Raw genomic sequence first — 53,384 nt, 5'->3', positions numbered from 1 at the left:
TTAGCTTTCATAGTGACCTCAAGGATGAGCGAGAAAAACACTCGCTATGCTAAAGAAACTGAACTGCCAGTTAACTGACCTGAACACTACATTTCTGTCAGTTTTTGAAATAAATCACGGCGTCGAAGCGACGCCGTTTGTAACCGGGATTAATTACGAAAAACCTTGAAAGGAGGATGTTTACTGATGGTTTTCTGAAAGCATTAGCTTGTGTTCGCGTTGCACTTGGTTCAAAACGTCATCGACGATTTTGTCGTGCTTCTCCATCCCGGCGAGATGTTGTTGGGGCGACATTGATGTATCAGGATGGTCTTGATGGAGTTGGCTCATGATCTCGCCAAGCATTTTCATGTGCTCTGCCATGTGCACATGGCGTTGACCCGCTGGGGTTTTTTCGGCTTGAATCAGAACCGTTTCCGCTTTATTACGATTACGCATCCTTTCCATGCGCTCCATCACTCCGTCTCCGCCGCCCTCAGCCCATGCCGAGGCCGAGAGCAGGATCGAGCCCACCAGAAACATGGTTTTGAGATAGCTCATGGGGCCGCTCCTTGATAGGGATGGTGTCCGACTCCTGAGGATTTTTCTCTCTGGAGAGTCGGATGAGCACTTGACGGTGTTCATGGGCAAACCCTAGACAACGCTTGCTGACATCTACCTGAAGCCAGAATTACATTTCTGTCAGTTTCTGGTTGGCTGGGCTAATTCGTTGCAAACTCAGCCCCATCATCACTTTGAGAGCCACTCCCATGAGACTGCTGGTTGCTGAAGACGAACCGAAAATAGGTATCTACTTGCAACAGGGCCTTACTGAGGCTGGGTTCAACGTTGATCGTTTCACCAATGGTACTGAGGCCCTGCAACACGCCTTGAGCGAAGCGTATGACCTACTGATTCTTGACGTCATGATGCCCGGTCTGGATGGGTGGGAAGTGCTTCAGAAGGTGCGTTCGGCAGGAAAAGATGTACCGGTGTTATTTCTGACTGCGCGAGACCGTGTTGAAGATCGCGTTAAGGGGCTTGAGCTCGGAGCGGATGATTACCTGATCAAGCCCTTCGCATTTTCTGAATTGCTGGCCCGCGTCAGAACACTACTGCGTCGCGGTAATGGCGTGCCCTCGCCAACCAGTATGAAACTGGCCGACCTAGAGGTTGACCTGCTCAAACGCAGGGCCATTCGGGGGGGAAAACGCATAGACCTGACGGCCAAAGAGTTTGCGCTGCTGGAGTTGCTGCTCCGTCGCCGGGGCGAAGTGCTGCCGAAGTCGCTCATCGCCTCGCAAGTTTGGGACATGAATTTCGACAGCGATACCAACGTAATCGAGGTTGCGGTGCGCAGGCTCAGGGCGAAGATTGATGACAGCTTTGAGGTCAAGCTGATCCACACCGCACGTGGTATGGGCTACATGCTTGATGCACCGGATTCGGAATCAAAATGAAGCGCCTGTCCCTGACTACACGCATGGGTCTGATGTTCATGCTTGCGGTAACAGCTGTGCTCACCGTCGCCGGAGTCAGCTTTGACCACCTCAGCCAGCATCACTTCAAAATGTTGGATCAACAGGCTCTATACGAAAAACTCGACTCGACCCAGAGAATCCTGGGGGAGCTGAAGAGCATCGATCAATTCAGCGAGTTAAAGCCCGAGTTACAGGCTTTGCTCGGGGCTCACCATAATTTGACAGCCCTTATCCTAGACGATGACGGGAGGCTACTTTTCGCTGATCCAGGGCCAGTCAATGTTCCAGAGGCGTTCCTCACGACCACCAACAATAATTTTTGGGAATGGCAGAACCAAGAGCAGATGCTCCGCGGGGTGACGACACAATCGATGGTGACCGGTCGGGACAAGCCGCTGACCGTGATCTTGATCTTTGATGTTACTGAGCACATGTTTTTCTTCGAGACGCTCCAGCGATGGTTCTGGATAGGGCTGGTGATCAGCGCGCTCGTCAGTATGGGGCTGGGCTGGTTGGTTGCCCGCAGTGGCATGCGTCCTATTCGTCAGGTAACCAAGGTCGCTGCGTCGATGTCGGCCAAATCACTTAAAGAGCGAATTCCATTAGCGTCTGTTCCAAAAGAGCTTCAACAGATGGTGTCGTCGTTCAACGCGATGTTGTCACGTCTGGATGATGCTTTTGTCCGGTTATCAAATTTCTCTGCGGACATTGCTCACGAACTGCGCACACCGGTCAGTAATCTGATGACCCATACCGAAGTGGTGCTCTCTAGAAAAAGGAATATTGAGGACTACGAAGACAATCTGTATTCGAATCTGGATGACTTGAAGCGTATGTCTCGGATGATCGACGACATGCTCTTTCTGGCTAAATCTGACAACGGCCTGATTACCCATGAGAACAAACCGATAGACCTATTGGACGTCGTAGAGAAGCTGCTCGAATACTACCGCCTGCTGGCAGATGAGCGCGGCATCAACCTAACGGTTTCAGGGGCAGGGAGTGTCCGGGGCGACGTACTAATGCTGCACAGAGCTATCTCGAATCTGCTTTCTAATGCGCTGCGGTACACCCCGGAGGGGAGGACCATCAATGTCGATATCCAACAGAGAAGTACCTCGACATTTGTGGTCGTGGAAAACCCAGGAGAAACCATTGCACCCGAACACCTTGAAAAGCTCTTCGATCGATTTTATCGCGCGGATCCGGCTCGGCGTGAAGGGAGCCCCAGCAACGCTGGACTGGGGCTCTCAATTACGCGGTCGATCGTAGAGGCCCATGGAGGCAAGATCTGGTGTACCTCATCCAATCGAAAAACAGCCTTCCATATGGAATTTCCTAATGCCGGATCGAAACGGGCTTAGCCTCGCTCAGACGGATTGACCGACAGGCTTCAGAGAGAAACCCAAGGTAACGCACATCGGGAAAATAAAAAGCCACGATGACAACCCTCAATTCTGGACCAGAGGGCACGCGCAAAGCTTACTGAAATGTAATCGAATGGTCGGCAGTCATGTGGCATCGTGTCCTAGCTCTATAACGCGGATCATCCTGATCCATTACCTGGGTTCAGTACGCGGCATACGCTTGGTGTTCGCCTGTGGTTTTAACCGGAATTGAGAAGTAAAAAATAGATCTCCCCCATCAAACCTCGAACCAACAGCTTATGCTGTGAGGAGTCTTGCATGTCATTCTTTAAAACTACTACCGTAGCTGTTGCACTTACCGCGGGTTTGCTCGTGAGCGCTATCGCTCAGGCGCATCCAAAGCTGATGTCTTCGAGCCCTGCGGACGGCTCGACGTCTGCGGCACCTTCCAAGATCGAACTGCACTTCTCGGAGAACCTCACAACTCAGTTCTCGGGAGCGAAACTGATCATGACTGACATGCCGGGTATGCCGAATTCACCTATGGGCGTTAAGGCTGGTGTCGCAGGCGGCGACGATCCAAAAATAATGGTTATCACGCCCACCGCTCCGCTAACCACTGGTACTTATAAGGTCGAATGGCGGGCAGTCTCCTCCGACACTCATCCCATCACCGGCAATTTCTCTTTTAAAGTGAAATGATCCATGAGCGACTCAATCAACATCGTCCTTCGCTTCGCTCTTTATTTAGACCTAATGCTGCTGTTTGGATTGGCCATTTTTGGTTTGTACAGCCTTAGGGGAAAAGAGCGAGTATCCGGCGCCGTCTTGAACTTTGAGTCGCTACTTTTCGGCACCGCAGTTGTTGGTGTAGTTCTGTCCCTTGCCGCTATGTTGTTACTTGCGAAAGCAATGAGCGGCGTTTCAGAATTTATGGAGCTTCACCATCACATCTTCGAAATGGTTCTAACTGGTACCGACGTCGGGCTCACCTGGATGGTCCGAATAGCAGCCCTGGTGCTGGCAGGTATCGCCATCACACTTAACAAGCGCTTCCCAACCCTCAGTCTTTGGGCGGTTACCGTCTTCGGTGCTATTGCTCTCGCTACTCTAGCGTGGACAGGGCATGGCGCAATGGACGAAGGCAATCGTCGTTATATACATTTCATTAGCGATATCCTTCACCTTCTGGCAGCCGGTGGTTGGATGGGGGCTCTAGCCGCATTCGCTTTACTGCTGCGTGCGAAAAGACTAAACGGCGGACAAGAAATACGGGTTCTCTCCCGTGTCCTGACTGGGTTTGAATCAGCTGGCGCGCTAATTGTTGTGATTTTAAGCATTACTGGCGTAGTGAATTATCTCTTTATCGTGGGCCCAACCCTGGACGAAGTGATGCTAACTACTTATGGCATTCTGCTCTTTTTGAAAGTTTTACTCTTCGCAGGGATGATTATATTAGCGACGCTAAATCGATTCCATTTGAGTCCACTGTTAGAACGCTCAATAAAGGAAGGGGACCATGCCGTCGCCGTCAATGCTTTACGACGTAGTATGACCCTTGAATTCTCCGTTGCAGTAGTCATAGTGTGCCTTGTCGCTTGGCTAGGAACCCTGAGCCCGGAGATGGATATGAGCACGGTGCAGCATTAATAATCCGCATAATGTCCACACCTGGAGCTCCTACGCTCCAAACGCAAATTTTGTGAGCGTTGAGCCAAGCGTCCATGTTGACGTAACGCTACGGTTCTCAAACCACTACTCGTTTGTCACCGGCATGTTGACTCCGGGAGTTAAAGTCCGCACCCTTGCCGCTAATAGTCAGGAGCAAGTGCTGCCAAAGGAGCCAAGTGTTTAGAGCCTGTTTGCAAGCAAGAACATAAGGCACAAATATCCCCTTGAAGGGCGATCGCCTGCTCCCAAATACTGTCAACATCAGTGGTAGCTACGGCGAGAGGGGAACTTTCCAATATCGTCATGGCCATGGCATGTAGATGTAAAAAGTCGTCCCTAATGCGGCTGATCCCACCAATTTCAGCAAGACAGGCATCTAGCCGATCCACCAAGTTAAGCAATTGAGAGGTGTCGTAGCTCGCATGCAGTGAATCGAGTGCCTTGGCATCGACTTCTCCATAGGGCGTCACTCGAAACGAAGCGGGTGGAGTGTGCATTAGTTCGTCTCCAAAACGTTGCTATGGGGAATCTTTTGCCCTCGAATCGAACCCGCAGCCTGCTGGAAAATGGAGTCCTTGATCCAGGGCTCCGGGGGGCGTTTGAGGCTGAGATTGAATTCTCCAAAGCGTTTGACGTTGCTGGTCAGGTAGGGGCTGAGAAACGATACATCTTCATCGGTAAACTGCCAGCCGTCACGGGCGAGTTTCTGCAGGATGCGCATCATGTCGACGGTGTTCTGCAAGATCACTGAGGAAGCAATCATATCGTTGTAACGCAAGCGCTTCTGTTGCTCATCTGGATCGTTCTCGGCGATGACATCGCCGCCGAAGGACAGCCACTTCGAGAAACCGTTGTAGGACTCGATCTTGTTGGTATTGGCTGTTACTTCTTGGCGCAACTCACGGCTGCCAATCCATTTGAGCAGGAAAATCGTCCGGATTACACATCCCAGCTCCTGCGCTGCATGGTAGAGCTTGTTGCGCCGACTGTAAGAGCCGAGTTTGCGCAGCAGCATTGGCGAGGAAATTTTGCCGGCCTGAATCGACAGCGCCACCTGCATCAGATCCTGCCAATGGGTCTCTATCTGGCTCCAGTTGACGGTATCAGTGAAGAAGCTGTTGATGTGCTTGTACTTGGCCGAGCGATCGGGCCGATACATGACCAGGTTGCGCCAGTTGCGGATGCGAGGCATTAGATTGATGCCCAGCAAATGGGTGAATGCAAACACTGTTGCGGACTGGCCTTGAGTGTCTGAATAAACCGTATCGACTTCAACACTATGATCCGCTTTCAGCAGACCCTCGATGACATAAATGGCCTCCCAGATGCCCGGTGGGATGAAGTGCTGAAAGACGGCGATGTAGTTATTTGCCACATGTCGGTAGGCGACCGCGCCCATCTTGCGATAACGGAAATGGTAGCCCGCGAGCAAGTTTTCATCGTAGAAATCAAATTGTGTCCCGTCGGCCGCGACCGCCTTGCCGTCGCCCCAGAGCTTGGGTAGGTCGAGCTGGAGATAAAGCTCGACCAACTCCCGGTTAGCCTTGTCCAGCTTGTCAAGTGGCAGGTGCCGACGATTGGTGTAGGACAGGGGGTTATGCCGAGATAAAGGAAAATCAGGACATTTGTTATGTAACATTATGATATTGCTATAATTTAAATGTTTTTCTGCGTTTCCTTTCCTCGTCCCACTTTTAGCCGTCTATGCTGAAGTTTTTGCTTTTATTGAGGGACGAACTCCATGGCCTCTCTGGAGCGGACAGCCTATCCGAAGCTGCCGGCGAATCTGTCGTCGAAAGAGCTTCATCAGAGCTATTCGCTCTCAGAATCTGAGCTCGAATGGCTCTCTAGAACGGCTAAAAGCCCTGTTCTTACTATTGGGTTAGCCGTTCTACTTAAAGTATTCCAACAGCTGCATTACTTTCTCGCTCTCGAAGAGATCCCAGCTGAAATCGTCAACCATGTCAGGTCGTGCCTGAGTTACGGGGCGCGCATAGTTCCTCGTTATGCGAATCCCCGTACCGTGTACCGCCATCAAACAGCTATCCGCCAATATCTACAGATCACCCCGTTTTATGGGAGCGATGCTCTAAAAATCGCCGTGAAAACTGCCCACGAAACGGCGGAGGTTCTTGATCAGCGAGTTGATGTCATCAATGTCCTGATTGGCGATCTGCTTGAGCAAGGTTACGAACTGCCGGCCTACTCGACGCTCAATGATGCGGCTGAAGATGCCCAAGTTGCTCTCCAGGAAAAGATTTTCAATCGAGTCGTCGATAGGGCTCCGATTGATGTGATCTATCGTCTCAGAGAACTTCTGGACACCGATTTCGGTCGTCGCCAAAGTGATTTCAATGCCCTGAAGCAGGTCCCCAAGAAGCCCTCTCGCAAACACTTGGAGATATTGATCGACCACTTAAGTTGGTTGGAGGGATTCGGTGACCTCGACGCCATCTTTGAGGGAATCGTTGATACCAAGATTCGGTTTTTTGCGAATCAAGCGGAGAAAACAGATGTTTCAGAGCTTAAGGATTCTTCGCTTCCAAAGCGCTACACCTTGATGCTGGCGCTGATCTACCTCATGCTTGTACGAGCACGGGATCACCTTGCTGAGATGTTCATCAAGCGAATAGCGACGATTCACAAGCGAGCCAAGGATGAGTTGGAGCAGATCCAGCTACGTCAGCGCAAAAAGCTAGAGTTGCTCGTGGCCACCTTGGATGGCGTGATTCAAATTCTCAGCCAAGAACCAAGTGATCAGGAAGCCGGAAGCTTGATTCGCGAGTATCTGTCTCCCGAAGGGAATCTTGATCACCTTCGGGAGGCCTGCGCCGAAGTCCAGGCCACAGGCGGCAGCAACTATCTCCCGCTACTCTGGAAGCACTTCAAATCCCATCGATCACTTCTGTTCCGCCTGAGCCATCTGCTGCAAATGGAGCCAACAACCCAGGACCGCTCGCTTATCGCGGCTCTGCAGTTGGTCCAGGACAACGAGAACCTGCATAGGGAATGGATCGACGAGCATGTGGACCTGTCGTTCGCCTCGGATCGCTGGATCAAAGTTGTCTGTCGCGCAGCCAGCGAAGGACCACCGACCAACCGACGCTTCCTGGAAGTCTGCGTGTTTTCCCATCTGGCCAATGAGCTTCGCTCTGGCGATATCTGTGTGCTTGGTTCGGAGTCGTTTGCTGACTACCGCAAACAGTTATTGCCTTGGGATGAGTGTCTGGCTCGTCTGCCGGAATACTGCGAAAAGGTCGGACTACCGAGTACGGCCACAGAGTTTGTCGCCAGCCTGAAGGAGCAACTTGAGAGCACTGCTCAGCAGTTGGATGACAAATTTCCCAGTTGCCGCGGTGACGTGTCAATTAATGAGGCCGGTGATCCTGTGTTGCGCCGAGTGGTCGCCCGTGACATCCCGCCTTCAGCAATCTCGCTACAAACGGCTATCACACAGCGTATGCCTGCCAGGCATGTGCTCGACATTATGGCCAACATCGAGCACTGGATTCAGTTCACCCGCCATTTCGGGCCGATGTCCGGCAGCGACCCCAAACTGAAGGAACCGGCCGAACGCTACCTGATGACGATCTTCGCAATGGGCTGCAACCTAGGACCGAATCAGGCCGCTCGCCATCTGGCGGGTAACGTAACCCCACACATGCTGTCGGGGTTGTGCCGAGATAAAGGAAATTTAGGACATTTGTTCTGTAAGTGATTGTAATTACAGTGCTTTTTACTGATTCTATTTACGGCTTAAACCAATGCCCAAAGGGCTGTCATCCCGTATCTAGCTATGGCTTGCGCCGCAGTAACAAGCCCGCCGCGTTCTCCTCGAAGGCTTTAGCCTCTTCGATATAGCCGTATACGGTGCCGTCGTGCCGCCAGCCACCCTGACGCTTGATCTCCAGAAAGTCGGCCCCAGCCCGATGGGCGCTGGTGGCCAGTCCACGACGCAGACTGTGGCTGCTCATCTCGGGCACATACGACAGTCCTGCTGCTTCGGCACGTGCCGCCAGGATGGCATTCACGCTACCCTCGTGCAGTGCAACCTCGCCGAGTACTCCCCAGCGACTGATGCGCCGGAACAGTGGCCCCTGCTCAATCTGAGCGGCATCCAACCAGCGGCGTAGTGCCGTCGCTGGGCAGCAAATGCTGTCGCCGAACGGGATCGCTTTGTCCAGTCCCTCGCCCGCCTGATCAGTCTTCGAACGAGGCAGTGTGATCCGCAGTCCTTCCCGCTCCCACTGCAGGTAGTGCACTTCCAACATGACCAGCTCGTTGCGTCGGAACGCGCCGAAGTAGCCCACCTGTAGCAATGCGCTGTCACGCAGCGCGGCGAGCCCTTCGAGTGCGTCCAGGCACGTCACGATGCGTTCGAGATCCTCCAGCAGTAAGGCCTTGGCCTTCTGCCGTGGCCGCCCGTTCACTCGCTCAATCCCGCGCAAGGTCTTGCGCACGGTGGCGCTGGCGGTTGGGTCAGGGAACCCCTGATAGCGGTGCCATTGCGCCAACGCCGTGAGGCGCAGGGCCAGGGTCCGCGGGTTCAGTACTTCCGCAAAGGACAGCAGGTAGCGAATCACCGCAACTTCATCGCACGGCAGTACGCCGCCCCAGGCCAGAAAGTGGCGGATGGCCGAGCGGTAGGTGCGCCGGGTGTTGTCAGAGGTTGCCGCCGCGAGAAAGCGTTGGTGTTGCTGGGTGAATTGCTCGGGCGTGGCGAGCGTACCGGCGGTACGCACCAGCGCAATCGACTCGTCGAGTGGGACTGGAGGGACACTTTCGTCGATCTTACTGGCCGTCATCACGAAACGCCTGTTTAGGCCTTGTGTACCGCGGATTATAGGTGCAAATGCCGATCGTGAACGCTTTACTCACGATAATCTATCTTATCGTGGCTGAGCTGGAGGTTTCACATGGACGAACTATTCTGTACTTAACAAGAGATATTACGTTTCACATATTACGGTACGAAAAAATCCGAGGTGTTCATGGCCCGTCCAGGAGTCCTCTATGTACATGTCGCCCATGCGGCGGCTCGGCTGGTGGCCGAGGGCAAAAATGCCACGATCGACAGTATCCGTGCCGCTTTGGGCGGAACCGGCAGCAAAAGCACAATTGCCCCGTTGTTAAAGCGCTGGAAAAGCGCGCACCCCGGCACGGTGGCGCAGGCCGAACTGGGATTGCCGGCGGAGCTCGTCCTGGCGATGAAAGGTGTCTACGAAAAGGTACTGGCAGAGGCGACCCTACAATGCCAGCAAGCCGCGCAGGGGCATCAGGCAGAAACCGCTGCGCTACAGGAGCAGTTGCAGCAAGCTTTCGTCGAGCAAGACGCGCTACTCAACATTCAGGAGCAGCAGGCTCAGGCTCTGGCCGCCGCCACTACGCACTGCCAAGGGCTGACTGAAACCGTACAGCGTCAGGAGATTGTCTTGGCCGGCCTCGGCAGTGAAAAGCTCGGCCTCGAACAGCGATTGGCTGACCGCGTCTGCGAGGTGGCCTCACTGACCCAACAGCTGCAGCAAGCGCAGGTTCAGTTCGAGCATTACCAGGTCTCGGTCGCTCAACAACGCTCGGATGAGCGCCTAAGCGCTGAGCAGCGCCAGCATCGCCTGGAACACGAACTGACTGAACTCCGGCAACGCCTGGGCATTCAGCAAACCCGTCTGGGCGAACTGCAGGCCCGGGCACACCACTTGTTGCAAGAGAACAATCACCTACAGAGCACACTGCTGACGACCCAAGAGGCACTCACGCATAGGCAAAGCGCGCATGAGCAAGTGGTGTATCAACTCACCGAGCTGAAACAGATCCATCTTGCTCTGGAACAGCGCCATGGGCATGGCGCGCAGTCTTTGGCTGAGACGCAGACGAACCTGGCCGTAAGCGAACGGGAGCGTGCCCTGCTGGCGGAACATTTAACCCGAGCTGAAACCCAACTGACCGAGTTGACCACAGACAAGCAGCTCCTCCTGCAAGATAACGCAGTGCTCTCCAGTCAACTTTCGGAGTCAAAGGCCAAGTGAGACATATGCCTAGATAAGGGGGGATTCATTCGATTCGTCAGTAACTTGCTGTTCTTTATGAATTTATTATTTTTTGACGGTCAAAAATAATTGGTGGTGAGCTCCTCAGGAAGCCGCCGTTGAACTCTTTCAGGATCGCTATTTCTCAACAGACCTCGTCGGCTATGCATTAAACCGGACTCGGTATCGACGCGCAATGTGCGCTTTCATCCCGAAGAAATACATATTCTCCTTCTTGGGGAGGCCGCAGAATTCGTAAAAAATCGTACGCTAAACCACTGGGCTTAAGCGCGTTCCCTGTTCCGGTGCTCCCTATTCGTGGTTTTGAAGCAATGGGACCCAAAACCAACGTAGGCCTGCCGCGTGCCTGCGAACTGCACGATGCCGATGCCGATGGTGACGACAGGCAGCAATCGGCCGATTGTGTTGAAAAAGTCGACCCGGCCAGACTACCCATGCATTGATCGGTGAAAACGCCTTTTTTGCACGTTGCTACGTCAAATCTGAGCCCTGAACTGAACCTTCTGCGCAAAACACGGATTTCAATCTCAGACGCGTACTTTTCTGCCGTGGAAACCGAAGCCGACTTTTTCAACAGAATCGGCCAAAACCGGACGTTCATCGCGAACGTCTAGAGCATGAGAGATGCCTATCTGACGCTCTCCACATCGCATAGCGCCCATTGACCCTGCTTGCGCGATCCCTCAATTCCTGTGGTTTCGCCAAAGGTTATGAACGGCAGCTTTCCAAACGCCCAGACAAATAGTAATGTAATTGTTACTACATAATAAATTACTTACTCTACATGAAAAATTGGCTGACTCTAATTCTTGGCTTACCCACCGCCAATGCCACTGAACGCATGCGAGCCTGGCGTGCTCTGAAAGCATCAGGTGCGGCGGTCTTGCGCGATGGTGCCTATCTGTTGCCGGATAGCGATGCCTGCCGTTCAACTCTGGGGGCTGTCGAGCGGGACATCTTGGCCATCAACGGTACCGCTTACATCCTGCCCGTCGTCGATCCCAACGGTGAGCGCTTTGTCGAGCTATTCGACCGTAGTGATGACTACACCAAACTACGCGCAGAGATCGAAGAATGCCGTGGGCAGCTCAGTTCTGAAAACGCATTGGCCACCACCAAACAAGTTCGCAAGCTGCGTAAAAGCTACGAACAGCTCAGCGGTATCGACTACTTCCCAGGTAAGCCGAAGCAGCAGATTGACTCCTTTTTGCAGGAGCTTGAGACGGCTATCAGCAGGGCGTTGTCTACGGATGAGCCCCATAGCTGTGACCAGGCTATAACGATACTCGACCGTGACAATTATCAAGGTCGTGCTTGGGCAACCCGCAAACGTCCCTGGGTCGACCGATTGGCTAGTGCCTGGCTGATTCGGCGCTTCATTGATCCACAGGCTCGAATCCTCTGGCTGAATAGCCCACAGGACTGTCCCGCCGATGCATTAGGTTTCGACTTCGATGACGCAACTTTCAGTCATGTCGGCAACCGCGTGACCTTTGAGACTCTACAAGCCAGTTTTGAGCTTCAAGAAGCGGGTCTGGGCCGTATTGCTGCCTTGGTGCATTACCTCGATATCGGCGGCATTCAGCCGGTGGAGGCTGCCGGCATCGAGCGGGTACTGGCAGGACTGCGCGAAACCATTACCCATGATGACCACCTGCTGGCTGCTGCAAGCGCCATCTTCGATGGCCTGCTAGCAGAGTTTGTAAAAGAGGAACAACCCAATGAGTAAGGTTTCGCCATCAGCCGTTGAACAGGATCTGCCCAGACCTGAGGCGATCAGTTTGCGTGAGGCGTTCTGGTTCTGGTTGAAGCTCGGCTTCATCAGTTTCGGCGGGCCTGCAGGACAGATCTCGATCCTGCACCAGGAGCTGGTAGAGCGGCGGCGCTGGATCTCCGAACGACGCTTTCTGCACGCCCTCAACTACTGCATGTTGCTGCCTGGGCCAGAGGCTCAGCAGCTGGCGACCTATATCGGTTGGCTGATGCATCGAACCTGGGGTGGAGTGATCGCCGGGGTGCTGTTTGTGCTGCCCTCGTTATTCATCCTGATCGCTCTTTCCTGGCTGTATATCGCCTTTGGCGAAGTCCCTGTGGTGGCGGGGCTTTTCTATGGCATCAAGCCCGCCGTGACGGCCATTGTGGTACAGGCAGCTCATCGGATCGGCTCACGGGCATTGAAGAATAATTGGCTGTGGGCCATTGCGGCAGCGTCGTTCACCGCAATCTTCGCGTTCAATGTGCCGTTCCCGCTGATCGTGCTGGGCGCCGCGTTGATCGGCTATGTCGGAGGTCGCCTGGCTCCAGAGAAGTTCAGGACCGGGGGCCATAGCGCCGCCAAAAAAACCTTCGGCTCGGCCTTGATCGATGACGACACCCCGTCCCCCGAGCATGCCCGGTTCAGCTGGTTGAAACTGGCGCTGCTGGCACTCGTCGGCGCCGTGCTGTGGGCGTTACCGATGGGAATTCTGACCGCACTCTTTGGCTGGGAAGGCACCTTGACCCAGATGGGCTGGTTCTTTACCAAGGCAGCATTGCTGACCTTTGGCGGAGCCTACGCCGTGCTCCCATATGTCTACCAGGGCGCGGTCGGTCACTATGGCTGGCTGACTCCAACCCAGATGATCGACGGGCTGGCTCTGGGGGAAACCACACCAGGGCCGCTGATCATGGTGGTGGCTTTCGTCGGTTTTGTCGGGGCCTATGTCTCGCAAGTGTTCGGGGCCGATCAGGTGTTTCTGGCCGGCGCCGTCGCCGCTAGCCTGGTGACCTGGTTCACCTTCCTGCCTTCGTTCCTGTTCATCCTCGCCGGTGGCCCGCTGGTGGAGTCGACCCACAACGAACTCAAGTTCACCGCGCCGCTCACCGGGATTACTGCCGCCGTGGTTGGGGTGATTCTCAATCTGGCGTGTTTCTTCGGCTACCACGTGCTTTGGCCCAAGGGGTTCAGCGGCAACCTGGACTGGCCCTCCGCACTGATCGCGATTGCTGCGGCAGTTGCTTTATTCCGCTTCAAGCGCGGCGTGATTCAGGTGCTGATGGCCTGCGCGCTCGTTGGCTTGGGAGTGCATCTGCTGCGCTAGAGAGCACGAGTTGATTAACAATTTTTGGCGGGCACTGGGCTCGCCAGATCACCCAGCCTACTGAGTTAGGCAGGAGGTGTTCCATGAGGTGGATTACCCGTGAACGACCCAAGATCGACCGGATTGCCTGTCCTTGGCTGATCACCCGCTTTATCGATCCACAGGCCGATTTTTTATACGTGCCCAGCGGTGATGTGCTGCGGATAGCAGCGGAGAAAGACGCAGCGCCCTACGACATTCCCGGCGTTGAGCTTACCCATGAGGGAGAGTTGTGCAGCTTCGACGCATTTCTGAAAAAGTATCGGCTCAGTGAGCCTGCCTTGCAGTACCTGGCCAAGATCGTGCGCGGAGCAGATACCTCCCGCTTGGATCTGACGCCGCAATCAGCTGGGCTGTACGCAATCTCGCTGGGGCTATCGCAGCGCTTTGCAGACGACCATGAGATGCTAGCGCACGGCCTGATCATGTATGACGCGCTCTACGCCTGGTGCAAGGAATGCCAAGGCGAATCGCATAACTGGCCTCCGCAGATGTGAAGAGGCCCGCTCGCACTGAAGCCCAGCCTAGCGCTGGGCTTTTGCTTTTTAGTGGCAGTGGTAGTCGTTCGTTTTGTGGTTACGATGGCAACCCTTTGAATCAGTACCACCGCTGTGGGCGAAAGCAGCCACGGACGTCATCGAAAGAACAGCGATGATCAGAAGGGCAAATAGTTTCATCAGGCTAACTCCATGCTCATATTGTTATTCAGAGTGAGATCTCTCACACACAGCCTGGCATGGCCAATTGCCTTTGCTGGGCAAGCGACTTACTCACTCTCCTTCAGGCATTCGATAAAAGGCTCAGCACCTATTCCTTGAGCTGCCAGTGCCTATGGTTTAGGATTGAGCCATATCCCCCTAGGGGGGATGGCTGTTCATCCATAACGACGAAGCCCATCGCTCTCTTTATTTCAAGAAAAGCTCGGCAACCAACTGGCCACGCGCTTCGCCATTTGAGATCTATCATGCTGACAATCCTAGCCAACCGAACCTACCGCCACCTCTTTCTGGCCCAGGTGATTGCTCTCGTAGGAACAGGGCTCGCCACTGTCGCGCTAGGTCTACTGGCGTTCGATCTCGCAGGTGCCCAGGCGGGCGCCGTCCTTGGTACAGCATTGGCGATCAAAATGACGGCCTACATCGGCGTTGCGCCGATTGCAGCGGCTTTTGCAGAGCGCCTGCCTCGACGGGTGATGTTGGTCTCGTTGGATTTGGTACGGGCCTTGGTCGCGCTTGCCCTGCCATTCGTGACGGAAGTCTGGCAAATCTACGTGCTGATTTTCGTCCTGCAATCGGCCTCAGCTGCGTTCACCCCGACCTTCCAGGCCACGATCCCAGACATACTGCCGGATGAGGACGATTACACTCGCGCCTTGTCGTTATCACGTCTGGCCTACGATCTTGAAAGTGTCGCCAGCCCGATGCTCGCCGCTGCGTTGCTGACCGTGATCAGCTTCCATAACCTGTTCGCCGGCACGGTCATCGGTTTTCTTGCTTCGGCAGCTCTGGTCTCTACGGTGCTGCTGCCTAAGGCGAAGCCGACGCCACGACGTAGCATTTACGAGCGAACCACCCGAGGCATGCGCATATTCCTCGCCACGCCCCGCCTGCGGGGGCTGCTGGCTCTCAATCTGACGGTAGCGGCTGCCAGTGCAATGGTCATCGTCAACACAGTGGTGTTGGTGCAATCGCGCTTCGCTCTGCCTCAGAGTTCTACCGCATTGGCGCTGGCCGCCTTTGGCGGTGGCTCCATGATCGCCGCCTTGGTCTTGCCTCGCGTGTTGAAAGACATCAAAGACCGAACGGCGATGCTATTCGGCGGGGGAATACTGGTCGCCGGCCTAGCCATTGGCATCAACCTGACGACCTACAACTTCCTGCTGCCTCTGTGGATGCTGCTCGGCGTGGGCTATTCCTTGGCGCAGACCCCGAGTGGTCGACTGCTGCGTCGCTCGGCACATGCCGAAGATCGCCCGGCGTTGTTTGCCGCCCAATTTGCGCTATCCCATGCCTGCTGGTTGATTACATACCCACTGGCGGGATGGTTGGGTGCCAACATCGGCCTAACGGCGTCGTTTGTTGGGCTCGTCGTCGTGGCAGGTGGCGCACTGGTGGTCAGTATTGTGATCTGGCGTCCGGCTCATGACCAAGAGTCGATTAAGCACAGCCATGAGAACCTTCCGGATGACCACACTCACATGGAGGGACACAGTGGCACTGATCACGAACATCCGTATGTCATTGATGATCAACATCGTCGCTGGCCGCGTAGGTAAACGCGTCAGCACCTGCTTGAAGACTGCTCCAGGCAAATTGCATTACTGGCCGCCAAAATCTGAAGAGGCCAGCTCGTCCTGAAGGTCAGCCTGGAGCAGGCCGGCTCCTCGAAGCACTGCCGTGGGGGTACTGCGCGCTGCAAAGCAACGGCGGACATGCACTCCATCGCTCAATCCAGAATTCACGGATCGACGTCAACATACAGGTCTAACAGGATGTTATCATATAACCATCAAAGTCAGTGAGTGATGCCGTCTTGCCCCGCCTTTCTTACCTTTTGCCCACCGTGGTCTTGACTTGGTTGGTAGCCGCGCCAGCCTTGGCCGAAACCCGTGTTCTAACCAGTATCAAACCCCTGCAACTTATTGCAGCGGCCGTGCAGGACGGTGTCGGGACGCCTGATGTGTTACTAGCATCAGGTGCTTCGCCTCACCATTACTCGTTACGCCCTTCGGACTTACGTCGGGTAAAAGAAGCAGACCTGGTTTACTGGATCGGGCCAGACTTGGAGAGCTTCTTGCCTACCGTGCTTGATGGCCGAAAGGGCAAAAGCGTAGCTGTGCAAGATATGCAAGGTCTGCACCTAAGACATTTTGGCGAGGAGCATCGACATGACGACGAGCCTCTTGAGGAGCAATCTGAGGGGCATGATGAAAAAGAGCATGCAACGGAATTGCAGGTCGATAATCATGACCAACTTCATCGCCCCGGTGCACTTGATGCCCACCTCTGGCTGAGACCTGAGAATGCACGGTTGATCGCCGAACGCATGGCTTCGGATCTGGCTCTTGTCGATCCAGGCAATGCCGCTCGCTACCAAGCAAATCTGGATGCCTTCGAGCAACGCTTAAAAACCCTCGATATCAAACTAAAAGCGCGCCTCAAGCCGCTGGCAAGCAAACCGTTCTTCGTCTTCCACCAGGCTTTCGACTACTTTGAGGAGGCCTACGGATTGCAGCATACTGGAGTTTTCGCAATCAGCGCCGAGGTCCCGCCTGGTGCACGCCACGTCGCAGAGATGCGAGAACGCCTCAAGGCTGCTGGACCTACCTGTGTATTTAGCGAACCCCCCATGCGTCCACGTCTGGCGCAAACCTTGAGTGAGGGCCTGCCAGTGCATTTTGCCGAACTGGATGCGCTGGGCTTTGGTCTCAAACCCGCCTCCAACAGCTACGAGCAACTGCTGACGAATCTCAGCGACGGCCTGGCAGGGTGTCTTGATCAACTTTGATATGGAGTTGTGCATACGATTGAGCCGGGCCGGATGACGATCGGCACAATATTTCGGGTCATAGGTCAGTGCCTGTTCAGTGTAGATACGCATCTATGGCTTTGATGGGATTTGCCCGATGCTTACGACACTGTTTGGATGCTGCGGCTAGTAGCTAGGTCGCTGAAAAGTTACTCGTCAGCCCCGATGAAATCCACCGACCAACTCAGCATGAATGATGAAAACCCTAGTGCCCACATAAGACTAGGATCTTTCCTGGTCCTTCTGCCAAGCTAGATAAGTGTTCACTGGCGGACGTCGGTAGAAGTGCTGCCGCAGCCCATCGAACAAAGAGTTGGCCAACGCTTGCTGATGGCGTGCGCTGACTAACCGCTGGCAGTCCTGTGTGTTAGAGATGAATCCAGTTTCAACCAGGATTGACGGCACGTCTGGCGACTTAAGAACGGCAAAGCCCGCCTGCTCCACACGCTTCTGGTGCAGAGTGGTGATGCTCGCCAAACTTCTCAGTACGGAGTGGCCCAGTTCCAGACTCGTTGCGACTGTAGCGCTCATCGACATGTCGAGAATCACTCCTGCTAGCATGGGGTCCTTATCTTTGAGCGCAAGGCTTTTGGTCGTACCGAGTAACTCGGCGCCGTTCTCCTTCTGCGCGAGCCAGCGCGCAGTAGTAGAGGTGGCTCCACCTTCCGATAGCGCATAGATCGACGCACCGGATGCGGTACGTCGAGGCGCGGCGTCCGCATGGATAGAAATGAATATGTCGGCATTGTGTTGGCGGGCAATCTCCACCCGCTTGCGTAACGGTACGTAAACATCGCTGTTGCGCACGAGTCGCACGGTAAACCCCTTTTCCCGCTCGATCCGTTTGGCCAACTGCCGAGCAATTGACAGCACCACATCTTTTTCCCGCTCGCCCTTGGCCCCGACTGCTCCAGGGTCTTTACCGCCATGCCCTGGGTCTACAACAACGATGATGTCGCGTTTTGGATGAGCTGAATCACTAAGTTCAGCCTGCCGAACAGCGGGCACCGCGAGCTGAATTGGGGGAGATGCCGCGCTGGAAATATCCAGTACTAAGCGATGCCCCTGCGCCTGTTCGGGTGCCAGCATGAAGGTATTCAATTGCACGGGGCCAGCCAGGTCCAAGACAATTCGCGTACCTGTGCCTTGAGGACCAGAACGTATAGCGCGGATTGGCGTGTTACCCAGTTGCAGTTTGCTCAAATCAAAGGCCAAGCCGGTTCCCAACAGATCGAGAATCAACCGATCCGGTGCCGTCAGGGAGAAGGTCTTGTACTGCGTTGGACCACTTAGGTCTAGCACCAGCCGCAGCTTGTCGTCTGTGTTCCACAGCCGAGCATTTCGGACTTGTGCGGCTCGTAAGTCCAAAGGTAAGGCAAAGGCCAAGCCGGCCAGAAATAGATTGAGTAATGAACGTCTGTGCATCTCGTTTTCCGTTTTGAGGAGAGTCCTTTCTCTGCCATTCAGACCAAGAGCCGTAGACCTTGCAGAGCGGCAAGGTGGCCCGGATAGAACCAGTAGCCCCATTGCCGCACCGGCCAGACCTTGAGGGTAAAAGTCTGGCGCAAAAGCCAGAGTCCGATCAGCGGAGCGGCAAAAGCAGTGCTCAAGGCCAGCAATGAATAGATTTCCAAGTCCATTGCCCTAGTCACTATGCTGCTGCGAGTGTTGCTCAACAGGCATAGAACTGCTGGCAGCAACCAAAAAATACCGGGCCTCTTGATCGCTAATAACACGGCCGCTGGGACGAGTGCGCCGTAAAAGCCATACATCAATGGATCGTCCAGCACATAGGCAAGTGCTGCGGTAATCAACGCCATAGACCCGCTCAGCAGGGTGCGATGCTGCCACCCCCAAGCAATCACCAGCCCCAACGCCAGGGTAACCAGCACATTGAATGATCCCGAGGTGCTGATGTAGCGATAAGGCACTTCTGAAATGGCGGCGAACAACAGCGTCAAAGCGAGGTAGCGACCGTTCGCGGCCGTCAGCCACTCGCCCGGTTTCGAGCGCGCCACGTTGGCCGCAATGGCGACACAAAAAAGTGGAAATGAAAGCCGCCCCGGAACGAACAAGTTGCTCATTTCCGGCCACACCAACCGCAAGTGATCGATGACCATGGTCAGCATCGCCAGCCATTTGATCAGATCCAGGCTGCTGCTTCGGCTCTTGAGCGGGGATTGCTGGCTATAAGTAGTCGTCATGTCCACCCCAGTGTGATTACGGTCAGCACGAGATAACGAGCCCCCTTGGCCAGCGTAACGATCAGCAGAAAACTCCAGAGTGGCTCGCGCATGACACCGGCGACGACGGTCAATGGATCACCGATGATGCGCGCCCAACTCAGCAGCAATGACCAGCGCCCGTAGCGTAGATAGGACTGCTGGGCTTTTTCGAGCTTGCTCTCGCTCACCGGGAACCACCGCTTATGGCGAAGCTTTTCGATGGAGCGACCCAGCACCCAGTTCAGTGCAGAGCCGAGAACGTTGCCGAGGGTGGCGACCGCCAGTAGCGTTGAAACGATGTACTGATCGGAGAGCAGCATCCCGACCAACACCGCTTCAGACTGCATTGGCAACAGCGTGGCGGCACCGAATGCCGCCAGGAACAGGCCAAAGTAGCTGGAAAGTTCAAACACTCAAGCATCGCCTTATGCGTTCAAGCCGATCCAACCATGGATGCCCACGTAGACACCAACAGCGATGATCAGCACGCTGGACAGGTAAGGTGCGCGGCGGACAACAGCGCCCAGCCAAGGCCAGCGGTTGGAAGCTTGCCTAGCACCGATGGCCGCCGCGGCACCGACGGTAACCAAGGTGATCGCCAAGCCAATGCTGAAGCACAGGACGAGCATGCCACCCAATGCGACTTCTTTAACCTGAAGGCAGAGCAGCAGCACGGTAATGGCGGCAGGGCAAGGAATCAGGCCGCCGGTCAAACCGAACACGATGATCTGACCCGTAGTGACGTCTCTGCTGGTGAAGCGCTTACGAATGTCGTTGGCATGCGCACGCTCATGCGCATCCTGATAACCCTCAATCGACAGTTCCAAACCTTCCAGCTCGGAATGCGCGTGCCCGTGATCATGCTCCTGGTAATCCAGATCGTAATCATGAGAGTGGCCCGCATGCCCAAGACTCAAGCGAGCACTGAACTCATGCGGCTCCGGGATATCGGCTGCCGACTCCAGGAAGCCTTCGCGTTCGACGAAAGAGAACGATTGAGTGCTGCCGTCTGGACGAGTAGTCGCCAGACGAACATCTGAAGCAGTCCAGGCGTGACCGGTCAATGTCTTCAGCCGCCAATGCGGTGGCATACCGTCTTCAAAGATCGACAGTTCGACACGCCCATGGCCGGTATCGATTCGGTGGGTTTCATCATGATGACCATGGTCATGTTCGCCATGATGGTGATTATCACCTTGCTCGAACTTGAACATCTGCTCACCGCGCCAGGTACGCCACAACATCCACAGCGCAATCACGATGATCAGTGCGGAGGATACGAGCTGGAAGTACGGCTCAGTGGTTTGCGCGTCCAGACCTTGACCCAGGTACATGCCGCCGATAGCGACCAACCACACCACCAAGGTGTGAGAAATTGTTGCTGCCAAGCCCAACAGAACAGCCTGTTTCACCGAGCCACGAATCGCCACGATGAAGGCTGCCATCATGGTTTTTGAATGGCCAGGTTCCAGCCCATGCAACGCACCGAGCAAAATGGCGCTTGGAAAGTACAACCAGGCTTGAGACCCACCCTGTTGCAAGAGTTCAGCAAAATTGGGCATGTCAGACCTAGAGGTACTTGGTGATTTGTTTAAACGCTTCCAGAGGTGCGCGCTCGCCATTGTTCAAGGCCGAGACGGTGTCCTCCAGGCAGTGATCGATGTGATCCTGAATGAGCGTGCGCTTGGCTTGGCACACGGCTTTTTCGACCGCATGCAGCTGTTGGGCGATGTCCACGCACTGCCGACCCTCTTCGATCATGGTGATGATGCCGCGTAAATGGCCGTCCGCACGCTTGAGACGCTTGATGATCGCCTCGTGACTTTCATGAGTATGCGGGTGGTTGTGTTCGTGTTTGTGCCCATTCATGACTTGAGCCTCAGGTCTCAATGAATTAAGCTGGGCATCGTATCCCCCTAGGGGGGTTAGGTCAAACGCATAGTTTTGGCAAAAAAAGAGCCAAAAGACGGTCACGATGTTCAGCAGATCCCTGACAACGACGGTGGTATTCGCGCTTGCTCTCGCCTTTTTGACGGCCTGGGCCGGGCATACCTATACGTTGTCAGTGGTCACCAAACAGCCCGCGTGGGAGGGTACGCAAGCCGCCGATCACTCCCACGGCGAGGAAGAGGCGTCACGTTCCTGCGCAAGCTGTTCAGATCACTATCATTCGCCGCTGACTCCTGACCATCAGCACGAAACGCCGCAACTCACCACCCTGTTGAGTTTGGCCGCACAACCCAAACTTTCAATCCGGGTTGATGCCCCGCAACATGCGGTTCCTCGTCCTCCGATATTCTTGATCAAGCGTCCACCCCGTCCTTCGTTCACCTCCTGACCATGGCCGCGCTGCGGCCTTTGATCCCTGCAACGTAGGATTTGATCTATGCATTCGCACTCTCTGAGCGGCGTTGGCGTATTCACTGCGCCCTCGCATCGCCCGCTACTGCTGCTGTTTATACTTATCGCCTCACTCTTTCTCGGCATGCCCGAGGCGCTGGCTCACGCCGTGGCGGAAGGTGATAAAGGCTTCATCCAGGAAAGCTCTGGCGTCATGTTGCTGCCCTTCATCTACATGGGCGCCAAGCACATGATGACGGGCTACGACCACCTGCTGTTCCTCTTCGGAGTGATCTTCTTCCTCTACCGTCTGAAGGATGTAGGACTCTACGTCACGTTGTTCGCTGTGGGGCATTCGGTCACGCTGCTACTCGGCGTTCTCACGGAAGTCAGCATCAGCTCCTACATTATCGATGCCATCATTGGTTTTTCGGTGGTGTACAAGGCGCTCGACAACTTGGGCGCGTTCCAGCGCTGGTTTGGTTTTCAACCCAATACCAAGGTGGCCACGCTGATCTTTGGCCTGCTTCATGGATTCGGTCTGGCCACCAAGATCCAGGAATACGAGATCTCATCTGATGGTCTGATTCCCAACCTGATCGCCTTCAACGTCGGCGTCGAGATCGGCCAATTGCTGGCCCTCAGCGCGATTCTCATTCTGATGGGGTACTGGCGGCGCACCGGCAGTTTCTGGCGCCACGCCTATACCGCCAATGTCGCCATGATGAGTGCCGGTTTCCTGTTGATGGGTTACCAGATCACCGGCCTGTTTATCTCTGCGTAAGGAATTCTGACCATGTTCAATACTCCGCTTCCAACTGTTAATGAATTGCCTAGCACTCGCAAACTGGTGCGTTCGACTGTCATTGCCCTGCTGACTGCGGTCGGCTTGCTGGTGACTGTGGTTATGCCTTCGGAATACGCCGTTGATCCTACGGGTGTGGGCCGCGCATTAGGCCTGACCCAAATGGGCGAACTGAAGATCATCCTCGCCCAGGAAGCTTTGGCAGATACTGCGCCACCTCAACCAGCAGCTCCAACTCCAGCTCCAGCTCCAGCTCCGCCGCAGGTTGCACAAGTCCAACCTATTGCGAAACCTGTTGCTCAACCAGTGGCAACACCTGCCCCTGCTTTGAAGACAAACCAAATGACCGTCACGCTCAAGCCAGGTGAAGGGACAGAGATCAAACTGGAAGTGCTGAAGAACAAGACCGTCAGCTATGAATGGACAGCGGCGGGTGGGCCTGTGAACTACGACACGCATGGCGAGCCGTACAACGGTGAAAAGGGTTACTTCCACAGCTACAACAAGGGCAAGCAGGTCAAAAGTGATAAAGGTGAATTCACCGCTATTTTTGACGGCACCCACGGCTGGTTTTGGCGCAATCGCAGTAATAACGACGTGACCATCGCACTGAAAACGACCGGCGATTATTTGAGCGTCAAACAGTAGTCCGAAATCACGATGGCTGTACTCCTGCCGAAGACACAGGGTTCAGCCTGACCCTGCCCCCTTTATTTCATCCATTTTGAAGAGCCATTCCATGAAAGCCCCAACGACTCTGCTTCGCTCGATGCTCCTGATCTGCTTCCTCGGCCTGATGACGGCATGCGGTGGTGGTGAGAAAGGCGCTACCTCCGAGAGCGCTGATCACGGCCATTCACACGAGTAAACACTCTGGAAAAACAAGGCTGCGATTGCGGCCTTGCTTTTTTAGTTCTAAAGCTGCATGCGCACTCAACCATTTGACGCCGACCGTAGATGGTTAAAAATCACCATGAATGATGGCTAAGTGCGATTGATCATATGGGCGCGTCGCCGGAATGCGCTATAAACCGTTATCACAAGACAGGGATTCGTGATGAATTTTGCATTCGGTTTAGGTAGATTTTTCTCAGGAAAGGATGTGACGGCGAACACCGTGCAGTTCGATCTGCTGCGCTGGTTCTCGCTCGTGAGCATTCTCATCATCACCGTCGTTGCACTTGGCTTAGGGTTTGTTGCTACGCGATTTGTCGTCAATGAAAGTATTCAGCGCGATGCCGTACTGACGGCTCAGTTCATCCAGGCGCTGGCATCGACGGAAGTGGCCCGCCACAACCTACCTGACGTTCAAATGGGAGAGCTGCTCGATCCGCGTGAGGATGCGAGCTTCTCCTTCGATGAACAGACCGACCGTCAAAATGCGCGTAAAGAGTTTCTCGAACACATTAACCACATTGCCCGCCAGCCCGACTCGTTGTTGATCAGTATTTACGCGCCAGACGATGTGGTCATCTGGTCGAGCAACCCCGCGCTGGTCGGTCAGACGTTTTCGGACGATGACGAGCTCGAAGAGTCGTTCGCAACCAAGGAAAGAGTCTTCGCCACTTACCACGAGCTTCAGGGTGACCGCGAGGAACAACAGTTCCTTCGTGCGCCAAAGGGCCTGTTCATCGAGAACTACATCCCGATGCTGAACTCGGCGGGCAGAGTCGTTGCGCTCATAGAGATTTACAAGGAACCCTCGGATTTGATCGCCAGGACTCAGCGTGGCTACATTCTGATGTGGCTCGCAACATCCTTTGGCGGCGCGTTGATCTACTTGACGCTTTACTTAATTGTTCGCCGTGCCGCGAGCCTGCTAGTTTCACAGCATAAACAGATCATCGAAAACGAAACCTTCGTAGCACTGGGCGAAATGTCTGCCGCCGTAGCTCATAGCCTGCGCAACCCGCTGGCCACGATCCGTACCAGCGCCGAATTGGCGCAGGCCATGGCCCCCCCTCCGGTACAAAAGAGCATCACCGATATCATTGGCCAGGTTGATCGGATGTCGAAGTGGGTAAGGGACTTGTTGCTGGCATCGAGCCCTTCGATCGGCTCAATCGAAGAAGTGGATCCGCTAGACGCGATACTCGGAACTCTGCATGCGTTTGAGCCACAAATCCGTCAATCAAACGTTATTGTCGAATTCGCGGCGATGGCTGTCCCATCAGTGGTCAGTCAGCGCGTGCTGCTCTCACAAGTGCTCAATAGCCTTTTTTCCAACGCACTGGAGGCGATGCCAAACGGGGGGCGGCTTTATATTGGTCTGGAGTCAGACGTGCGCTCCGGTAAGCTGCACATCACGCTCCATGACACCGGCAACGGTATAACGCTAAAACAGAAACAACAGCTGTTTCAACCTTTCTCAACGAACAAACAAGGTGGGCTCGGTGTAGGAATCTGGCTGTTCAGCGCACCGCTGACAAGAAAACCCCCATCCTGAGCAACACCGCTGACATCGGTTACGTCATCGTCGGCCTGCTGGTCGGCGGTATGGCCGGCTCGATCATGGCCAAGCGCGTTGAAATGACCAAGATGCCGGAACTGGTCGCCTTCATGCACAGCATGATCGGTATGGCCGCCGTGTTCATCGCCATTGCTGCTGTCGTCGAGCCGCAATCGCTGGGCATCGTCAAGCAACTGGGTGATGCGATTCCTGCCGGTAACCGTCTGGAGCTATTCCTCGGCGCGGCCATCGGTGCAATTACCTTCTCGGTTCGGTGATCGCCTTCGGCAAGCTCTCGGGCAAGTACAAGTTCCGCCTGTTCCAGGGCGCTCCGGTACAGTTCACTGGCCAGCACAAGCTCAACCTGCTGCTGGGCCTGGCGACGCTGGGGCTCGGGCTCACCTTTGTGCTGACCGGCAATCTCGGCGCTTTCGCCCTGATGCTGGCCCTGGCCTTCGTGCTCGGTGTGCTGATCATCATCCCGAACGGCGGCGCGGACATGCCGGTGGTGGTGTCGATGCTAAACAGGCTACTCCGGTTGGGCAGCAGCGGGGATTGGCTTCTCGCTGAACAACTCGATGCTGATCATTGCCCGCTCCCTCGTGGGCTCGTCCGGTGCGATCCTGTCGTACATCATGTGTAAGGCGATGAACCACTCGTTCTTCAACGTACTGCTCGGCGGTTTCGGCAATACTGCCGATGCAGGTCCGGCGGGCGCTAAGGAAGCCCACCGGTGAAATCCGGTTCGGCCGACGACGCGACCTTCCTGCTGACTAACGCCGATACCGTGATCATCGTTCCGGGCTACGGCCTGCCGGTCGCCCGGGCGCAGCACGCGCTGAAAGAGCTGACCGAAAAGCTGACCCATCGCGGCGTGACCGTGAAGTACGCGATCCACCCGGTTGCCGGCCGTATGCCAGGCCATATGAACGTGTTGCTGGCCAAGCCCGAAGTGCCTTACGACCAGGTGTTCGAGATGGACGACATCAACTCCGACTTCGGCCAAGGCCGACGTGGTGCTGGTGTTGGGTGTCCATCAGGAACTGGCCAGTGAGTAGAAAGAGCAGCCCGAGGGGAATCCCCAGGACGATCGCCAGACGAGTAGAGCCAGAAGTCTATCCAGCATGTTATGGATTCCACTTGTTGGAGAGCGCGGGCCTTACGGCTTTCAGCTCCGGCAGATTGTCGAGGAAGTTGTCGGGGTAGTAACCAAAACTGGTCACGCCCTGACGCTGGAGCACTCTCATCCACTGGGCCAGTGTTTCGCCGTCGATGTCGGCATCTTCCTGTTTCGTCCAGTCCCGTGCCTGCAATTCGAACACGGTGCGATCAAGCGCACCGGGACGAGCCTTGACCGTGGCGACCAGTTTCTCGAGCCAGGCATGGGACTGTTTATAAGACTGTTTTTCCATCAACGGCATGGCCATCGGCGCCGTCCAGTCGTAAGTGACGAGGAAGTCATCAAGGTTCTGCGCGTACCAGGCCTCACTGTCGGGATTGAGTATCGGCTCGGCGAAAATGTTGCGCGCCGTATTCACTTGCGGGCCACGAATGGCGCGGACCTTGGCCGTCAACTCCTTGGTGAAATCGATCAGGTAGCGGCTTTTGAAACGCGTCCAGCGCTGCATCACGGCAGGATCGGCGCGCAGCGCGGCAATCGAGCCGGGCAGACCATTGGCGGCATAGACTTTGAGAGCATCGGGGCCTGCATCTTCGAAGTCCGACATGATTGCGTCATCGTGAAACAGGACGCCGCTGACCGACGACATGCGCGCCAGGTCTTCGTAGATTTCACCAATGATGCGCCGTACGTTCGGATCGTAGGGCGACAAGCGTATGTACTGGCCCGGATCGACCGATGCCTTGCCGGTTTCCGGGTCCCAGCGCGTCACTCGCGGCAGCTTCGAATCCAGGGCAAAGCTCAGCACTGGCATCCAGGCGTAGACTTTGACATGGGCCCGAGTGCGCAACTGCCAGGCCACGCGGTCAAAAATGTCGGCACTCATCGGCAGGTGACGGTTAGGGAAGTACAGCGAACGCACCAGGCCATCACCCTTGGGATCGGCGAAGGCTTGCAGGAACACGGTATTGGCGCCCAAGTCGTATATACGCTGGATCAGCTTACCCAGGTTTCTTTCCTGCTGGGCCGGGTCCGGGTCGTAGACGTTATCCAGGTCGACGTGCACGACGCGCATCGCATTTTTCTCCTGCACCGAGACGACGCTGTTGGCGAAGCGCGGGCCGTTCGGGTCGGCGGAAACAAGGTAACGCGGGCTGCTCATCAGGTTATCGAGGGTGTCGAGCCCGTCTTCGAGGGTCAAGGCCATTTGATAGCCCTGATCATTGACGATTTGCAGCGTGCTGCCATCCGTCGCGCCATATGGCCAGACCCAGACCCGCGGCTTTTTACCCGTGACCTTGTAGATTTTGTCCGAAATCGCCACCACGTCGGCACGCTGACGGGCCTGGAACTCGGTTTCGGTTTCATAGCGTTTGGCGACGGGGTCGTAACGCCGGGTTGTGGCGGCGGGCTGCAGGTTGCCCTGGGGGTTAGCCAGGATACCTTTGTGGTGGGCATCGGTGTGCGCAGCGATTTCCACCAGTCCGGACTGGGAAATCTCCCGTACCTGATCCCAGGTCAGGATGTCCGAGCGCTTGCGCGGCGTCGCGGCAGCGAAATCCACCGGTTGATTCGGCGGTGTGTCGAGCCAGGTTCCGACCGGTGCCAGCACGGCAGGCCATTTATAGGCACGCAGCACCGGCATCACCCGGGTATAGAAGCTTGCATAACCGTCGTCGAAACTGAGCATGACCGCTTTGGGCGGCAGATCGGGGCCACCTTTGCGTGCTGCCAGGACCTGGTCGATGGAGACCGGCTGGTAGCCGTTCTCCCGTAACCAGGCCAATTGCTCGATCAAGCGTAAGGTGCGCACGGCCACCATCGCCTGGTCGGGGTCTTTGTCATCGACATCGTGATAGACGATGCCGAGTACATTGTTTTTCGGCCACGGAGTTTCGCTTTCCACCACCGGACGTTCGGAGGGCGGCACGAAGGGCGGGGCTTGCTGGGCACAAGCGCTGATCAACAGCGCTCCCAGCAGGAGGAAGAAACGCGATATCAAGGCCATTTTCAAACTCCTCTAGAAGCGGAAAGTAAGATCGACCATCAGGCGCAGATCGGTTTCCCGCTCTCCGTCAGATGGCCGGTTGATCGCGGTTAACATGCCGCCGACCTCCAACACATCGTTCCAGCTGAAACGCTGGCCGTAGCCCAACAGACCCATGGCGCCGGTGGAATGACGTTGCTGGGTGTAACTACCCGCGTCGACCTGGAACTGCTGACTCCATCGGGTTTCATAGCGCTGGTAGAGCATGTGATTGACGCTGACCATCGGCAGGACGCTGAGATCGGATTTGGGGTTAAACGGCACGTCGTCAGACAGGGAGTTGTGGCTGGCGCCGACTTCCAATCCCAGATCGATTTGCACGATTGTTGCCATCGCTGAAGTGGGACGGGCTGAGCGCGAATTTCCACTCGCGACTTTCATTGGCCCGCCAGCGAATGAAGCCGCTGCCGCCATTGGCCGTAATGTCGCTGTTCAGGGCCCGAACGCCCTCTTTGCCCTTTCGTAACGGAAAGCTGGTCCAGGTGACCCAGCCAAACTTTATTGAGGGCAGTCTTGCATGCGCGCTCGCTGGGTAATTGGGAACACAATAATTGTTCAGATTCGTGAAACTGCAGGCGTCGTCCATCGTCCCGTCTTAAATGCCAGACAGCAAAACGCCCGACGTCTGCTTAGAGCAAACGCTGGCTGTAGCCGCCGTCGTAACCCTCTGCCACCAACTGGCGAACCAGGTCGAAAGCGGCGGCGTCATCCTTTAGGATGCGCGTTTCGTCAATGCTCCTAAGCTCGAAAGGGAGATAGTTAAAGTCGAAGGGGCCAACGGGCTTTCGTTTCTTAGAAGGGCTTCCAACATCGAAAATGCCCCATTCCAGCTTTGATGCCGCGTCTGCATCGGCCTTCGTCCAGTCGTTGAGGACGGCGGCCCATTTGGCGGAATTGGTCTTGCGTTTCATGGTGGATAGCGCAGGAAAAAGGTGAGAAAGGTGAATTCACCGCCCTTTTTGACGGCACCCACGGTCGGTTCTGGCGCAATCGCAGCAACAGCGACGTGACCATCTCACTAAAAACGACTGGCGATTACTTGAGCGTCAAACAGTAGTCCGAAGCAGCGATGGCTGTCCTACTGCCGAAAACGCAGTGATCAGCCTGACCACAGACCATTTATTTCATACATTTTTTGAAGAACCTTCCCATGAAAACCCCAACAACTCTGATTCGTTCGATGCTCCTGATCTGCTTCCTAGGCCTGATGACGGCATGCGGCGGCGGAGAGAAAGGCGCAACCTCCGAGAGCGCTGAGCACGGACACTCACACGAGTAACACCCTGAACAATAACAAGGCCGCATTTGCGGCCTTGTTTGTTTCTACATCTCAACCTGCGTGCCCAGCTCTATCACGCGGTTCAGCGGCAGCTTGAAGTACTTCAGGTTGCTGTTGGCGTTCTTCAGCAAAAAGGCGGACAGGCTAAGACGTTTTCACACAGCCCGGGTCGTTCTCTGCCGCTCATTGCCCCGAGACTTGTTGGTCAAATCCCATGCAAATAGCTGGTCAGGACCATGCAATTACTCACCGCGAACGTCCAGCTGAAGTACACCTCAATTGGGCGTCAGGCGGATCACTCGCGCAGCGTCAGAGTAGGGCCGTTTTGTGCATTTTCTGACGCTTGGCGTCAACCTCTATAGCCCCAACCTGACAAGCCGAATGCTTAGTCGGGTAACGGCAGCACATTACTGTGCCACCGTCCCCTAAGAACCGGACTTGAGAGTTTCCCCTCATCCGGCTCAAGCCTCTGCAAAGGCATCTTTCAAAGCCCGGTTACACAGCCTCATATTCGGCGTACTTTTGATTTCTCCGGCAACTGAGATGGTACATCTGGAGATTGCTTGCAGCGTCTGACCCACCATCAGTCCGTTTCACCATGTGGCGAATGTCCCAAGGGGTTCGCTTTGTGATGGGTTTCTGGCAGGTAGGACACATGCCATCTTGCCTTAGCCAGACACGGTACATCTTCCCGCGCCCCCTCGCCGAGCTCAGAATTTTTTTGCCCCACCGGGACTCGAAATACTGTTCCCATTGAGGGTCGTATGGGTTCGCAGCGGCTTTAATCTTGATGTGCCGCTGTATTGGTGTGTCTGATTCTTTCAGCAGGATGCAATCTCTTTTCGATCCATCCTCTTTTTCTTCTGTAGCGGCAAAAATCCAGTTTCGGGCGCCTTGAGTACGGAAGTATTTCTCCCTTACCCATTTGACTCCTTTATTTGGATGCCTTCTTGTCGCCCATTGCCATAGCATTGACCAAATATTGTGATCGATTCGAGCAAAGGTTTTCTTGGAGACTACGTGGCGGTGATAATTCGCCCATCCTCGTAAAATAGGATTCAGCAGCCTTATCAAATTGACCTGTTTAGCCGTTTTATTGCCTTTGATAACCTCCCGGATTTTGTCAAGATGTGCTTTGACGTTCGCTTTCGACGGCTTCATCAGCAGCTTGCCGTTGTACTTCCGAATGTTCCAACCGAGAAAGTCAAACCCATCCTTGATATGCGTTACTTTGGTCTTTTCTGGCGATAGAACCAACCCGCGTTCCGCCAGAAATTCAACCACGACCGGCTTAACCTCTTGCTCCAGCCACTCTTTCGAATTGCCAGTAATAATGAAGTCGTCCGCGTAACGTATCATGTACATTCTCAAGCCTGCCTGCTTCTCTTGCGGGAATTGCTTCGCAAGTTTCGCTGCCAGACCATCCAAAGTCATGTTTGCCAGAACCGGACTGACGATACCCCCTTGCGGGGTGCCGGATTCCGTAGGGAAGAGTTCGTGTCGATACACAAATCCCGCTTTGAGCCACTTCCTTAGCATCGTTTTGTCCGTGGGGACGTTGGCGATCATCCAGTCATGGCTGATATTGTCGAAACAGCCTTGAATATCGGCCTCCAGCACCCATTGCGCCTGTGTTTTCTTTGCCAGGCAGATGAAGCATTGCTCGCCTGCATCGGCGGTTGAGCGCTCCGGCCTGAACCCATAGGAGTTCAGATCAGCGGTGGTTTCGGCAATTGGTTCCAGCGCCAGCAGATACAGCGCTTGCATGGCGCGGCATTTCATTGTCGGAATACCGAGCGGCCTTGTCTTACCGTTTTTCTTCGGAATTAACACTCTCCGAAGTGGAAGTGGCGAATAACCTCGCCGCTTCAACGACGCTATCGCGTTGGTCTTTGCCACCGGCGTTTTCCATATGACATTGTCCACGCCGGGAGTGTCCTTGCCTTTATTTCCGGTCACCCGTTTGACAGCCAACGCTTTGCCACTAAACGAGTGAGTCAGCAGCCATTGCAGGGCTTTCACCTTGTTATGTCTGCTTTCCTGTGTTGCCTTCACAAAACGTGCTTGCAGCCTTCTTACCTGACGCTGGACATCGGCCCAATTGATGCCGTCCCACGTCACGCCAGAAGGTGCACGCGCCAGTGTTTCTGCACTCATTTGCTCTCCTTCCGTTTAGATGGTTCTGGAAACTCTCTTGTGAAGAGAGACCATGAGGAAGTCTGCCCACTTTCGCGTGAGATGTTATTTCATCCCTATCCACCCGATTACAGGGAGGCATTTGCTTTTTCCTCAATCCTCTACCCACACCTCCATCAGCGTTCCTTGCAGTTCGCTTGCCCGATGTTCTGGGCAGAAATATGGGTTTACCGTGTTCCACACCAGTTACATGAATAACGTAGACCCTGCCTTTCCCCCGGTGATGTTCTTGTCCCTGTGCCCGCAGTACGTAATCGAGCAACCCACCACTCACCTTTTGGTCCAAGCCTGTCAGCATCTTTGGCTTGTTAAAAATAACGAGGTTTATCAGCAGTTCACTTATGTTGGTCCTATTATCCAGCCAAGCATCCTCGCCACCTGATGCTGGTAGCGGTTGGAATCACCTCGCGGCTTTTCCTTCTCTTTCGAAGGACTTCATTGTCCCGGTGGCTTCAGAGCAAGCCGTTACCAGCTTCGCCTGCACCGGTAGGCTACCGTTGAGGGAACAACGAGTCTCACTACCTCTATCGAGGTGAGACAATAACTGGTGCGACTTCACGTCGCACGCGTACGATTTTTTCCGTTTTCCCTCTTCTCCCCTTCTTCATCTGATGCATTTCCGGATCGCGCTTGCCGTCCTTGTTCTTGGTCGAACTCGGGCATGAATGATCCTCGCGACCACGGTGCCTTGGCGCCGCATCAAGCCACGATCGTCCAGATAACCGTTGATGACCTGCAAAATCCCGCCCGCCAGTTCGTGTTTTTCTTGCAGGCGGCGGAAGTTCAGGATCGTGGTCTCATCGGGAATTCGATCCAGATGTAGTCCGGAAAACTGGCGCAGGATCGTGGTCTCGTACAGTGCCTCTTTCATCGCCGGATAGCTGGAGCCGAACCAGTTCGGCATCAGATGAACCCGCAGCATCGCCATCAACGGATACGCCGGATGACCGACTTCGCCCTTCGAATAATGCGGTTCGATCAAGGCAATCAAGCCCTTCTAGGGCACGACCTGATGCATTTCAATCAGGAAGCGCTCGCGGCGGGTCTGCTTACGTTTGCCGGCGTACTCGGCATCAGCGAAGGACATCTGTTTCATGGGGAAAAACCGTCGTGTTCGTGTCTGGCGGGTATTTCACCAGAGATGGAAGTCTTTTTCAGAGTTTCCTAAAGTATGCCATTAACGGAGCCAAGACCTTGCCTGACAGATATGTAATGTTAGCGGCAGCTTTCTGACAGGTATCATTAGCTACTATCTAGTCACCAGTGAATTAGAGCTCGTAGAATCATGAAAACATTGAATGCAGTCATCGCTATTTCGATATTGGCAGTTTCATCCTTTGCCATGGCTGAAGGCGGAGGAGATCGTGTTTATGGTCGGATGATGCAAGAAAATCAACAGGCGATGGAGCAATATGCTCTCAAAAATAGTAAAGCCATACCTGAGATTGTTCATTATGAATATGGTATGAACCTGGATGTTCAGAAGGTAGTTAGTGTCACGCAAGCCAACAAATCCTGTGATGTTGCGCCTTCGCGCATGACCTATGAGGACTCTGCTGGCAAACTCAACACTTTGGAGTACAGAGTTATGGGTACCAAATGCCAGCACGGAGGCTAGTCCAAAGGAGCCATGTCTCATATTATTTGGCTTAATTGTTTAAGTGCGCTTACTGTTAGCTGACATAAAAGTAATTTTCAGGTCACACTTGAGTTATCTTTTGTATGGAATTATGTCTGCCGGCACGTAGAGGAAATTCTCACGCGCCGGAGGCTTTTTATAATCTATTTTTTAACTCATCCGATGTTAGTGCAAAAAAATACAGCCGGATCGTTGGATAACGTATTTGTAATTTTTCAGTCACCTTGCTGATAAGTTGAAAACTCTATATTTATGCCGAGAATATTAGCGTTAAAGAGGGTTTGCGGGCAGGCGCTGGGCTTAAGTGCACTTTCTGTTCCATTACTCCCCAAACCCCATACAGACGGAGTTGTAACCAATCCGTGCACTAGGCCATGACCCCCGGATGACTATGCGAGCCTTCCATCAATCCCTGCACCTCTGGATCAGACGTCCCATCGGGCGGCTAGCCAGTATGCTGCTGCTGCTGGCAATCGCCTGCGCGGCACTACCGTCAGGGAAGGTTCATGCCCATACAGGCGGGGCTGTGGAACATGGTCACGAAATCGCGCCAGCCAGCGTTGCCTCGTTCGAGCACGATAATCACTCGGGGCGTTCAGAGCCTGTGGGTGACGTGGTTTTACATGCACACGATATAGGCACGACCTCAACGGGATTGCCCCAACTACCGGTGATGATGACGCAAAACGATATGGCTTCCTCCTCTCTTGGGAGTCGCCTGGTCGTGTCTTCCCCCCCCTCTGAAGCGCCGCTTCCGCCCTACCGCCCTCCGATTATCTGACGACATCCAACAGGCTGCTTTTGGCTGCCTGCATTGCGTTGTTTATCGATAATTCGGAGGTATTCCTTGAACCTGCGTTGGCTCATGGCACCGGCTTTTGCCGGGGTCTTTTGCAGTATCCCTGTAGGGATGGCTGCCGATTCATTGCGTCTTGAGGAGGCTGTAGCGCGTAGCCTCGCTTCAGATCTATTCATAGCGGCTCAAGAGGCCGATCTGCAAGCAGTGCAGGCCCGTGCCAAGCTTGGAAGTCTCTCGACGCCATACAGTGTCGGTGTCGATCTGGAAAATGTCGGCGGTACCGGCAGCTTGAGCGGCCTGAGATCCGCTGAAACCACGCTCCGCCTGAGTCGGGTCATCGAACTCGGTGGCAAGCAGGCTGCCCGGCAAGCACTGGGGGCGGCAGAGATGGCGCGCCAGCAGCACCTTTCCGACATCGCACGCCTGGAGGTCGCCAGTCGGACCACCGGGCGTTTCATCGCGGTGGCAGCCGCCCAGTACCGTCTGGAATTCGCGCGCCAGCAGCTCGAATTAGCCGACACTACACGTCGCGAAGTTGCCCGAGGGGTGGCGGCGGCGCGCAATCCTGAATCCGATTTACGTGCAGCAGAGATCGTTGTAGGCGATGCCGAACTCAAACGCGATGCGGCCGAACGAGACCTAGCGAGCAGCAAGGTCGCGCTGACCGCAAGTTGGGGGGCGATCAAGCCCGACTTCCTCCAGGTTGAAGGCAATATCCACGTATTGCCATCAATTGAAACCTTCGAGACGCTAGCCGCTCGCTTGCCTATGTCGCTTGTTCAGCGCAATGCGGCCTTCGAGGCCGACACCATTGCTGCCAAACGTCGGGTTGCACAAGCCAGCGCCAAGCCGGACATCGACCTCAGCCTCGGTGTACGTCGGTTCGAGGAGCTGGACGATCAGGGGTTGGTCATGTCGGTTTCGGTGCCGCTGGGCAGCAAACCGCGTGCCTCGTATGCGATCACAGAAGCCGATGCACAGCTTACGGCGCTGGTCTCCCGCCAGGAGGCCCAGCGCATGGAAAGTTACCAGTCACTGTTCGGGCTGTACCAACAACTGATGCAGGCGCGTACCGAGTATGAGGCCTTGCGTACGCGTCTGGTACCCAAGGCCGAGCAGGCATTCACTTTCGCTCGCCACGCCTTCGATGCTGGCCGCACCTCCTTCATCGAACTGACCCAGGCTCAACGCACGTTGTTCGACCAGCGCACACGCGTTATTGACGCCGCCGCCCGCTACCACACCCTACTCGTTGAAGTCGAACGCCTCACCGCCGTCGCTTCGGGACCTACGCCATGATTGACCGTCTTATTCTTGTGTTAGCCCTGTCCCTTGTTCTCGTCGGCTGTGGCGAATCGAGTTCGGCCGCCAAACCCAGTGAAGACCAGGCGACCGCCAATGCCGATTATGAGCGCGGCCCCCATCGAGGCCGCATGCTGCGCGCGGGTAACTTTGCTCTCGAAGTGACAATCTTCGAAACCAACGTACCGCCACAGTATCGGCTCTACGCCTATCAAGACGACACACCGCTGGATCCATCCGAGATTCAAGCCACGGTCGAACTTGAGCGCCTGGATGGCGAGGTCAACCGCTTCACCTTCCAACCGGAGAACGACTACTTGACCGGTAGCGGCACCGTAGTCGAGCCCCACTCGTTCGATGTCAGGGTCAGCGCCAAACAGGGCGACAAAACCCACCAGTGGGAGTTCGCTTCCTATGAAGGCCGCACCACCATCCCCGCCGACGTCGCGAAGGATGCGGGCGTCAACGTCGAAGCAGCAGGCCCCGCCGTGATACGCGATAGCGTACGTCTGGTCGGTAATGTCGTGCTGGATGCCAACCGTCGCGCGGCAATCAAGGCACGCTTTCCCGGTATCGTGCGTGCAGTTGCGGTGCAACACGGCCAAAACGTAAGCCGTGGGCAAACGTTGGTGGTGGTCGAGGGCAATGACAGTCTGCGCAGTTATACCATCACCGCGCCGTTCGATGGCGTGATACTGGCACTCAATACCAATATCGGCGACGTCGCCGACGGCAATACCCTCATCGAGATGGCCGATATGTCCAGGGTCTGGGTGGAACTGCACGCGATCGGCGAGAACGCCTCGCGAGTGGCCGCCGGTCAACCGGTGCGCATCCGTGCAGCCACCCATGATGCCGTAACAGAGACCGTCATCGATAGGTTGCTGCCACTCACCACCCGTGGTCAGAGCGTTGTCGCCCGCGCAAGCATTGCCAACCCCGACGGCAGCTGGCGTCCGGGCATGGCCGTGGAAGGCGATGTTACCCTCGATGAGCGCCAGGCCTCGCTAGCGGTAAAGGAGTCGGGCCTTCAACGGTTTCGCGATTTCACCGTGGTATTTGCCCAGATCGGCGAAACCTACGAAGTACGGATGCTCGAGCTAGGTACGCGCGATGGTGAATATGTGGAGGTGCTGAGCGGGCTCAAGCCAGGGACGTCATACGTCACCGAGCAGAGCTTCTTGATCAAAGCCGACATCGATAAATCCGGCGCCAGCCACGACCACTGAGGAAGCGCCATGTTAGAAAAAACCATCCGCGCCGCGATAGCGCATCGCTGGTTGGTCCTAGTTCTGATGCTGGGCGTTTCTGCGCTCGGCATCTGGAACTACGGCCGCCTGCCGATCGACGCGGTGCCCGACATTACCAACGTTCAGGTGCAGGTCAACACCGAAGCGCCGGGCTACTCGCCCCTGGAAGCCGAGCAGCGGGTCACCTATCCGGTCGAGACCGCCTTGGCCGGCCTCTCTCGCTTGCAATACACACGGTCCATTTCCCGCTATGGCTTGTCCCAAGTCACCGTAGTCTTCGAGGATGGCACTGACATTTACTTCGCCCGGCAACAAGTCGCCGAGCGGCTGCAGCAAGCCGCAGCGCAGCTGCCACAAGGGCTGGAGCCGAACTTGGGGCCGGTAGCAACCGGGCTTGGCGAAATCTTCATGTATACCGTCGAAGCCGAACCCGGCGCAATGAAAGCCGATGGCACACCATGGACTTCGACGGACCTGCGCAGCCTGCAGGATTGGGTCGTTCGGCCTCAGTTGCGAAATCTCAAGGGAGTAACGGAGGTCAACACCATCGGCGGCCATGTCCGCCAGATTCTCATCTCTCCCGATCCAGCCAAGCTGGTTGCCTATGATCTGACCCTGAACGATCTGCTCAGTGCAGTTGAGCGCAACAACACCAATACAGGGGCCGGCTACATCGAACGTTCCGGCGAGCAACACCTGATTCGGCTGCACGGCCAGATCGGTGTAGCGGAGGGCCTGAGCGAAGTGGTGGTGGCAATGCGCGAAGGGCTGGCACTGCGCATCAGTGACGTCGCCCAAGTCAGTGAAGGCTCCGAACTCAGAACCGGCGCGGCGACCAAGGACGGCCGCGAAGTGGTGCTTGGCACGGTGATCATGCTGATCGGCGAAAACAGTCGTGATGTCGCGCAGCGTGCGGGGAACAAGCTCAAGGAGATCAACGAGACGCTGCCCGACGGCATCAGTGCACTCTCCGTGTATGACCGCACTGACCTTGTCGATCGCAGCATCGCAACCGTGCAGAAGAACCTGGTGGAAGGTGCATTGCTGGTCGTGGCCGTGCTGTTTCTACTGCTCGGCAACCTGCGCGCAGCCTTGATCACCGCTGCGGTGATTCCCTTGACCATGCTTTTGACCATAACCGGCATGGTGCACAACCGTGTCTCGGCCAACCTGATGAGCCTGGGAGCCCTGGACTTCGGTCTCATCGTCGATGGTGCGGTGATCATCGTCGAGAACTGCCTGCGCCGCTTCGGCGAACGCCAGCATTCACTTGGGCGCCTGCTGAGTCGCGAGGAGCGCTTCGAACTGGCTGCCGCGGCCAGCGCGGAGGTCATCAAGCCCAGCCTGTTCGGTCTGTTCATCATCACCGCCGTTTATCTGCCGATCTTTGCCCTGACCGGTGTCGAAGGGAAAATGTTCCACCCCATGGCAATTACCGTGGTGATGGCACTGACCGCAGCGATGGCGCTGTCCCTGACGTTCGTGCCAGCAGCGGTGGCGCAATTCGTCGCCGGCAAGGTCAACGAAAATGAGACCCGGGCCATGCGCGGGTTGAAGCGTATCTATGCGCCTCTGCTGCACAAGGTTCTGGTCATGCCCGTGGCCGTTGTGGCAGGGGCAATCGTGTTGACCGTACTGGCCGGTATGTTGGTGACGCGCCTTGGCACAGAGTTCATTCCCAACCTGGACGAAGGCGACATAGCCTTGCACGCACTGCGTATTCCGGGCACTAGTCTGACTCAGGCAATCGGCATGCAAGAGCAACTCGAAGCGCGAATCAAGGCATTTCCTGAAGTCGAACAGGTGGTCGCCAAGCTTGGCACAGCCGAAGTAGCTACTGACCCAATGCCGCCTTCTGTCGCCGATACCTTCATCATACTCAAGGACCGCGCCGATTGGCCGAACCCACGCAAGTCCAAAGCCGCGCTTGTCGAAGAAATGGAAACCGCAGTCCGGGCCATCCCAGGCAACAACTACGAGTTCACCCAACCCGTTCAGATGCGAATGAACGAGCTGATCGCGGGTGTACGTGCCGAGGTTGCAATCAAACTCTTTGGCGACGACCTGGAGCAACTGGCCACTGTCGGAGCAAATATCGAGACGATTACCGCCGGGATAGACGGGGCGGCAGACGTGAAGCTGGAGCAGGTCACCGGGTTGCCGCTGATGACGATTATCCCCGACCGCGCGGCACTGGCGCGGTATGGTCTTTCAGTGGTCAATCTGGGTGATGCCGTGTCCGTGGCGCTGGGTGGCGGCACCGCCGGACAGCTGTTCGACGGCGATCGCCGCTTCGACATTGTCGTGCGCCTGGATGACAGCCAGCGCCTTGACCCCAACGTACTCGCAGACCTTGCGATTGCCCTACCCGCAGCAGCCGACTCCAATGAAGCAGGTTTGGTCTCCGCACCCCGACATGTGCCGCTTAGCGCAGTCGCCAAGATCGTATCCGAACTGGGCCCAAATCAGATCAGTCGCGAGAATGGCAAACGACGCGTGGTGGTCACTGCCAACGTACGCGGTCGCGACTTGGGCTCATTCGTCGAAGAGCTGCGCGCCAAGATCGCTACAGAGGTCGAGCTGCCGGTAGGTACCTGGGTTGAGTACGGTGGTACCTTCGAGCAGCTCATCTCGGCAAGTCAGCGGCTGACGGTAGTAGTGCCAGTGGTATTGCTGTTGATCTTCGGACTGCTGTTCATGGCCTTCGGCTCGGCGAAAGACGCCACCATCGTATTCAGCGGTGTGCCACTGGCGTTGACAGGCGGTGTGCTGGCTTTGTGGCTACGCGACATCCCATTCTCGATCTCCACCGGCGTGGGCTTTATCGCGCTGTCTGGTGTGGCAGTGCTCAATGGCCTGGTGATGATCAGCTTCATTAGTAAGCTACGAGCCGATGGCGAGCCATTGCACGATGCGATCGTCAATGGAGCGATGACTCGCTTGCGCCCCGTACTGATGACCGCGTTGGTCGCCAGCCTCGGCTTCGTGCCAATGGCCCTCAATGTTGGCACCGGCGCCGAGGTGCAGCGCCCCCTGGCGACCGTCGTGATTGGCGGTATCATTTCGTCGACGCTGTTGACCCTCTTAGTGTTGCCAGCGCTTTATCACCTGCTGTATCGCAATGGGGAATCAGAGCTGGCCAAGCCGTTGCAAAAAGGGTTGACCACCGGCTAGAGTGAAATGAAGGGGAGACGGTGGCTAGAAAGGTAAGGCTATGCTCATAAACATAGCCCTCTCCAAACCATCTACCGTCGCCCTGAATGCCATTGTATTTGCCTTATTCAGGGAAGGCTAGAACGACCGACTCCGTCGCTTTCGTCGGGTCGTTTGTGACCTCTAACACAGGTCTAGCCGCTAACCCACGGCTGAGGAGGGCTACGATGCCTGCTATAAAATCATCCCGCCTTTTTCGCGGACCTACTTGATGTAATCCCGTAAGTACGACGCAGCCTCTTTCTTTGGCTTTCGGATACTGGCGCACGTTAATAGCCGTGAAGGCCGGCAAGCTGTAGTGGTCAACTAATCCCGGAACCTATTTAGGTGAGAATGCTCGCCAGATCGAGGTGTCAGGTTTCATTAGACCACTACAGTCTGCCGTGCATTATTGCTTAGGATGGACGAGACCTTACGGATTGAGCAGCAGGCTGTTCAAGGAGGAAATCGCAACCTGACACAAATGTAATGTACACCTAAGGTTTCTGACAGGGCGACATGGGTATGGTTGCTTCGCGCCTGAAGCTCAGCCCCCGGAACCACCTTGAGAGGTGGAGTCAACGGGGTAACCAAATCTCACTTGAGGATACCCAAATGAAATCCATAAAAGCGCTCTTCATAATCACCGCTCTGACTGCCTCCTCCCTGGCTATGGCCGAAGGTGGCGGTGACCGGGTAATCGCGCATATGGAGCAAGCCCGAAAAGTCTCGATGGACTACCAGCTTGCACAGAAGCAGAAGGCAGAAGCCCCAGTAGCTGAAAGCAAGGCCAAGGCGACCGGTCACGCCAGTTGCTGATCTGTCTATCGTCCCCAAGTTGACAGAAATGTAATCATCCGGATGGTTCACATGTGCCAACTTCTACGTTCGTTGGCGCGTGCATCTGACTTATAGCGGCAGCGGGCTCGGCTGGTTAGCCGTGTGAGAAGAAACGCCTGAAAGGCAGTTCAACCTGCAAGCAACACACGCAGGCTGTTTAGCACTGCTTTCTTTTGACTGATTTGACAAAAACGGCATGCACTCCAAAACTTCTAGACGGACCTTAGTCAAAGGCCTGGCTGCCGGAGGCATTCTTGCAGGCCTAGGCCTGTGGCGCCCCCCAGTTTGGGCGGTAACCAGCCCTAGTCAACTCACTGTGCTATCCGGCACGGAGTTCGATCTATCGATCGGCGAAACCCCGGTGAATATCACCGGCTCGCCGCGCATAGCCATGGCCATCAACGGCAGCCTGCCTGGACCTCTGCTGCGCTGGCGTGAAGGCAACACCATCACCCTGCGAGTGAAAAACCGCCTGGAGCAGAACACTTCCATCCATTGGCACCGCCTCCTGCTGCCCGCCAATATAGACGGTATGTCGGGCCTGAGCTTCCACGGTATCGAGCCAGACGACATGTACGTCTACAAATTCAAGGTTCGCCAGAACGGCACCTACTGGTACCACAGCCACTCGCGACTACGTCGTGATACTGTCTGACTGGACCGATGAAGATCCTGATCGTGTCATGGCCACACTCAAGAAGCAGTCGGACTACTACAATTTCCACAAACGCACCGACGGCGACGTCATCGATGACGTGAGCGAGAACGGTTGGTCCGCCACCGTGACTGATCGGAAGATGTGGGCCGAGGGCTGATGAAAAACACCGCGCAACAGGCCACTCTATTTGACCTGATCATTGGCCGAGATTTCAGAACTAGACCCTCAGATTATTGCCGCCAGTCTGGGCGGTCGCTCGGATCACCCGGCCTCAAAGGCCATCGCTAAACACGCGGCCTTGGACGCCTCAGCGCTCAAGCTTGTCGAGAATTTTGAAGCCCTTCCCGGACGTGGTGTAAAGGGGATAGTCGAGGGTGAGCTTTATCACCTGGGCAATCATCGTCTCATTGAGGAATTGGGTCTTGGTACGCCACAACTGAACGAATCCCTGAGTCGTCTGGAGCGCCAGGGGAAAACCGTTGTGGCATTGAGCAACGCTACGCAGGTCATGGCGCTGTTCGCGGTTGCCGATACGGCGAAGGACTCAAGTCAAACCGCAATCAAAGAACTTCATGAACTGGGCATCAGGACCATGATGCTGACAGGTGACAACTCACACACTGCGCAGGCAATTGCGCAACAAGTCGGGATTGATGAGGCGCGAGGAAATTTGCGGCCCGCCGACAAGCTCGAGGCCATTGTTGAGTTGCAGAACCGTGGTCGTGTGGTGGGGATGGTCGGCGATGGGATAAACGATGCGCCGGCCTTGGCCAAGTCCCAGATCGGTTTCGCTATGGCCGCTGCGGGTACCGGCACCGCAATCGAAACGGCTGACGTCGCGCTGATGGATGATGACCTGCGGAAAATCCCGGCATTCTTCCGCCTGTCTCGACAAGCCGCCACGGTATTAAAGCAAAACATCGGGTTCGCCTTGGGCGTCAAAGCTCTGTTCCTGGTGTTCACTTTGATGGGCTTGGCCACCATGTGGATGGCGGTGTTTGCAGATGTCGGCGTCAGCCTGTTGGTAGTGCTGAATGGGCTGCGATTGCTGAAAAAATAGTCCGGAGATTACGCATGAAAGCGATGTTGCATCGGGCAACTCTTGAGGGCTTCGGCGAGGCCCGTATTGCGATTCGGGCCCGAGATTATAAGCGCGCTTACCATTGGTTGGAGCGGACCCACATCCTGGCACAGCGCCGTACCTCGCTACATGTAAAGTCCCACGTCTTGATGTTGTACGTGGGCATCCGGGCACAAGATCCTCGGGAGGTTTGGGGACAAATACCACGTGTCTTCGCAGCACTGCTATTTTCTAAAGTATGGGTACCTTCGGGAAATACCGGCGCGCTCGAGTCAGTGCGTTTCAGGTGATGCCTCTCTCCCGAGAACTGGAGTCACTTCTTAGCGAAGAGTAACCCGGGGCGGTCTTCTGAGTCGTTGTCGCATCCGTTCACACACATGGAGAGTCATATGAGCGCTGGTCATAGTCACGGTCAAGCACGTGCAGGGCACGAGAAAAAGTTATGGATTGCTCTGGCGCTGACGACAAGCTTTATGGTCGCAGAGGTCATTGGGGCTTTCATTACCGGCAGCTTGGCGTTGTTATCCGACGCCGCTCACATGCTGACCGATTCCACTGCCCTGGCTATTTCATTGGTCGCTATTCAGATCGCCAAACGCGCTGCGGATAAAAAACGGACATTTGGCTATGCACGATTTGAAATCCTCGCAGCTGCTTTCAACGCGACTCTGTTGTTCATGGTGGCGGTGTACATCCTGTACGAGGCCTATCAGCGGTTTAAAACTCCGACAGAAATCCAATCGACAGGCATGCTGATCGTCGCCGTGATAGGGCTGGTTGTGAACCTTGTTTCAATGCGCTTGCTCATGTCTGCCAGTGCCGAAAGCCTTAACGTCAAAGGCGCGTACCTGGAGGTTTGGAGCGACATGTTGGGCTCCATAGGCGTAATAGGGGCGGCATTGATCATCCGTTCTACCGGATGGACTTGGGTTGACTCGATCGTTGCCGCGGCTCTCGGGCTGTGGGTTCTCCCCAGAACCTGGGTTTTGCTCAAAGAAAGCATGAACATCCTGTTGCAAGGGGTTCCAGATGGTATCGATATCGCTGAAGTGGAGGTGAGAATCAGGGCGGTTGAAGGCGTTGAGGATATCCATGATCTGCATATCTGGGCTTTGACCAGCGGGAAGAATGTCATGAGTGCACACCTTGTCGTCCAGCGTTCCTCCCGAGCCGAGCAAGATATATTGGCTGAGGTGACTCGACTGATGAGCGAGGCATTCCGTATTAGCCATACGACCCTTCAATTAGAGAACTCGCAGTTTCATGCCGGGCTCGAAGAAAACGAAGGCATGCAGCACTAGAAAGGTACCTCGCGAACATCCATGCCTAGGTGTGGTCCGCCATGTGGTCAGACCTCAACGGACAATAAGCCCCTGAACCACCTGAGCATTTCCAGTGGTGCAGGGGGGGCGTTAAGCGCTAGTTACAGGTGCTTGATGGCGGAAATTACCCCTGAGCCTTTCTTGCCTGCTGCCAGGTAGTCTGTCCGTCGAGGTTTGGAAAACTCAGCCTGAAAGTGGTGATGCTGCCAGGCATGCTTTGAACCTCCGCCGTTCCCTGATGGAGGCTCATGATCGATCGAACAATCGCCAAGCCAAGACCGGTACCACCTTCCGCACGCGAACGACTGGTATCGACTCGATAAAAGCGGTCGAACAAGTGCGCCAGATGCTGAGGCTCGATCCCTGCGCCTGGGTTGCCTACAAGTAGCGAAACTTGTTCGGCATGGTTTTCGATAACAATTGAAATGGATTGTCCTGGCGGGCAGTGGCGTATCGCGTTGGACAACAGGTTTGATATTGCTCGCTGAATCATCAACCTGTCGCCAATGGTCTTGCCGTGTCCGGTGACGCTCAGGCTGACCCGTTTCTCTTCCGCAGACAGTGAAAACAGATCGACGACCTTCAATGCTTCATCATTTAAAGTAATTGTCTCGAACGGGACGAGCGCCGCGGGGTGACTGACCTGAGCAAGGAAGAGCATATCCGAGACAATTCGGGTGACACGGCCCAACTCTTCGGTGCATGACTCCAGCACCGCTTTGTACTCTTCGGCCGGCCGCTCCCGAGACAGGGTCACCTGGGCCTTGCCCATCAAATTGCTGATGGGGGATCGCAGTTCGTGGGCCAAATCATCGGAGAACTGCGACAGCTGCTGAATACCGTTGTCGAGTCGGTGCAGCATGAAGTTGATGCCATGGGCCAGCTCACTGAGCTCCTGAGGCATTTTGACCACAGAGAGTCGATGGCTGAGGTCTTGAGCCGAGATCATGGCGGCGACCTTCCGGAACTCTCTCAGCGGAGAAAGTCCTCGCTGCACTACGGCCCAAGCACTTATTCCGATGAGTATCAGCAAAAGCGGCAGAGTAATAATCGTCGACCGAAGATACGCGCTGAGCAGCGCTTCATCGTTTGCACCATCCATCGACAGCAATACGGGAACGCTCATACCGTTCTTTAATCGCATGAGCTTGGACGCGGTAAGGGAGTGTCGACCCTCACCATCGGAACTGGCGGAGAATGAAATCTTGTCGGCGGCAGCAGTCGCAGCCTTCAACTCAATCCGCGGATCCAACAAACCAGACCCGAATCTCAGTAAGGGCGTCCTGAGGTTTGTCAGGTCATAGATGGCCAGGTTCAGATTGTCATGCCCCATGACTTGATCCAGCAATAAGTGCGGCTTCGAGTTTACGTCGGCCGTGTCCTCGTATAGTGAGAGGTGGTGTTCAACCTGCTGCATTTTATTGTCCAGGCTGCTTTTCGCCAGCTTGTCCAACTCATGCGTTAACGCGAAAAAAGCCAGGACAGCCAAAAACACTACCAGCAACGTCCCCAGAATACTCACCGTCAAACCTAGTCGCATTGACAGGCTGACCGGCTTCATTCGCGCGCCTCCAGTACGTAGCCAACACCGCGTAGCGTATGGATCAATTTGTTATCGAAGGGGTCGTCGATTTTGGCTCTCAATCTACGAATTGAGACTTCGACAACGTTAGTGTCGCAGTCAAAGTTCATGTCCCAGACCAATGAAATGATTTGGGTGCGGGAGAGCACTTCTCCAGTCTGACGCATCAGCAGGTGCAGAAGCGCAAACTCCTTGGTCGTCAGATCTATGCGCTGATCACCCCGAAAAGCACGGTGGCGTCCTTGGTCGAGCTCCAGATCGGCTACCTTGAGTACCTGCGGGACAGGAATGTGCTCACTGCGGCGCAACAGGGTTCGTACCCGTGCCAGTAGCTCAGGAAACTCAAACGGTTTGACCAGATAGTCATCGGCGCCTAAATCCAATCCGCGGATCTTGTCCGCCAGGCGCCCTCGGGCCGTCAACATCATGACCCGGGCATTACTGCTTTGGCGCAGACGTTCAAGAACCCCCCAACCATCAAGTTCTGGAAGATTAACGTCAAGTATCACCAAGTCATAGACATGTTGACGCGCCAGATGAAGTCCATCTGTGCCAGTTACTGCACGGTCTACAATATAGCCACTTTCAGTCAGCCCTTGATGCAAGTATTCGGCAGTTTTAGGCTCGTCCTCAATGACAAGGATTCGCATGATATGTCACCCATGTTTAATGGCAAAAAATAATTAGTTAATTCAGAAAAGTTAGTACTTTTTTAGGGTTTTCTGACCGAAATAATACGACTTTGAAACTCGTCAGTTGTTCGTGGCCTCAATGTCCAGCCGCTAGCTAATGATCATCATCCTAAAGCCTGTAGCTGCTACAGGGTCAAGCCAAAGCCCCGCTCTTGAGCCATCAAAGCAGCCTCTTGCGACAATGTGTCGCACAAAGAGCTCTTGAATCTAGCCATGAATGACGACGCCCATGCTTATCAAGCTTCGACAAGTGCTGTTCGGCAGATATTGGCCTGAGATCTGTTTCGTCATATTGCCGACCTTATGCATCTATTTTTTAACTCCTCCTATACTAGTGCAAAAAATACAGCCGGATCGCTGAATAACGTATTTGTAATTTTTCAGTCACCTTGCTGATAAGTGGAAAACTCTACATTTATGCATAGAATATTAGCGTTAAAGGATCTATGAAATTGCGTCGGCATAGAAAGTTAACTGCACCCTTGAGCATAAAAAAGGCCTTACTGGTAGTAGGCTTAAGTGGTGTGTTCTCACTGGCAGGCACCAGCTTCGCCGCAGTTTCGTCTTCGCAGACGCTAACCATGGATCAAGCACTGGAAACGGCCTTTGCCAACAATCCCGACCTGGCTGCAGCCCAGTGGGAAATTGGTATCGCTAAAGGAGGTCGACAACAAGCGGGCTTGATTCCTAACCCCGAGCTGTCCTGGGAGGCTGAAGATACCCGACGAAATTCACGCACTACGACGGTGATGATCAACCAGCCGATCGAGCTTGGTGGCAAGCGTGGGGCCAGGATAGACGTTGCCAGCCGAGCTCAGGATGCGGCTGGAATTGAACTGGAGCGCAAACGTAATGTTTTGCGTGCCGATGTCATCCAGGCGTTTTACAGCTCATCAACGGCGCAGCAAAGGTTGCTCTTGTCACGTCAATCCCTTGAACTCGCCGAGCGCGGTTTGCGTGTTGCTCAAGGGCGTATCAACAGCGGCAAGTCATCGCCTGTTGAAGGTACGCGAGCAGAGGTCCAGCTGTCTGAGGTGCGCCTGGAATTGAGGCGAGCCGAGCGGGATGAGGCCCGTGCCTATCAGCAACTCGCTCAGGTCATGGGGGCACCGTTGCCTGCATTCGCGTCTGTGGGGGATTCAGGCCGGTCGATGCCAACGGTGCCGGAACCTTCACTGCTGCTTGATCGCATTGGTGAAACCGCAGAACTACGGTTGGCAAAGCTGCAAATCGATCAGCGTGAAGCCTCCCTGGGCCTGGAGAAAGCTCAGCGTATTCCGGACCTCACCGTGAGTGTCGGCAGCCAATACGATGAAAGGGAACGCGAGCGGGTGAATGTCGTGGGGCTGTCGATGCCCATCCCGTTGTTCAACCGTAACCAGGGCAATGTACTGGCAGCCGCCCGCCGAACTGATCAGGCCCGCGACCTGCGCAATGCCAGTGAGTTACGTCTGCGCACAGAAATCCAGACCACTCTGGATCAGTGGATGACGGCGAACACCGAAGTCACGTCGTTCAATCAAACCATCCTGCCTGCCGCGCAAAGTGCCGTCGACACCGCTACCCGAGGTTTCGAAATGGGCAAATTCAACTTCCTGGACGTGCTCGATGCCCAGCGCACCTTAATCAGCGCACGCACCCAATACATCCAGGCCATTGCAGAGGCGACAGACGCCTGGGTGCGCATCGAGCGAATTTTCGGTGATGTCGACCAGCTCACTCGTACCCCTTGAATTTCATATAACGCTTTTTTTACCGCTGCTCAGCATCGCAGTGCCACGGTATTCCGTGACTGCCAACTGAGCTGCGCAGGGAGTCTCCATGGATAAAAAACAAATCCTTGTCACCGCACTGACCCTGACGGTGGGCATAGGAATTGGTTCGCTCTGGATGGGTAGCACGTCAGTACCGTCCACTGAGGCTCAGGCGCAAGAAGAACAGGGCCACGACGATCCCGACGATCACGGCAACGAGGGTGCCGCCAAGGAGTCAGCTGAAGGCGGACATGCCGAAGGCGAAACGCAAGAAGGTCACCTGACACTGAGCGACGAGCAGATCAGCTCGGCCGGTATCCAGTTGGCCGAAGCTAAGGCACAGAGCATTAGCCTTTCATTGCCCTTTCCTGGAGAAATCCGTTTCGATGAAGACCGCACTGCGCATGTGGTGCCCCGGGTGCCCGGTGTCGTCGAGTCGGTACATGTCAATCTTGGCCAACAGGTGAAAAAAGGTCAGCTAATGGCCGTGATCGCCAGCCAACAAATTTCTGATCAGCGCAGTGAGCAAGCTGCGGCGCAACGTCGTCTGGAGTTGGCGCGTACCACCTACGAGCGTGAGCGCCAGTTATGGCAGGACAAAATCTCTGCCGAACAGGATTTCCTTCAAGCCCGCCAGGCTCTGCAAGAAGCCGAAATCGCCCTCAGCAATACCCGACAAAAAATCAGCGTACTCAGTGGCAGCTCGGTGGTCAGCGGCGGCAACCGATATGAGCTGCGTGCGCCGTTTGACGGCGTCGTAGTCGAGAAACACTTGGGTCTCGGTGAGGTTATCAGCGAAACCACCAATGCCTTCACCCTCTCGGACTTGTCGCGTGTGTGGGTAACTTTCGGCGTTTCCCCCAAGGATCTGAACAAGGTGCTGGTGGGCAAGGCCGTCACGGTCAGTGCCCCCGAGTTGAACGCCGAAGTCACGGGAACCGTGGCTTACGTCGGGAATTTGTTGGGCGAGCAGACCCGTACCGCCACGGTTCGCGTAACTCTGGCGAACCCGCAAGGCGCTTGGCGTCCCGGGCTGTTCGTGACAGTGCTGGTTGACACCGATACTCGGCTGACGAAAGTCGCAGTGCCAGAAGCGGCGATCCAGACGGTCGAGGATAAGCCAACAGTTTTCGTTCGAACTGATGACGGGTTTAAGGCGCAGCCGGTGGTAATAGGCAGCCGTGCGGCGGGTCTGGTCGAGATCACAGAGGGCCTGGAGCCCGGTGTTCAAGTCGCTGCTGCCGGCAGCTTCATTCTGAAATCAGAACTGGGTAAAGCCTCGGCTGAACACGCCCACTGATCCGCCACTTCCACGAGAAGGTTCTCATGTTCGAACGCCTGATCCAATTTGCCATCGAGCAGCGCATCATCGTACTGCTCGCGGTTCTCCTCATGGCCGGCCTCGGCATAGCCAGCTACAAGCAGCTGCCGATCGACGCCGTACCCGACATCACCAACGTCCAGGTGCAAATCAATACGGGTGCCGCAGGTTTCTCGCCGCTGGAGACCGAGCAGCGCATCACTTTCCCCATCGAAACCGCCATGGCAGGCCTGCCGGCACTTGAGCAGACGCGTTCGCTCTCACGCTCGGGCCTGTCGCAAGTCACGGTGATCTTCAAGGAAGGCACTGACCTATTCTTCGCTCGGCAATTGGTCAACGAGCGATTGCAGGTGGCCAAGGAACAACTGCCCGAGGGCGTGGAAGCCGTCATGGGGCCAATCTCTACCGGCCTGGGTGAGATTTTTCTGTGGACGGTCGAGGCCGAAGAAGGCGCCGTCAAGGAGGACGGCAGCCCCTATACTCCGACCGACCTGAGGGTGATCCAGGACTGGATTATCAAACCTCAGCTGCGCAACGTTCCCGGGGTCGCCGAAATCAACACCATTGGCGGGTTCGCCAAGGAGTACCAGATTGCTCCCGATCCAAAACGCTTGGCGGCTTACAAGCTGACTCTGACAGACCTTGTGACAGCGCTGGAACGCAACAACGCCAACGTCGGCGCCGGCTACATTGAGCGCAGTGGCGAACAACTACTGATTCGTGCCCCCGGCCAGGTGGCGACCACCGACGACATCGCCAATATCGTGATGGCCAACGTCGATGGCACTCCTATCCGCATAAAGAATGTGGCGACCGTGGATATCGGCCGTGAAATGCGCACTGGCGCGGCTACCGAAAACGGTCGTGAAGTCGTACTCGGCACAGTGTTCATGTTGATCGGCGAGAACAGCCGTACCGTGTCTCAGGCCGTTGCCGTCAAGCTGGAGCAAATCAATCGCTCACTGCCCAAAGGGGTGGTGGCGGTCACCGTTTACGACCGTACCAACCTGGTGGACAAGGCGATTGCCACGGTCAAGAAGAACCTGATTGAAGGTGCAATCCTGGTAATCGCGATTCTGTTCCTGTTCCTGGGCAACATTCGCGCAGCACTGATCACTGCCATGGTCATTCCTCTGGCCATGCTCTTCACCTTCACCGGCATGTTTACCAACAAAATCAGCGCCAACCTAATGAGCCTTGGGGCTCTGGACTTCGGCATCATCGTCGACGGTGCGGTGGTGATTGTCGAAAATGCCATCCGGCGTCTGGCCCATGCGCAGCAGCACCACGGGCGCATCCTCACGCGCTCCGAACGCTTTCACGAAGTGTTTGCAGCAGCCAAGGAGGCCCGTCGACCGCTGATTTTCGGCCAGTTGATCATCATGGTCGTTTATCTGCCGATTTTTGCCCTGACCGGTGTCGAAGGGAAAATGTTCCACCCCATGGCGTTTACCGTCGTGATCGCCTTGCTCGGCGCCATGCTGCTGTCCGTTACCTTTGTTCCTGCGGCAATTGCCATGTTCGTGACGGGCAAGGTCAAGGAAGAAGAGAACGTGATCATGCGTGGGGCGCGTCGGGTGTATGCACCCGCGCTGGATTGGGTCATGAGCCATCGATCGCTGGCATTCGCCATGGCACTAGGCGTCATCGCTGCGTGTGGTGTGGTCGCCAGTCGAATGGGCAGTGAGTTTGTGCCGAGTCTCAGCGAAGGCGATTTTGCCCTGCAAGCATTGCGAGTACCCGGTACCAGCCTGACGCAATCGGTGGAAATGCAGCAGCGCCTGGAAAAACTTGTGCTGGAAAAAGTGCCTGAAGTCGAGCGGATGTTTGCTCGAACCGGTACCGCAGAGATCGCCTCCGATCCAATGCCACCGAACATCTCTGACAGTTATGTGATGCTCAAGCCGAAGGATCAATGGCCTGATCCAGATAAATCCCGGGAGGCTTTGACAGCCGAGATCCAGAAAGCTGCGGCCGCTATGCCCGGTAGCAACTATGAGCTTTCCCAGCCTATTCAACTACGTTTTAACGAGTTGATTTCAGGCGTGCGTAGTGATGTGGCGGTCAAGGTCTTTGGTGATGACATGGCGGTGCTTAACAGCACCGCTGCGAAAATTGCCGCGTCCATGCAGAAGGTCGATGGCGCCTCCGAGGTCAAAGTCGAGCAGACGACGGGGCTGCCGGTGCTGACCATCAACATCGACCGTGACAAAGCTGCACGTTACGGTCTGAACGTTGGCGACGTACAAGACACCATTGCGGTGGCGGTCGGTGGCCGCCAGGCCGGTACGATGTATGAGGGAGACCGCCGCTTCGACATGGTGGTGCGTTTATCCGACGCCATGCGCAAGGACGTCGAGGGATTGTCCACGCTGCTGATTCCAGTGCCGGCGCTGCTCAATGGCAATGCCGATCAGATCGGTTTCATTGCCCTTTCAGAAGTGGCGACCCTCGATCTGGTGCTGGGGCCGAACCAGGTCAGTCGTGAAAACGGTAAGCGTCTGGTGATCGTCAGCGCCAACGTGCGTGGACGAGATATCGGCTCGTTTGTACAGGAAGCCAGCAGCGCCATTGATCAAGAGGTGCAGATCCCGGCCGGTTATTGGATCAACTGGGGTGGGCAGTTCGAACAACTCCAATCAGCGGCCAAACGCCTACAGATCGTTGTCCCGGTGGCCCTGCTCCTGGTATTCGCCCTACTGTTCATGATGTTCAACAATCTCAAGGACGGCCTGTTGGTGTTCACCGGGATTCCATTCGCGTTGACGGGTGGAGTCATGGCTTTGTGGCTACGTGATATTCCGCTATCAATCTCGGCGGGTGTTGGTTTCATTGCTTTGTCGGGAGTGGCGGTGCTGAACGGTCTGGTGATGATCGCTTTCATCCGCAATCTTCGAGAGGAGGGACATTCGTTGAGTTCTGCGATCAACGAAGGAGCCCTGACACGGTTGCGTCCAGTGTTGATGACAGCTCTGGTGGCCTCCCTTGGCTTTATTCCTATGGCTCTGGCCACTGGAACCGGGGCAGAGGTCCAACGACCACTGGCTACCGTGGTGATCGGTGGCATCCTGTCTTCAACTGCGTTGACCCTGCTGATACTGCCTGCGCTGTATCACTGGGCGCACCGTCGAGATGAGGATGAAGCAGAAGAAGAAAAAACAGCAACCGTATAGTTCTTCGATTTTAAAGCCCGCTGCTGAGATTCAGTAGCGGGCTTTTTACGCAGGTTACATTACGGATCTGTAATCTTGGTGCCACCGTGATGATAGGTTCGGATTGATACACTAATAGCGTTATCTATATGAGGTGTCAGAATGAAACTTACCCAAATATTTGCTCTCGCAGGCGCTTTGCTCCTTTCTTCGGTTGCAATGGCTGAAGGTGGTGGAGACAGAACCTTCGAGAGAATGATGGCGGCGAAGGACCGGGCAATGGAGGCATATGCTGCCAGAGAAGGGAAAAATGCCCCGGTGGTGTCAAGTGATGCTAAAGATGAGACGACTAAAGAAATATAGTAGGACACATGTAAAACACCCGCTCCCGGTTTTCGGTGGCGGGTTTTTTATGGATAGCTTGATTACACATTCGTAATCCTAATGCCACGCCGTCGCAATGTTCGAATTGATATCCTTGTAGCAATGATTATATGAGGTACAAGATATGAAGTTTATGAACATCATCGCTTTCGCTGGAACTCTGGCGATTTCTTCAAGCGTACTTGCTGAAGGCGGAGGGGATAAGGCCTTTGAAAAAATGATGGCTGCTAATGCTAAAGCCATGGAGCAGTATGCGATTAGTCAGGGAAAGAGCGCTCCTGTAGCTAAGCAATACGAGTACGGGATGAAGTTGGATGTTGTAAAGGTGGTTAGTATGGTGCGGCCTGCGAAAGTCTGCGCAGTGGTGCCCGCCGCAATGACATATGAAGACTCAGAAGGGCAGCTAAATACGATCAGGTACACAGTGGCTGGAGAGTGCCGTAACCGAGGTGGCTAGCAGTTGCACTCCTGTCAGACGGATTCATAACGCTCGATGTACTTCATCACTTAGAGGTGTCGGGCGTTTTTTATGTGCAGGAATCGGCATAGGGGACGGCCTTCATAGGCCGCTCCCCTGCCACACCACCCGGCATGCGGGTCCGCACCGGGCGGTTCGAGAGATTGAGGTTATGAGAGGCGCGCCAATCCCAGCCTGTCGAACCACGCAATATTCAGCACACGATTCAACTCAAAACGGCTATTACGCCACCAGCGATGAGAGTTACTGGCCACCCTCTGCGCCACCTGCTGGCTCGCCCCCAGT

The 53,384-nt window shown here is 55.4% G+C and carries 42 protein-coding genes and 10 pseudogenes; 33 read left to right on the top strand and 19 right to left on the bottom strand.

Annotated elements, in window-relative coordinates; genetic code table 11:
• Window positions 1-180 precede the first annotated feature (180 nt).
• Complete coding sequence (locus DU29_RS0120370; protein ID WP_028623342.1) at window positions 181-540, bottom strand: co-regulatory protein PtrA N-terminal domain-containing protein; 360 nt, start codon at window positions 538-540, stop codon at window positions 181-183.
• 209 nt (window positions 541-749) lie between these two features.
• On the opposite strand from DU29_RS0120370, the gene DU29_RS0120360 reads away from it, so the two are divergent.
• From DU29_RS0120360 to copD, 4 genes are all read left to right on the top strand, one after another.
• On the top strand, window positions 750-1,439 hold the full coding sequence (locus DU29_RS0120360) for a heavy metal response regulator transcription factor (RefSeq protein WP_016779392.1): 690 nt from the start codon (window positions 750-752) through the stop codon (window positions 1,437-1,439).
• Complete coding sequence (locus DU29_RS0120355) at window positions 1,436-2,824, top strand: heavy metal sensor histidine kinase (RefSeq protein WP_033050720.1); 1,389 nt, start codon at window positions 1,436-1,438, stop codon at window positions 2,822-2,824. Before DU29_RS0120360 ends, DU29_RS0120355 begins: the two co-directional genes overlap by 4 nt.
• A gap of 321 nt (window positions 2,825-3,145) precedes the next feature.
• On the top strand, window positions 3,146-3,529 hold the full coding sequence (copC, locus tag DU29_RS0120350) for a copper homeostasis periplasmic binding protein CopC (protein WP_028623340.1): 384 nt from the start codon (window positions 3,146-3,148) through the stop codon (window positions 3,527-3,529).
• Between the two features lie 3 nt (window positions 3,530-3,532).
• Window positions 3,533-4,477: a copper homeostasis membrane protein CopD gene (copD, locus tag DU29_RS0120345; protein WP_028623339.1), complete on the top strand. Its 945-nt coding sequence runs from the start codon at window positions 3,533-3,535 to the stop codon at window positions 4,475-4,477.
• 161 nt (window positions 4,478-4,638) lie between these two features.
• Here the strand turns inward: copD and tnpC are convergent, their stop codons facing one another.
• Window positions 4,639-4,995: a Tn3 family transposase post-transcriptional regulator TnpC gene (tnpC, locus tag DU29_RS0120340; RefSeq protein WP_028623338.1), complete on the bottom strand. Its 357-nt coding sequence runs from the start codon at window positions 4,993-4,995 to the stop codon at window positions 4,639-4,641.
• A pseudogene (locus tag DU29_RS01000000130265) lies at window positions 4,995-6,089 on the bottom strand (transposase); the annotation flags it as partial. The gene tnpC and the pseudogene DU29_RS01000000130265, both read right to left, overlap by 1 nt.
• Before the next feature lie 150 nt (window positions 6,090-6,239).
• On the opposite strand from DU29_RS01000000130265, the pseudogene DU29_RS01000000130260 reads away from it, so the two are divergent.
• Window positions 6,240-8,168, top strand: a pseudogene (locus tag DU29_RS01000000130260) (DUF4158 domain-containing protein); the annotation flags it as partial.
• Between the two features lie 124 nt (window positions 8,169-8,292).
• Here the strand turns inward: DU29_RS01000000130260 and DU29_RS0120325 are convergent.
• A complete protein-coding gene (locus DU29_RS0120325) occupies window positions 8,293-9,303 on the bottom strand; it encodes a tyrosine-type recombinase/integrase (RefSeq protein ID WP_081832521.1) in 1,011 nt (336 codons plus the stop codon).
• Window positions 9,304-9,489: 186 nt separating this feature from the next.
• Here DU29_RS0120325 and DU29_RS1000000130995 point away from each other — a divergent pair, with 186 nt between their 5' ends.
• The 5 genes from DU29_RS1000000130995 to DU29_RS0120300 all read left to right on the top strand — a co-directional run bounded on the left by DU29_RS1000000130995 (window position 9,490) and on the right by DU29_RS0120300 (window position 14,161).
• A complete protein-coding gene (locus tag DU29_RS1000000130995; protein WP_050483149.1) occupies window positions 9,490-10,524 on the top strand; it encodes a DNA-binding protein in 1,035 nt (344 codons plus the stop codon).
• A 332-nt stretch (window positions 10,525-10,856) separates the two neighbouring features.
• Window positions 10,857-10,988 carry a hypothetical protein gene (locus DU29_RS1000000133550; protein WP_268871199.1) on the top strand — a complete coding sequence of 44 codons (132 nt, stop codon included), beginning with the start codon at window positions 10,857-10,859 and terminating at the stop codon, window positions 10,986-10,988.
• 341 nt (window positions 10,989-11,329) lie between these two features.
• On the top strand, window positions 11,330-12,274 hold the full coding sequence (locus tag DU29_RS0120310) for a chromate resistance protein ChrB domain-containing protein (protein ID WP_028623336.1): 945 nt from the start codon (window positions 11,330-11,332) through the stop codon (window positions 12,272-12,274).
• Entirely contained in the window at window positions 12,267-13,625 is a 1,359-nt protein-coding gene (gene chrA, locus DU29_RS0120305) for a chromate efflux transporter (protein WP_028623335.1), read from the top strand. The genes DU29_RS0120310 and chrA overlap by 8 nt, the downstream gene beginning before the upstream one ends.
• 83 nt (window positions 13,626-13,708) lie before the next feature.
• Entirely contained in the window at window positions 13,709-14,161 is a 453-nt protein-coding gene (locus tag DU29_RS0120300) for a chromate resistance protein ChrB domain-containing protein (protein ID WP_028623334.1), read from the top strand.
• Window positions 14,162-14,209: 48 nt separating this feature from the next.
• Here the strand turns inward: DU29_RS0120300 and DU29_RS1000000132505 are convergent, their stop codons facing one another.
• The gene (locus DU29_RS1000000132505) at window positions 14,210-14,302 is read right to left on the bottom strand and encodes a YHYH domain-containing protein (protein WP_236645633.1); all 93 of its coding nucleotides are present in this window, start codon (window positions 14,300-14,302) and stop codon (window positions 14,210-14,212) included.
• A gap of 326 nt (window positions 14,303-14,628) precedes the next feature.
• Here DU29_RS1000000132505 and DU29_RS0120290 point away from each other — a divergent pair, with 326 nt between their 5' ends.
• Together DU29_RS0120290 and znuA are read left to right on the top strand one after the other, a co-directional pair.
• Complete coding sequence (locus DU29_RS0120290; RefSeq protein WP_028623333.1) at window positions 14,629-15,939, top strand: MFS transporter; 1,311 nt, start codon at window positions 14,629-14,631, stop codon at window positions 15,937-15,939.
• 257 nt (window positions 15,940-16,196) lie between these two features.
• The gene (gene znuA / locus DU29_RS0120285) at window positions 16,197-17,171 is read left to right on the top strand and encodes a zinc ABC transporter substrate-binding protein ZnuA (protein ID WP_050483151.1); all 975 of its coding nucleotides are present in this window, start codon (window positions 16,197-16,199) and stop codon (window positions 17,169-17,171) included.
• A gap of 243 nt (window positions 17,172-17,414) precedes the next feature.
• Here znuA and DU29_RS0120280 read toward each other — a convergent pair whose 3' ends face one another.
• From DU29_RS0120280 to DU29_RS0120260, 5 genes are read right to left on the bottom strand one after another with little or no spacing between them, the layout of a single operon-like run.
• Window positions 17,415-18,617, bottom strand: a complete 1,203-nt coding sequence (locus DU29_RS0120280) for an N-acetylmuramoyl-L-alanine amidase (RefSeq protein ID WP_028623331.1) — start codon at window positions 18,615-18,617, stop codon at window positions 17,415-17,417.
• Window positions 18,618-18,655: 38 nt separating this feature from the next.
• Window positions 18,656-19,396, bottom strand: coding sequence for a TraX family protein (locus DU29_RS0120275; RefSeq protein ID WP_028623330.1), 741 nt, complete (start codon window positions 19,394-19,396; stop codon window positions 18,656-18,658).
• Window positions 19,393-19,830, bottom strand: coding sequence for a YqaA family protein (locus DU29_RS0120270; protein ID WP_028623329.1), 438 nt, complete (start codon window positions 19,828-19,830; stop codon window positions 19,393-19,395). Before DU29_RS0120270 ends, DU29_RS0120275 begins: the two co-directional genes overlap by 4 nt.
• A 12-nt stretch (window positions 19,831-19,842) precedes the next feature.
• Complete coding sequence (locus DU29_RS0120265) at window positions 19,843-20,979, bottom strand: nickel/cobalt efflux protein RcnA (RefSeq protein ID WP_028623328.1); 1,137 nt, start codon at window positions 20,977-20,979, stop codon at window positions 19,843-19,845.
• 7 nt (window positions 20,980-20,986) lie between these two features.
• Window positions 20,987-21,286: a metal-sensing transcriptional repressor gene (locus DU29_RS0120260; protein WP_028623327.1), complete on the bottom strand. Its 300-nt coding sequence runs from the start codon at window positions 21,284-21,286 to the stop codon at window positions 20,987-20,989.
• 106 nt (window positions 21,287-21,392) lie between these two features.
• Here DU29_RS0120260 and DU29_RS1000000131690 point away from each other — a divergent pair, with 106 nt between their 5' ends.
• The 6 genes and pseudogenes from DU29_RS1000000131690 to DU29_RS1000000132500 form a co-directional block, all read left to right on the top strand.
• The gene (locus DU29_RS1000000131690) at window positions 21,393-21,755 is read left to right on the top strand and encodes a hypothetical protein (protein WP_081832520.1); all 363 of its coding nucleotides are present in this window, start codon (window positions 21,393-21,395) and stop codon (window positions 21,753-21,755) included.
• Between the two features lie 48 nt (window positions 21,756-21,803).
• On the top strand, window positions 21,804-22,541 hold the full coding sequence (locus DU29_RS0120255) for a HupE/UreJ family protein (RefSeq protein WP_028623326.1): 738 nt from the start codon (window positions 21,804-21,806) through the stop codon (window positions 22,539-22,541).
• Window positions 22,542-22,553: 12 nt separating this feature from the next.
• A complete protein-coding gene (locus DU29_RS0120250) occupies window positions 22,554-23,210 on the top strand; it encodes a hypothetical protein (protein WP_028623325.1) in 657 nt (218 codons plus the stop codon).
• Window positions 23,211-23,301: 91 nt separating this feature from the next.
• On the top strand, window positions 23,302-23,430 hold the full coding sequence (locus DU29_RS1000000133545; RefSeq protein WP_268871198.1) for a hypothetical protein: 129 nt from the start codon (window positions 23,302-23,304) through the stop codon (window positions 23,428-23,430).
• 189 nt (window positions 23,431-23,619) lie between these two features.
• A complete protein-coding gene (locus tag DU29_RS1000000131685; RefSeq protein WP_152635570.1) occupies window positions 23,620-25,008 on the top strand; it encodes a sensor histidine kinase in 1,389 nt (462 codons plus the stop codon).
• A 17-nt stretch (window positions 25,009-25,025) separates the two neighbouring features.
• Window positions 25,026-26,048, top strand: a pseudogene (locus DU29_RS1000000132500) (NAD(P)(+) transhydrogenase (Re/Si-specific) subunit beta); the annotation flags it as partial.
• A gap of 90 nt (window positions 26,049-26,138) precedes the next feature.
• Here the strand turns inward: DU29_RS1000000132500 and pgaB are convergent.
• The 3 genes and pseudogenes from pgaB to DU29_RS0120210 all read right to left on the bottom strand — a co-directional run bounded on the left by pgaB (window position 26,139) and on the right by DU29_RS0120210 (window position 29,089).
• The gene (gene pgaB / locus DU29_RS0120220; protein ID WP_028623321.1) at window positions 26,139-28,139 is read right to left on the bottom strand and encodes a poly-beta-1,6-N-acetyl-D-glucosamine N-deacetylase PgaB; all 2,001 of its coding nucleotides are present in this window, start codon (window positions 28,137-28,139) and stop codon (window positions 26,139-26,141) included.
• 12 nt (window positions 28,140-28,151) lie between these two features.
• Window positions 28,152-28,623: pseudogene (locus DU29_RS0120215) on the bottom strand (poly-beta-1,6 N-acetyl-D-glucosamine export porin PgaA); the annotation flags it as partial.
• A gap of 184 nt (window positions 28,624-28,807) precedes the next feature.
• The gene (locus tag DU29_RS0120210) at window positions 28,808-29,089 is read right to left on the bottom strand and encodes a hypothetical protein (protein WP_028623319.1); all 282 of its coding nucleotides are present in this window, start codon (window positions 29,087-29,089) and stop codon (window positions 28,808-28,810) included.
• Window positions 29,090-29,100: 11 nt separating this feature from the next.
• On the opposite strand from DU29_RS0120210, the pseudogene DU29_RS1000000133375 reads away from it, so the two are divergent.
• A pseudogene (locus tag DU29_RS1000000133375) lies at window positions 29,101-29,235 on the top strand (transmembrane anchor protein); the annotation flags it as partial.
• A gap of 266 nt (window positions 29,236-29,501) precedes the next feature.
• Here the strand turns inward: DU29_RS1000000133375 and DU29_RS1000000133370 are convergent.
• From DU29_RS1000000133370 to DU29_RS0120190, 3 genes and pseudogenes are all read right to left on the bottom strand, one after another.
• Window positions 29,502-29,609: pseudogene (locus DU29_RS1000000133370) on the bottom strand (KUP/HAK/KT family potassium transporter); the annotation flags it as partial.
• A 343-nt stretch (window positions 29,610-29,952) separates the two neighbouring features.
• The gene (gene ltrA / locus DU29_RS0120200; RefSeq protein ID WP_028623318.1) at window positions 29,953-31,614 is read right to left on the bottom strand and encodes a group II intron reverse transcriptase/maturase; all 1,662 of its coding nucleotides are present in this window, start codon (window positions 31,612-31,614) and stop codon (window positions 29,953-29,955) included.
• Between the two features lie 629 nt (window positions 31,615-32,243).
• Window positions 32,244-32,749 (bottom strand): annotated as a pseudogene (locus tag DU29_RS0120190) (transposase); the annotation flags it as partial.
• A gap of 189 nt (window positions 32,750-32,938) precedes the next feature.
• On the opposite strand from DU29_RS0120190, the gene DU29_RS0120180 reads away from it, so the two are divergent.
• From DU29_RS0120180 to DU29_RS0120135, 9 genes and pseudogenes are all read left to right on the top strand, one after another.
• On the top strand, window positions 32,939-33,271 hold the full coding sequence (locus tag DU29_RS0120180) for a DUF2790 domain-containing protein (protein ID WP_028623315.1): 333 nt from the start codon (window positions 32,939-32,941) through the stop codon (window positions 33,269-33,271).
• Window positions 33,272-34,139: 868 nt separating this feature from the next.
• Window positions 34,140-35,390, top strand: a complete 1,251-nt coding sequence (locus DU29_RS0120175; RefSeq protein ID WP_028623314.1) for a TolC family protein — start codon at window positions 34,140-34,142, stop codon at window positions 35,388-35,390.
• Window positions 35,387-36,622 (top strand): efflux RND transporter periplasmic adaptor subunit, encoded by a 1,236-nt coding sequence (locus tag DU29_RS0120170; RefSeq protein WP_152635569.1) that lies wholly within the window; start codon window positions 35,387-35,389, stop codon window positions 36,620-36,622. The genes DU29_RS0120175 and DU29_RS0120170 overlap by 4 nt, the downstream gene beginning before the upstream one ends.
• A gap of 9 nt (window positions 36,623-36,631) precedes the next feature.
• Window positions 36,632-39,817, top strand: a complete 3,186-nt coding sequence (locus DU29_RS0120165; protein ID WP_028623312.1) for an efflux RND transporter permease subunit — start codon at window positions 36,632-36,634, stop codon at window positions 39,815-39,817.
• Between the two features lie 633 nt (window positions 39,818-40,450).
• A complete protein-coding gene (locus DU29_RS0120160; RefSeq protein WP_028623311.1) occupies window positions 40,451-40,654 on the top strand; it encodes a co-regulatory protein PtrA N-terminal domain-containing protein in 204 nt (67 codons plus the stop codon).
• Between the two features lie 217 nt (window positions 40,655-40,871).
• Window positions 40,872-41,484 (top strand): annotated as a pseudogene (locus DU29_RS1000000131675) (multicopper oxidase domain-containing protein); the annotation flags it as partial.
• A gap of 81 nt (window positions 41,485-41,565) precedes the next feature.
• Window positions 41,566-42,393: pseudogene (locus DU29_RS01000000130235) on the top strand (HAD-IC family P-type ATPase); the annotation flags it as partial.
• A gap of 14 nt (window positions 42,394-42,407) precedes the next feature.
• Window positions 42,408-42,704 carry a DUF3703 domain-containing protein gene (locus DU29_RS01000000130230; protein WP_328286344.1) on the top strand — a complete coding sequence of 99 codons (297 nt, stop codon included), beginning with the start codon at window positions 42,408-42,410 and terminating at the stop codon, window positions 42,702-42,704.
• A 99-nt stretch (window positions 42,705-42,803) separates the two neighbouring features.
• Window positions 42,804-43,715, top strand: a complete 912-nt coding sequence (locus tag DU29_RS0120135) for a cation diffusion facilitator family transporter (RefSeq protein WP_028623309.1) — start codon at window positions 42,804-42,806, stop codon at window positions 43,713-43,715.
• A 145-nt stretch (window positions 43,716-43,860) separates the two neighbouring features.
• Here the strand turns inward: DU29_RS0120135 and DU29_RS0120130 are convergent, their stop codons facing one another.
• Both DU29_RS0120130 and DU29_RS0120125 read right to left on the bottom strand, forming a co-directional pair.
• Entirely contained in the window at window positions 43,861-45,297 is a 1,437-nt protein-coding gene (locus DU29_RS0120130; protein ID WP_028623308.1) for a heavy metal sensor histidine kinase, read from the bottom strand.
• Window positions 45,294-45,968 carry a heavy metal response regulator transcription factor gene (locus DU29_RS0120125; protein WP_028623307.1) on the bottom strand — a complete coding sequence of 225 codons (675 nt, stop codon included), beginning with the start codon at window positions 45,966-45,968 and terminating at the stop codon, window positions 45,294-45,296. Before DU29_RS0120125 ends, DU29_RS0120130 begins: the two co-directional genes overlap by 4 nt.
• Before the next feature lie 488 nt (window positions 45,969-46,456).
• Between DU29_RS0120125 and DU29_RS0120120 the strand changes: the two genes are divergently transcribed.
• From DU29_RS0120120 to DU29_RS0120100, 5 genes are all read left to right on the top strand, one after another.
• Entirely contained in the window at window positions 46,457-47,743 is a 1,287-nt protein-coding gene (locus DU29_RS0120120) for a TolC family protein (protein WP_236645632.1), read from the top strand.
• 88 nt (window positions 47,744-47,831) lie between these two features.
• Window positions 47,832-49,064, top strand: a complete 1,233-nt coding sequence (locus tag DU29_RS0120115; protein WP_028623305.1) for an efflux RND transporter periplasmic adaptor subunit — start codon at window positions 47,832-47,834, stop codon at window positions 49,062-49,064.
• A 26-nt stretch (window positions 49,065-49,090) separates the two neighbouring features.
• Window positions 49,091-52,258: a CusA/CzcA family heavy metal efflux RND transporter gene (locus DU29_RS0120110; RefSeq protein WP_028623304.1), complete on the top strand. Its 3,168-nt coding sequence runs from the start codon at window positions 49,091-49,093 to the stop codon at window positions 52,256-52,258.
• 141 nt (window positions 52,259-52,399) lie between these two features.
• Window positions 52,400-52,600: a co-regulatory protein PtrA N-terminal domain-containing protein gene (locus DU29_RS0120105; protein WP_028623303.1), complete on the top strand. Its 201-nt coding sequence runs from the start codon at window positions 52,400-52,402 to the stop codon at window positions 52,598-52,600.
• Window positions 52,601-52,745: 145 nt separating this feature from the next.
• Window positions 52,746-53,078: a DUF2790 domain-containing protein gene (locus DU29_RS0120100; protein ID WP_028623302.1), complete on the top strand. Its 333-nt coding sequence runs from the start codon at window positions 52,746-52,748 to the stop codon at window positions 53,076-53,078.
• 170 nt (window positions 53,079-53,248) lie between these two features.
• Here DU29_RS0120100 and DU29_RS1000000133365 read toward each other — a convergent pair.
• Window positions 53,249-53,384 (bottom strand): annotated as a pseudogene (locus DU29_RS1000000133365) (group II intron reverse transcriptase/maturase); the annotation flags it as partial.

This window comes from Pseudomonas sp. Ant30-3 (assembly GCF_000690905.1).
In the GTDB taxonomy this organism is placed as follows: Bacteria; Pseudomonadota; Gammaproteobacteria; order Pseudomonadales; family Pseudomonadaceae; genus Aquipseudomonas.
The sequence above is the reverse complement of the archived record's forward strand: the minus strand, read 5'-3'. Positions and strand labels throughout refer to the sequence as shown.

Excerpts from the sequence above, each read along its gene's own strand:
- chrA (WP_028623335.1), top strand. The coding sequence starts at position 12,267 with ATGAGTAAGGTTTCGCCATCAGCCGTTGAACAGGATCTGCCCAGACCT.
- DU29_RS0120105 (WP_028623303.1), top strand. The coding sequence starts at position 52,400 with ATGAAACTTACCCAAATATTTGCTCTCGCAGGCGCTTTGCTCCTTTCT.
- DU29_RS0120210 (WP_028623319.1), bottom strand. The coding sequence starts at position 29,089 with ATGAAACGCAAGACCAATTCCGCCAAATGGGCCGCCGTCCTCAACGAC.
- DU29_RS0120310 (WP_028623336.1), top strand. The coding sequence starts at position 11,330 with ATGAAAAATTGGCTGACTCTAATTCTTGGCTTACCCACCGCCAATGCC.
- DU29_RS0120180 (WP_028623315.1), top strand. The coding sequence starts at position 32,939 with ATGAAAACATTGAATGCAGTCATCGCTATTTCGATATTGGCAGTTTCA.
- DU29_RS1000000133550 (WP_268871199.1), top strand. The coding sequence starts at position 10,857 with ATGGGACCCAAAACCAACGTAGGCCTGCCGCGTGCCTGCGAACTGCAC.
- DU29_RS0120170 (WP_152635569.1), top strand. The coding sequence starts at position 35,387 with ATGATTGACCGTCTTATTCTTGTGTTAGCCCTGTCCCTTGTTCTCGTC.
- DU29_RS0120370 (WP_028623342.1), bottom strand. The coding sequence starts at position 540 with ATGAGCTATCTCAAAACCATGTTTCTGGTGGGCTCGATCCTGCTCTCG.
- DU29_RS0120255 (WP_028623326.1), top strand. The coding sequence starts at position 21,804 with ATGCATTCGCACTCTCTGAGCGGCGTTGGCGTATTCACTGCGCCCTCG.
- DU29_RS0120160 (WP_028623311.1), top strand. The coding sequence starts at position 40,451 with ATGAAATCCATAAAAGCGCTCTTCATAATCACCGCTCTGACTGCCTCC.
- DU29_RS0120300 (WP_028623334.1), top strand. The coding sequence starts at position 13,709 with ATGAGGTGGATTACCCGTGAACGACCCAAGATCGACCGGATTGCCTGT.
- DU29_RS1000000133545 (WP_268871198.1), top strand. The coding sequence starts at position 23,302 with ATGAAAGCCCCAACGACTCTGCTTCGCTCGATGCTCCTGATCTGCTTC.
- DU29_RS1000000131685 (WP_152635570.1), top strand. The coding sequence starts at position 23,620 with ATGAATTTTGCATTCGGTTTAGGTAGATTTTTCTCAGGAAAGGATGTG.
- DU29_RS0120165 (WP_028623312.1), top strand. The coding sequence starts at position 36,632 with ATGTTAGAAAAAACCATCCGCGCCGCGATAGCGCATCGCTGGTTGGTC.
- DU29_RS0120325 (WP_081832521.1), bottom strand. The coding sequence starts at position 9,303 with ATGACGGCCAGTAAGATCGACGAAAGTGTCCCTCCAGTCCCACTCGAC.
- ltrA (WP_028623318.1), bottom strand. The coding sequence starts at position 31,614 with ATGAGTGCAGAAACACTGGCGCGTGCACCTTCTGGCGTGACGTGGGAC.
- DU29_RS1000000130995 (WP_050483149.1), top strand. The coding sequence starts at position 9,490 with ATGGCCCGTCCAGGAGTCCTCTATGTACATGTCGCCCATGCGGCGGCT.
- copD (WP_028623339.1), top strand. The coding sequence starts at position 3,533 with ATGAGCGACTCAATCAACATCGTCCTTCGCTTCGCTCTTTATTTAGAC.
- DU29_RS0120290 (WP_028623333.1), top strand. The coding sequence starts at position 14,629 with ATGCTGACAATCCTAGCCAACCGAACCTACCGCCACCTCTTTCTGGCC.
- DU29_RS0120125 (WP_028623307.1), bottom strand. The coding sequence starts at position 45,968 with ATGCGAATCCTTGTCATTGAGGACGAGCCTAAAACTGCCGAATACTTG.
- DU29_RS0120100 (WP_028623302.1), top strand. The coding sequence starts at position 52,746 with ATGAAGTTTATGAACATCATCGCTTTCGCTGGAACTCTGGCGATTTCT.
- DU29_RS0120120 (WP_236645632.1), top strand. The coding sequence starts at position 46,457 with ATGAAATTGCGTCGGCATAGAAAGTTAACTGCACCCTTGAGCATAAAA.
- DU29_RS1000000132505 (WP_236645633.1), bottom strand. The coding sequence starts at position 14,302 with ATGACGTCCGTGGCTGCTTTCGCCCACAGCGGTGGTACTGATTCAAAG.
- copC (WP_028623340.1), top strand. The coding sequence starts at position 3,146 with ATGTCATTCTTTAAAACTACTACCGTAGCTGTTGCACTTACCGCGGGT.
- DU29_RS01000000130230 (WP_328286344.1), top strand. The coding sequence starts at position 42,408 with ATGAAAGCGATGTTGCATCGGGCAACTCTTGAGGGCTTCGGCGAGGCC.
- DU29_RS0120280 (WP_028623331.1), bottom strand. The coding sequence starts at position 18,617 with ATGCACAGACGTTCATTACTCAATCTATTTCTGGCCGGCTTGGCCTTT.
- DU29_RS0120115 (WP_028623305.1), top strand. The coding sequence starts at position 47,832 with ATGGATAAAAAACAAATCCTTGTCACCGCACTGACCCTGACGGTGGGC.
- DU29_RS0120265 (WP_028623328.1), bottom strand. The coding sequence starts at position 20,979 with ATGCCCAATTTTGCTGAACTCTTGCAACAGGGTGGGTCTCAAGCCTGG.
- DU29_RS0120360 (WP_016779392.1), top strand. The coding sequence starts at position 750 with ATGAGACTGCTGGTTGCTGAAGACGAACCGAAAATAGGTATCTACTTG.
- DU29_RS0120250 (WP_028623325.1), top strand. The coding sequence starts at position 22,554 with ATGTTCAATACTCCGCTTCCAACTGTTAATGAATTGCCTAGCACTCGC.
- DU29_RS0120110 (WP_028623304.1), top strand. The coding sequence starts at position 49,091 with ATGTTCGAACGCCTGATCCAATTTGCCATCGAGCAGCGCATCATCGTA.
- DU29_RS0120275 (WP_028623330.1), bottom strand. The coding sequence starts at position 19,396 with ATGACGACTACTTATAGCCAGCAATCCCCGCTCAAGAGCCGAAGCAGC.
- DU29_RS0120355 (WP_033050720.1), top strand. The coding sequence starts at position 1,436 with ATGAAGCGCCTGTCCCTGACTACACGCATGGGTCTGATGTTCATGCTT.
- DU29_RS0120130 (WP_028623308.1), bottom strand. The coding sequence starts at position 45,297 with ATGAAGCCGGTCAGCCTGTCAATGCGACTAGGTTTGACGGTGAGTATT.
- DU29_RS0120260 (WP_028623327.1), bottom strand. The coding sequence starts at position 21,286 with ATGAATGGGCACAAACACGAACACAACCACCCGCATACTCATGAAAGT.
- tnpC (WP_028623338.1), bottom strand. The coding sequence starts at position 4,995 with ATGCACACTCCACCCGCTTCGTTTCGAGTGACGCCCTATGGAGAAGTC.
- pgaB (WP_028623321.1), bottom strand. The coding sequence starts at position 28,139 with ATGGCCTTGATATCGCGTTTCTTCCTCCTGCTGGGAGCGCTGTTGATC.
- DU29_RS0120135 (WP_028623309.1), top strand. The coding sequence starts at position 42,804 with ATGAGCGCTGGTCATAGTCACGGTCAAGCACGTGCAGGGCACGAGAAA.
- DU29_RS1000000131690 (WP_081832520.1), top strand. The coding sequence starts at position 21,393 with ATGTTCAGCAGATCCCTGACAACGACGGTGGTATTCGCGCTTGCTCTC.